At 38.9% G+C, this 40,580-nt stretch carries 39 protein-coding genes (1 of these 39 only partly in view); 31 read left to right on the forward strand and 8 right to left on the reverse strand.

All coding sequences use genetic code 11. The annotated features are described in order from the left end of the window. The 4 genes from ACIQ2D_RS14825 to ACIQ2D_RS14840 all read right to left on the reverse strand — a co-directional run. Positions 1–60, reverse strand: partial view of an SE1561 family protein gene (locus ACIQ2D_RS14825; protein WP_010857232.1) — the 5' end (the start) only. Its footprint begins 126 nt before the window's first position; the window shows 60 of its 186 coding nt (coding positions 1–60); the start codon lies at positions 58–60; its stop codon lies off the left edge, out of view. Positions 61–949: 889 nt separating this feature from the next. Continuing rightward, on the reverse strand, positions 950–2,326 hold the full coding sequence (rlmD, locus tag ACIQ2D_RS14830; RefSeq protein ID WP_402865294.1) for a 23S rRNA (uracil(1939)-C(5))-methyltransferase RlmD: 1,377 nt from the start codon (positions 2,324–2,326) through the stop codon (positions 950–952). 38 nt (positions 2,327–2,364) lie between these two features. Next, positions 2,365–3,183 (reverse strand): polysaccharide deacetylase family protein, encoded by an 819-nt coding sequence (locus ACIQ2D_RS14835; RefSeq protein ID WP_402865296.1) that lies wholly within the window; start codon positions 3,181–3,183, stop codon positions 2,365–2,367. Positions 3,184–3,344: 161 nt separating this feature from the next. Further along, positions 3,345–4,241 carry a TIGR01777 family oxidoreductase gene (locus ACIQ2D_RS14840; RefSeq protein ID WP_402865297.1) on the reverse strand — a complete coding sequence of 299 codons (897 nt, stop codon included), beginning with the start codon at positions 4,239–4,241 and terminating at the stop codon, positions 3,345–3,347. Positions 4,242–4,342: 101 nt separating this feature from the next. On the opposite strand from ACIQ2D_RS14840, the gene recX reads away from it, so the two are divergent. The 3 genes from recX to ACIQ2D_RS14855 are packed head-to-tail and all read left to right on the forward strand — an operon-like array spanning position 4,343 to position 5,742. Next, on the forward strand, positions 4,343–5,146 hold the full coding sequence (recX, locus tag ACIQ2D_RS14845; protein WP_402865299.1) for a recombination regulator RecX: 804 nt from the start codon (positions 4,343–4,345) through the stop codon (positions 5,144–5,146). Beyond that, positions 5,143–5,472: a YfhH family protein gene (locus ACIQ2D_RS14850; protein WP_402757245.1), complete on the forward strand. Its 330-nt coding sequence runs from the start codon at positions 5,143–5,145 to the stop codon at positions 5,470–5,472. The genes recX and ACIQ2D_RS14850 overlap by 4 nt, the downstream gene beginning before the upstream one ends. Then, a complete protein-coding gene (locus tag ACIQ2D_RS14855) occupies positions 5,473–5,742 on the forward strand; it encodes a YfhJ family protein (protein ID WP_402865301.1) in 270 nt (89 codons plus the stop codon). A 58-nt stretch (positions 5,743–5,800) separates the two neighbouring features. Here the strand turns inward: ACIQ2D_RS14855 and ACIQ2D_RS14860 are convergent, their stop codons facing one another. After that, on the reverse strand, positions 5,801–6,787 hold the full coding sequence (locus ACIQ2D_RS14860) for a metal-dependent hydrolase (protein WP_402865303.1): 987 nt from the start codon (positions 6,785–6,787) through the stop codon (positions 5,801–5,803). A 144-nt stretch (positions 6,788–6,931) separates the two neighbouring features. Here ACIQ2D_RS14860 and mutY point away from each other — a divergent pair, with 144 nt between their 5' ends. The 24 genes from mutY (at position 6,932) to ACIQ2D_RS14980 (ending at position 33,554) form a co-directional block, all read left to right on the forward strand. Beyond that, positions 6,932–7,966, forward strand: a complete 1,035-nt coding sequence (gene mutY / locus ACIQ2D_RS14865) for an A/G-specific adenine glycosylase (protein WP_402865305.1) — start codon at positions 6,932–6,934, stop codon at positions 7,964–7,966. Between the two features lie 65 nt (positions 7,967–8,031). Further along, entirely contained in the window at positions 8,032–8,220 is a 189-nt protein-coding gene (locus ACIQ2D_RS14870) for a gamma-type small acid-soluble spore protein (protein ID WP_402865307.1), read from the forward strand. Positions 8,221–8,521: 301 nt separating this feature from the next. After that, entirely contained in the window at positions 8,522–9,073 is a 552-nt protein-coding gene (gene ntdP / locus ACIQ2D_RS14875; protein ID WP_402865309.1) for a nucleoside tri-diphosphate phosphatase, read from the forward strand. A gap of 264 nt (positions 9,074–9,337) precedes the next feature. Further along, positions 9,338–11,083 (forward strand): ABC transporter ATP-binding protein, encoded by a 1,746-nt coding sequence (locus tag ACIQ2D_RS14880; RefSeq protein WP_402865310.1) that lies wholly within the window; start codon positions 9,338–9,340, stop codon positions 11,081–11,083. A gap of 400 nt (positions 11,084–11,483) precedes the next feature. Further along, complete coding sequence (locus ACIQ2D_RS14885; protein ID WP_402865312.1) at positions 11,484–12,482, forward strand: ABC transporter ATP-binding protein; 999 nt, start codon at positions 11,484–11,486, stop codon at positions 12,480–12,482. Further along, the gene (locus ACIQ2D_RS14890) at positions 12,479–13,453 is read left to right on the forward strand and encodes an ABC transporter ATP-binding protein (RefSeq protein WP_402865314.1); all 975 of its coding nucleotides are present in this window, start codon (positions 12,479–12,481) and stop codon (positions 13,451–13,453) included. Before ACIQ2D_RS14885 ends, ACIQ2D_RS14890 begins: the two co-directional genes overlap by 4 nt. Positions 13,454–13,489: 36 nt before the next feature. Next, a complete protein-coding gene (locus ACIQ2D_RS14895; protein ID WP_402865316.1) occupies positions 13,490–15,088 on the forward strand; it encodes an ABC transporter substrate-binding protein in 1,599 nt (532 codons plus the stop codon). A gap of 267 nt (positions 15,089–15,355) precedes the next feature. Beyond that, positions 15,356–16,360: an ABC transporter permease gene (locus tag ACIQ2D_RS14900; protein WP_402865318.1), complete on the forward strand. Its 1,005-nt coding sequence runs from the start codon at positions 15,356–15,358 to the stop codon at positions 16,358–16,360. Positions 16,361–16,375: 15 nt separating this feature from the next. Next, entirely contained in the window at positions 16,376–17,266 is an 891-nt protein-coding gene (gene nikC, locus ACIQ2D_RS14905; RefSeq protein ID WP_402865320.1) for a nickel transporter permease, read from the forward strand. 289 nt (positions 17,267–17,555) lie between these two features. Next, positions 17,556–18,569, forward strand: a complete 1,014-nt coding sequence (locus ACIQ2D_RS14910) for an ABC transporter ATP-binding protein (RefSeq protein WP_402865322.1) — start codon at positions 17,556–17,558, stop codon at positions 18,567–18,569. Next, positions 18,544–19,524, forward strand: a complete 981-nt coding sequence (locus ACIQ2D_RS14915) for an ABC transporter ATP-binding protein (RefSeq protein WP_402865324.1) — start codon at positions 18,544–18,546, stop codon at positions 19,522–19,524. The genes ACIQ2D_RS14910 and ACIQ2D_RS14915 overlap by 26 nt, the downstream gene beginning before the upstream one ends. 29 nt (positions 19,525–19,553) lie before the next feature. After that, on the forward strand, positions 19,554–21,170 hold the full coding sequence (locus ACIQ2D_RS14920; RefSeq protein ID WP_402865325.1) for an ABC transporter substrate-binding protein: 1,617 nt from the start codon (positions 19,554–19,556) through the stop codon (positions 21,168–21,170). A gap of 288 nt (positions 21,171–21,458) precedes the next feature. After that, positions 21,459–22,463, forward strand: coding sequence for an ABC transporter permease (locus tag ACIQ2D_RS14925; protein WP_402865327.1), 1,005 nt, complete (start codon positions 21,459–21,461; stop codon positions 22,461–22,463). A gap of 15 nt (positions 22,464–22,478) precedes the next feature. Next, positions 22,479–23,366, forward strand: coding sequence for a nickel transporter permease (gene nikC / locus ACIQ2D_RS14930; RefSeq protein ID WP_402865329.1), 888 nt, complete (start codon positions 22,479–22,481; stop codon positions 23,364–23,366). A gap of 282 nt (positions 23,367–23,648) precedes the next feature. Beyond that, on the forward strand, positions 23,649–24,272 hold the full coding sequence (locus tag ACIQ2D_RS14935; RefSeq protein WP_402865331.1) for a TerD family protein: 624 nt from the start codon (positions 23,649–23,651) through the stop codon (positions 24,270–24,272). A 38-nt stretch (positions 24,273–24,310) separates the two neighbouring features. Next, the gene (locus tag ACIQ2D_RS14940; RefSeq protein ID WP_402865333.1) at positions 24,311–24,892 is read left to right on the forward strand and encodes a TerD family protein; all 582 of its coding nucleotides are present in this window, start codon (positions 24,311–24,313) and stop codon (positions 24,890–24,892) included. Positions 24,893–24,926: 34 nt separating this feature from the next. Beyond that, positions 24,927–25,502, forward strand: coding sequence for a TerD family protein (locus ACIQ2D_RS14945; protein WP_402865335.1), 576 nt, complete (start codon positions 24,927–24,929; stop codon positions 25,500–25,502). A gap of 35 nt (positions 25,503–25,537) precedes the next feature. Next, positions 25,538–26,284 carry a TerC family protein gene (locus ACIQ2D_RS14950; RefSeq protein ID WP_402865337.1) on the forward strand — a complete coding sequence of 249 codons (747 nt, stop codon included), beginning with the start codon at positions 25,538–25,540 and terminating at the stop codon, positions 26,282–26,284. An 88-nt stretch (positions 26,285–26,372) separates the two neighbouring features. Beyond that, positions 26,373–27,590: an HpcH/HpaI aldolase/citrate lyase family protein gene (locus tag ACIQ2D_RS14955; protein WP_402865339.1), complete on the forward strand. Its 1,218-nt coding sequence runs from the start codon at positions 26,373–26,375 to the stop codon at positions 27,588–27,590. Continuing rightward, on the forward strand, positions 27,547–28,920 hold the full coding sequence (locus tag ACIQ2D_RS14960) for a phosphoribosyltransferase family protein (RefSeq protein ID WP_402865341.1): 1,374 nt from the start codon (positions 27,547–27,549) through the stop codon (positions 28,918–28,920). The genes ACIQ2D_RS14955 and ACIQ2D_RS14960 overlap by 44 nt, the downstream gene beginning before the upstream one ends. Further along, positions 28,908–30,008, forward strand: coding sequence for a cysteine protease StiP family protein (locus ACIQ2D_RS14965; RefSeq protein WP_402865343.1), 1,101 nt, complete (start codon positions 28,908–28,910; stop codon positions 30,006–30,008). The genes ACIQ2D_RS14960 and ACIQ2D_RS14965 overlap by 13 nt, the downstream gene beginning before the upstream one ends. Positions 30,009–30,020: 12 nt before the next feature. Further along, positions 30,021–30,833, forward strand: coding sequence for an HAD family hydrolase (locus ACIQ2D_RS14970; RefSeq protein ID WP_402865345.1), 813 nt, complete (start codon positions 30,021–30,023; stop codon positions 30,831–30,833). Positions 30,834–30,859: 26 nt separating this feature from the next. Further along, complete coding sequence (locus ACIQ2D_RS14975; RefSeq protein ID WP_402865347.1) at positions 30,860–32,491, forward strand: YceG family protein; 1,632 nt, start codon at positions 30,860–30,862, stop codon at positions 32,489–32,491. 22 nt (positions 32,492–32,513) lie between these two features. Then, a complete protein-coding gene (locus tag ACIQ2D_RS14980) occupies positions 32,514–33,554 on the forward strand; it encodes a toxic anion resistance protein (RefSeq protein ID WP_402865349.1) in 1,041 nt (346 codons plus the stop codon). Between the two features lie 72 nt (positions 33,555–33,626). On the opposite strand, the gene ACIQ2D_RS14985 is transcribed toward ACIQ2D_RS14980, so the two are convergent. Both ACIQ2D_RS14985 and ACIQ2D_RS14990 read right to left on the reverse strand, forming a co-directional pair. Then, on the reverse strand, positions 33,627–34,715 hold the full coding sequence (locus ACIQ2D_RS14985; protein ID WP_402865351.1) for an FUSC family protein: 1,089 nt from the start codon (positions 34,713–34,715) through the stop codon (positions 33,627–33,629). Between the two features lie 474 nt (positions 34,716–35,189). Then, complete coding sequence (locus ACIQ2D_RS14990) at positions 35,190–36,476, reverse strand: glutamate-1-semialdehyde 2,1-aminomutase (RefSeq protein ID WP_402865353.1); 1,287 nt, start codon at positions 36,474–36,476, stop codon at positions 35,190–35,192. Between the two features lie 133 nt (positions 36,477–36,609). Here ACIQ2D_RS14990 and bcp point away from each other — a divergent pair, with 133 nt between their 5' ends. The 3 genes from bcp (at position 36,610) to perR (ending at position 38,584) form a co-directional block, all read left to right on the forward strand. Then, positions 36,610–37,086 (forward strand): thioredoxin-dependent thiol peroxidase, encoded by a 477-nt coding sequence (gene bcp / locus ACIQ2D_RS14995; RefSeq protein WP_402865355.1) that lies wholly within the window; start codon positions 36,610–36,612, stop codon positions 37,084–37,086. Next, complete coding sequence (locus ACIQ2D_RS15000; RefSeq protein WP_402865357.1) at positions 37,083–38,027, forward strand: D-2-hydroxyacid dehydrogenase; 945 nt, start codon at positions 37,083–37,085, stop codon at positions 38,025–38,027. Before bcp ends, ACIQ2D_RS15000 begins: the two co-directional genes overlap by 4 nt. Before the next feature lie 113 nt (positions 38,028–38,140). Next, positions 38,141–38,584, forward strand: a complete 444-nt coding sequence (gene perR / locus ACIQ2D_RS15005) for a peroxide-responsive transcriptional repressor PerR (protein WP_402865359.1) — start codon at positions 38,141–38,143, stop codon at positions 38,582–38,584. A 205-nt stretch (positions 38,585–38,789) separates the two neighbouring features. On the opposite strand, the gene ACIQ2D_RS15010 is transcribed toward perR, so the two are convergent. Next, positions 38,790–39,152, reverse strand: coding sequence for a YgzB family protein (locus tag ACIQ2D_RS15010; RefSeq protein WP_402865361.1), 363 nt, complete (start codon positions 39,150–39,152; stop codon positions 38,790–38,792). Between the two features lie 152 nt (positions 39,153–39,304). Here ACIQ2D_RS15010 and ACIQ2D_RS15015 point away from each other — a divergent pair, with 152 nt between their 5' ends. Next, positions 39,305–40,183 carry a nucleotidyltransferase-like protein gene (locus ACIQ2D_RS15015; protein ID WP_402865362.1) on the forward strand — a complete coding sequence of 293 codons (879 nt, stop codon included), beginning with the start codon at positions 39,305–39,307 and terminating at the stop codon, positions 40,181–40,183. The last annotated feature ends 397 nt before the right edge of the window (positions 40,184–40,580 follow it).

Below are 40,580 nucleotides of genomic sequence, written 5' to 3' on the forward strand. Positions count from 1 at the left end.
TTCAAGACGTTCTTTTAAGTAAGTTACTTGTTGTTCTTTATCAGTAATTGGCTTTGACATGCGTACACCTCATTTCGTCCCTTTCATAGTAGCGGATTTCAGCGTAAATTTCAACGTCTTTGATAAATACAAGTAGTTGGAAAATGATTGGGCCTTAGTAATTATTTTGTGAATTTAAATAATCTGAATATTTACAATATTGAGGTCGTGTGTTAATGTTGTATTAAGAAATAGTAAAGGAGATGGTGAAGAAAAAACGATGAACTCTAACTCGAAAAGGAGGGAGTTTAAACAAGTACTCGGCCATATTAAAAGCCGACATTCGTGTTTATACAAGCTGAAATGGATATAAGTATTAGTTAGGCCTTAGCGTCAATTCACATATGGTGAGCGCTAAGGCTTTTTGATATGTATTTTGAACAATGTACAAAAATCGTAATTACATGCGGAAAGAGGTGAAATACCTGAGAATTAAATGAGATACCTGCGAAGTACAGGTGAACACCCGCGAATGAAGAGAAATACCAGCGAAGCACAGGTGAATACCCGTGGAATTAAGTGAATTACCCGCGAAGTAAATTGAAATCAAAAAAAAAGAGCGGGGCTCATCTCCCGCTCAAAAAACAAAAAACGCCCAGCAAATCCGTGCTGTTATGGCGTTTTTTGGTGTGACACGAATATTAAATCCATGCCACGTAGGTTTGGCACCTAGTCTATGATTATACAGGTTATTGTACAAAATGCAAATAGAATGTTAGATTTAATAATTTCCAAACGAAAGATTACGATGCTCAAATTAAAGCACGCACTGATTTATTAAAACAAATCGGCGGTTATCATTAAATTGGCGCTTATTTGCAATTAAGTTGTAGGTCATTTTGATCCGATTTTTAAAAAATCATCTAAAAAACGACACTCAAATTTTGAGTGCCGTCATAAAAATTAAGTTTTATTTTTTCAATACAAGCTTCGCTACACATTCCACTTGTGCTGTCTGTGCAAACATATCTATTGGCTGAATATACTCCACATCATACAACTTCGATAACTCTTGTAAATCTTTTGCTAATGTTGATGGGTTACAAGATGCATACACAAAGCGTTTCGGTTTCAGCTTAAGCACAGTACGAATGAAGTCCGGTGCAAGGCCTGTACGTGGTGGGTCTACTACAATCACATCAGGAGTGAAGCCTTCTTTGCGCCAATTTGCTAGGACGGATTCGGCTGTACCGATTGCGTATTTTGCATGTTTGAAACCGTGATTTTGTGCATTTTTTCGTGCATCTTGAATACTTTCAGGAATAACGTCCATTCCGCGTACTTCTTTTGCTTGATCTGCTAGCCATAAACCGATTGTACCTACACCACAGTAGGCATCAACAACAGTTTCTTTACCTGTTAATGCTGCAGCTTTTTTAATTTCATCATATAAATGAACAGTTTGAGTTGGGTTTAATTGGAAAAACGCGCGAGCAGAAAGGTCGAATGCTAATTCGCCAAGTTCTTCATGAATTGTTTCTTTGCCATCGAGGACAATTGTTTCATCACCAAAAATTAGGGATGATTTGTCGCGATTAATATTTTGTGCAATCGACACGATACTTGGGTCGATTTTTTTTATACGTGTTATGAGCTCAGCAAGATGCGGAATCTCTTTACGAGTTGTTACTAATACAACTTGTGTTTCGCCAGTATGGATACCTGTACGCACAACAATTGTACGTACTAAACCGTCGAGTGTACGACCATCGTAAATTGTGATGTTTAGCTTTTGAAGGATTTTGCGTGTTGCGACTGTGATTTTTGATGTTACTGGGTGTTGTACTAGGCAGTCGTTAATGTTTAACAGCTTATTGCTACCCTCTGCAAATAGACCGGCATATACACGCTTGCCTTCTTTACGTACTTGGAACTGGCTTTTGTTGCGGTAGTTCCACGGATTGTCCATACCAAGAGTTTGACGGACTTCCACTGTCTCAGCTAAAGGTTTTGCATAGCGTTCTAATGCTTGCATCACGATATCGCGTTTTTCAATAAGTTGTTTTTCGTATGTCATATGCTGAAGCTGACAGCCACCGCATTCATTGTAAACAGGGCATGGTGCTTCTTGGCGATGCCTTGAGGCTTTGCGTATTGTGACAATTTCAGCCTCTGCAAAATTATGTTGTGTTTTGGTTACTTGTGCTGTAATTTCTTCACCTGGGATTGCGCCTTTGACGAATACAACATTGCGTTTGTAAAAGCCAACTCCTTCGCCATTAATCCCAAGTCGTTTAATTGAAAGTGGGAATTTTTGTCCCACTTCCATCGTTGTTTGTTGTGTCAAACTTTCCACGTCCTTTTTCTTTCATCATCCCATTATAACTAAGGAGTGGACGATTGCAAAGTGACAGGGAAGTCTTCATATTCTAATACTAAATCATCGAGGGATAAAAACGTGTAGCCTTGTTTTTTAGCTTCTGCAATAAAGAGTGGAAGAGCTTCCGCATTATCTTGTGCGACGGTGTGCATCAAAATTACAGCACCTGGATGAAGTTGCTCCATAAGCGCATTGTAGGCATAATCTGCACCACGGCGCTCATCCTTCATCCAATCCTTAAATGCCACAGACCAAAAAATATGACGATAACCTTCAGCGTTGCCGACCTCTAATACTTTAGCATTGAATGTACCTTCAGGTGGACGCGCATATGTCGTACGTTCTATGCCTGTTAATTCACGTAACTTCCCGTCAAATTTACGCCATTCTGCACGCATGCCATCTCGAGAAAGTCTTGCCATATTCGGATGTCCATAAGAGTGGTTGCCGATTGTATGCCCATCGGCTACCATGCGTTTTACAAGGTCACCAGCACTTACTAAATAATGACCTGTTAAAAAGAAGGTTGCTGGCACTTCTTCTTTTTCTAAAGTGTCCAAAATACTTTCTGTAAAGCCATTCTCATAGCCATTATCAAATGTTAAATAAGCCACTTTTTGATCAGGTTTTCCTTTATAAATAGCGCCGTATTTTTCGAGTAATTGATCGAGTGGTGCACCAGCTTCTGCTTGGGCACCATCTTTTCCTCGTTTAAAGCCCCAATTGTACTCGTCGGAACTCGAAGCAAAATAGGGATTGATGCTCACTGCGGCCGCAATGATAAAAGTGGCAAGTACTGCACCTACTATATGTTGTTTCCACATAAAAACGCATCCTCTCTTTTTCCTTAGGATGCGTTAATTTATAAAAATTATTCCATCTAAATGACCTGCTGAAAAAAAGGAGTGAGTGCTGAAATCCCACAGCAGCCGCGGAGAAACTTTATAATCGTGGCATAAACCGCTACTGTGGTGAAGGATTTACCCTATAACAAATCTTCCAGCGCTTCTTTTAAATGTGGAAATTGAAATTCGAAATTTTGTTTTTCTAATATTGTCGGAAGTACATGCTGACCTTCTAATACGAGCATACTTTGTTCACCGAGTGCTAGTTGCATCGCAAAACTAGGTACAGGCATCCAATGTGGACGATTCATGACGTGAGCAATTGTTTGACCAAATTTTTTCATACGCTCAGGGTTCGGTGCCGTGACATTAAATGGACCACTGATTGACTCATTCGTGATTGCAAAGTAAAGAGCACACGCTGCATCATCAACATGAATCCAGGAGAGCCATTGTTCACCTGAACCAACTTTACCACCGACGTACATTTTAAATGGAAGTAACATGGATGGAAGTGCACCACTTTCACTTCCTAAAATTACGCCAAAACGAGCAAGTGCAACACGTACACCTAAGTTTTCAGCGCGTTTTGCATGGCGTTCCCAATCATGAACAGTCGAACCTAAAAAGTCTGTTGCGTAATCCGTAAAATTTTCCGTATATGTGTTGATTGTAGAGGTCGGATAAATACCTACTGCACTCGCATTTACGAGTACTTTAGGTTTCTTCTGAAGTCCTTCCATTATACGCACTATTTCAAGTGTAGCATCCATCCGACTTGTATAAATGGCCTTTTTTTGTTTTTTCGTCCACCGACCATCATTTAGTGAAACGCCTGCTAAATTAACAAATGCATCGACCTCACTAAGCTCTGTTTCAGGTCGTGAGCCATCTTGCAACCATTGTACATAGTCGATACCATTTTCATGTTTTGAAGTGGCACGCGTTAAAATAACGATTTCGTGTCCATCAGCTTGTAAGTATTTAGTAAGCTTTTTTCCGACAAAGCCAGTGCCGCCAGCAATAACGACTTTCATTAGAAATCCCTCCTTTTTCCAATCGATATAACTACACTATACATAAAGATGAGCAAAAAGAAAAAGATGTTATAATGTTGTAGATAAAGGGGTGTTTCCATATGCGTGTTATCACAAAAATTGCGCGTCAAAAAAACAATCCAGAACGCTATAATATATATTTGAACGAAGAGTACGCTTTTCCTGTTGACGAAGCGATTTTACTTCAATTTGGGTTAACAAAAGGGAAAGTACTAGAAGCATATGATATAGAAGAAATTGCTTATGAGGACGAAATTAGAAAAGCCTTCAATAAGGCACTTAATTTCCTTTCTTATCAAATGCGGAGTGAGCATGAGGTAAAGAAAAAGCTGCTTGATTTGGAATTCGGTGAAGCGGTTATTTTAGAAGCGATGCAAAAACTAAAATCATACGGTTTTTTAAATGATGAAGTATATTCGAAGGCACTTCTTGATACGAAAAAGGCGACGATGAAAAAAGGACCTCGTGCAATTCGTCAGGATCTCATCAAAAAAGGGATCGACAAAACATTGCAAGATGAAGTACTTGAAACGTTTAGTCATGAGGAACAAGTAAGGCTTGCTACACAACTTGCAGAAAAAGTAGTCCGCTCAGGGAAGAATAAAACACCTTCGCAGGTAAAGCAAAAAATTCAAGACTTCCTAATGCGAAAAGGCTATTCTTTCGGTATAGTGGATGAAGTACTCCAAGGCATTACTTTCGAACAAGACGAGGATGACTGGCAACAGATGCTCGATGTACAAGGCGAGAAAGTTTGGAAAAAGTATTCAGGGAAGTATACTGGTTATGAGTTGAAAATGAAAACGAAGCAGGCACTTTATCAAAAGGGGTTTCCTGTTGAAGTGATAGATCGTTTTATTGAAGAGAAGGGGAATGAACAATGAACGAAAAAAATTATGCAGCTATGTCAGAACATGAGTTACGTGAAGAAGTGGCGATGCTAAAAGAGAAAGCACGTAAAGCAGAACAGTTAGGCATCATTAATGAGTTTGCCGTATATGAGCGTAAAGCTTTAATGGCAGCAGCTTATTTAGTAGACTTAGATACGATTGTGCAAGGAGAGATGTATCGCATTGATGGCTCTGATAACCAATATTTCCAAGTTGATTATTTAAAAGGGCGTTTTGCGTGGGGTCATCGTTTAGGTGGCGATAAATATCAAGAGGCATTGCCAGTCTCAATATTATCACCAATAAAGGCGGGAAAATAAATGCAAGAAAAAATAGAAAAGTTAACTGCTGAGTTATTAGTAAAAAATCCACAAATGTCTACTGGACGAGCGCAAGTTTGGATTGAACTTTTATGGAGCGATTTTGAGTCGACATCTGCCAAAGCGGGCTATAACTACCGTGGTGCTGACTATACAGAGAACTTAGTACGCCAATTAATTAATAGCTATGGCGATAAGCTTCACGAATTTGCAGGACGCAATCCGAAATACGCACATTTGCTTGATGCGAGTGACGACATGATGCAATAAAAAAAGCCGGTGTGTCTTGTTTATTATGAGACATACCGGTTTTATTCGTTATGTGAGTTTAATTACTAGCGCCAATTTGAAGCTTTTTCTGGAGCTTATCTTCGGTGAAAATCCAGCCTGTATACGAAGTGATAATTTCGTTGTCATCGTTTAATTGAGCAACGGCAACGAATGGATAGCGATTGTCGCTACGATACCGAAGGTCGATTAAACGCACTTCGGTTAAACCATTTTCAAGCTCGGAAATTTCCCAACGATATAACGGTGAGAAGGACACGAAAGCATCTAGATTCGGGTCTTTAAGCGCAGCTTCTACGACTGGCGTTTTCGGCATCGGTTTAATTTCAAATTTATCGTAAATATTAACGGTACGCCCGTATGCACGGCCGACATAATAATGTGTTTTAGACTTTGCGGCGATGCGCCAATGGAAGAAGCGCATTGTAGGTGCTACAATGACATAATCCTCATCTTGGATTGTATGGTGTACTGCCTGTTTAACTGCTCTTTGTAAGGCAAAGCGTAAAATATAGTAGCCGATAATAATCAGATACATGATACTGAATGTCCACACAGGGTTTGCGCCAAATGCCCATAATAATATACCAAGACAGTGTAATGTGAAAATAATAGGATCAAAGGTGTTAATGACACCAAGTGCTACCCATTTTCTCGAAAAAGGACGTATGGCCTGCGTGCCGTAAGCGTTAAAAATATCAACAAAGACATGAAGGGCAACGGCTAAAAATGTCCAAAGCCACAAATGAAGGACATTTGCGTCTTGAATAATAAAAGATAAAGCAGCTGTAATTAAAATTGGCCATAAGGCAACAGCGGGTAATGAGTGTGTAATTCCGCGATGATGGCGAATATACACAGCGTTATTGCGAAACTTTAAAACAGTGTCTACGTCTGGTGCTTGTGAGCCAATAATAGTACCAGCCATAACGGCTGTAAAAGTCATAGGGTGACTTGCGACAACAGGATCAGCAAGCGCTAGACCTCCAAGGGCAATGCCCATAACGAAATGTGTGCCTGAATCCAAAAGTATCCACTCCTAGTATGCAAGTTAATTGAGTGCACATTGCATACATGTATATTTCAATAATGGTAATGTGATTACATTTCTATATCTTTATTGTATACCCTTTTTAGCGTAAATTACATCTGAAAATTACTGGAGGTAGCTGTGAATTATCCATATGTAACAGAATTTCGACAAGCTTTAGTCGAATGGTTTGAAAGTGAAAAAAGAGATTTACCTTGGCGCCATACGAAAGATCCTTATAAAATTTGGGTATCTGAAGTGATGCTACAACAAACACGTGTCGATACAGTTATCCCATACTACAATCGTTTTATGGAAAGCTTCCCGACGCTTGAATTACTAGCAGAAGCACCGCAGGAATATTTATTAAAGCATTGGGAAGGTCTTGGATATTACTCCCGTGCACGCAACCTACAAGCGGGGGTGCGTGAGGTACTTGAAAATTACGGCGGCATTGTGCCGGATAATCGCCATGAAATATCAAAGTTAAAAGGTGTCGGTCCGTATACAGCTGGTGCTATTTTAAGTATTGCCTATGATAAGCCGGAACATGCAGTTGATGGGAATGTTATGCGTGTTCTAAGTCGTGTCCTAAATATTCATGAAGATATTGCTGTGCCAAAGACGAAGAAAATTTTTGAAGCGGCAGTTGAGGAACTGATTGATCCAAAGCATACGTCTTCTTTCAATCAAGGTTTGATGGAGCTGGGTGCACTTATTTGTACGCCAACGTCGCCCAAGTGTTTATTATGCCCGGTACGTGACTATTGCACGGCGTACAACGAAGGTGAGCCTGAAAAATTACCGGTGAAATCGAAAAAAATAAAGATGAAGCATTTAAAGTATGATGTTTTTGTTTGTGAGGATACAGAAGGGCGTATCTTAATGGAGCAACGTCCTGAAGGTGGCTTACTGGCTGATATGTGGCAGTTCCCCATGGTTGAACAAGAAGTGGAGGATACATTTTCTACACTTGAAACAACGTACAATGTACAAGTAATCAAGCAACAAGAACTACTAACATTTAAGCATGTGTTTTCGCATCTAACTTGGCACGTCAATAGTTATTATATACAAAGTGAGCCATCGCTAAGTGGTCAATGGTTTACTCGTGAGCAAATTGAACAGCTACCAATGCCAGTTCCCATGCTGAAAATTTGGAATTCGTTAAAATAATAAAATTCGTCCGCATAAAAACAATCACCTCTGTACACAATAATGAGCGTGGAGGTGAATTTAATATGAAACGAAATCAAAACAACAACCAAAACCAAGGTTTCCAAAAACAAAACAATCAACAACGTCAAGTTGAGGAATTTGGTTCTGAAACAGATTTTGCTGAAGTTCAGCAACAAAATCAAAAAGCTGAGGCCAATAAGTCTCAAGCTTCAGGTCAATTTGCAAAGAAAAACCAAAACAATAACAAATAATTTTGGTTTGTAAATGATCGTATTTTGATGCGAACCCATTAAGTTTACCGAAGAAAAGACTGTCCATGAAATCTATATGATAGCATGTGGCAGTTTTTTTATTTTATTTGGATGTAAAATTATTTCCAAATAAAACGCTTTTATGATGAAAATTGCTACGGTTCAACGTATATTTGCACCTCAAGGAAATAACCAAATGAAATTTATGGTTTTCTAACTACACGTTTCTTGGACGGGTTGCTATAATATACTTGAGACTGCTAGATTTTAGGTAGCATAGAGGAAAAGGTGGGCTTCAAAAATGGCAATACCAGTAGAAGGAGAAACGATACAAATACATAGTTACAAGCACAATGGCCGTATCCACCGTGTATGGCAAGAAACGATGGTATTAAAGGGAACGAAAAATATCGTTATTGGTGCGAATGAACGTACACTTGTGACAGAATCCGATGGTCGTACTTGGCTAACGAGAGAGCCTTCTATTTGCTATTTCCATGCGGAGCACTGGTTTAACATCATTTGCATGCTACGTGAAGACGGTGTGTATTATTATTGCAATCTAAGCTCACCATTTGTTTTCGATAATAATGCGATTAAATACATTGACTATGACTTAGACATTAAGGTTTTCCCGGATATGTCGTATTCACTTCTTGATGAAGATGAATATGAACAGCATCGTAAAGAAATGTCTTACCCTGAAGTTATTGATAAAATTTTAAAGCGCAATGTCGAGAAATTGATTAGCTGGATTCAACAAAAAAGAGGACCATTTGCACCGGATTTTATTGATGCGTGGACAAATCGTTATAAATTCCAGCTTGATATGCAAGCTGACGATAGTGAGTAGCACCTGTTATTTGCAGGTGTTTTTTTATTGTTAGGGACATTAAAATCAGAAATGCGTTCGATAAATTAGAAAAGTTGGGTGATAAATATAGATAATAGGGCGATAAATTTGAAAACATGTCCGACAAGAACTCAACATGGAGGGCCTAACAAATAGTTTGCGCCTAGGATTCATTTACTGTACTGTTTACGAAATATTGCTATAATACGTAAGGGCATTCATATAAGAATGTCTGTTTCTTTTTTTAGAGGATGTGATGAAAAGTTGGGTAGTATAAAACGTTACATGCGCTTTGTAAAACCATATACTTGGGAAATTATTTTAACTGTGTTAATTGGTATTGTGAAATTCGCAATTCCGTTATTTATTCCGTTGCTAATTAAAATTGTTTTGGATGATATTATTGGAGCAAACGATTTAACGGATGTGGAAAAAACAAAACAGCTGTTTTACTGGCTAGGTGGTACGATTATTGTGTTCTTTATCATTCGTCCACCAATCGAGTATTATCGTCAATACTTTGCACAGCACGTGAGTAACAAGGTGCTGTTTGATATTCGTAAGGAAATTTATGCGCATTTGCAGCGTCTTAGCTTGAAGTATTATGCAAATACGAGAGCCGGCGAAGTCATTTCTCGTGTCATTAATGATGTTGAACAGACGAAAAACTTTGTTATGACTGGTTTAATGAATGTTTGGTTAGACCTTGCAACTATAGTTATTGCGATCGCTATTATGCTTATGATGGATGTCAAACTAACATTAGTCGCTTTAATCGCCTTCCCGTTCTATGCGTTTAGTGTGAAATTTTTCTTTGGTAAGTTACGTGATTTAACACGAAAACGTTCACAGGCACTTGCTGGTGTACAAAGTTATTTGCATGAGCGTGTAGCCGGAATGAGTATTATTAAAAGCTTTACGCTTGAAAAGCATGAGCAAAAAATATTTGATGAAGCAAATGGCGAGTTTTTAGAGAAGGCACTTGACCAGACAAAATGGAATGCAAAGTCATTTGCAGTGGTCAATACGATCACAGATGTTGCGCCTCTACTAGTCATTGCCTATGCAGGCTACCAAGTGATCAATGATGATTTATCTGTCGGAACGATGGTTGCCTTCATCGCATATATTGAGCGACTTTATGGGCCACTTCGCCGATTAGTAAGTTCTTCTACGACATTGACGCAATCGATTGCATCAATGGATCGTATGTTTGAGTTAATCGATGAGCCGTATGAAGTGCAAAATAAAGAAGGTGCACTCGATTTACCACGTGTTAATGGAGAAGTACGCTTCCAAAATGTTGAATTCCAATATGAAGAAGATGGCTCGAAAATTTTAAAAGATATTAACTTTACCATTAAGCCAGGAGAGACGGTAGCATTTGTCGGGATGAGCGGTGGCGGAAAATCTACAATAATTAGTTTAATTCCACGCTTTTATGATGCGACAAATGGAACTGTGTTAATCGACGGGCATGATGTGCGAGATGTGACAATACACTCATTACGTTCTCAAATTGGCATCGTGTTACAAGATAATATTTTGTTTAGCGATTCAGTAAAAGAAAATATTTTAATGGGGAAACCTGGAGCATCAGATGAAGAAGTGATTGCTGCGGCAAAAGCAGCGAATGCACATGAATTCATAATGGGATTGCCAGATGGTTACAATACAAAAGTCGGCGAACGTGGTGTGAAGCTATCGGGAGGTCAAAAGCAACGCGTTGCAATTGCACGCGTGTTCCTTAAAAATCCACCGATTTTAGTATTAGATGAAGCAACATCAGCGCTAGATTTAGAAAGTGAAGCACTAATTCAAGAATCACTTGAAAAACTGGCACACGAGCGTACAACGATTATTATTGCGCACCGACTTTCTACTATTACACATGCAGATAAAATCATTGTTATTGATCATGGACAATTAGTAGAAGAAGGTACACACGACCAGTTAATGAAACAGCAAGGAACTTACTACAATTTATTCCAAGTTCAGCATTTAGATTGATAAATAAAAGCACTCACTATAAAGTGGGTGCTTTTATTTTTGAGTAAAAGTACCTTTTTGGAAAAAAAACAAAAAAATCATGAAAGTAAAGAGAGTTTAAGCGAGTGAAAAACAAACGTAAAAAACAATATTAATGAAAATGATATTCGGGTATAAAGATTCTAATATTCAGAAAATTGTTTTTATAGAATTGTTAGTATATTATAACAATAACAATTTGTTAGTAGAATTCTCCACTTTCTTCTAGGTGGTGGGATACATACTGTTTTTAACTATTACTTAATAGTGTTTTAACACTTATTTGAATAATGTTAATGCCTCAATCGGATAGTACAGATATTTTTGTGCAAAAGTGAAGTTGAGGTGTAAATGATTAAGATTTTGGTAGGAGTGAAATGATTTGAGTAAGCGTAAGGAGCTATTAAAGATAAAAGGTTTGGAAACGACCTTTTTTACAGATGATGGACAAATTCCTGCCGTCGATAATATTGATTTTTCAGTGCATGAAGGTGAAATTCTTGGCATCGTAGGTGAATCAGGATGCGGTAAAAGTGTAACGTCATTATCTATTATGGGATTAGTACCGAGCCCACCAGGGAAAATTACAGGTGGTCAAATTCTATTGGAAGGTAAAGATTTAGCAAAGTTATCAGACAAAGAAATGCGCTCTGTACGCGGTAAAGATGTTGCGATGATTTTCCAAGAGCCGATGACTTCTTTAAACCCTTTATTCACAGTGGGTAACCAGCTGATGGAAGCGATTCTTATACATAATAAGAAGTGGACGAAAAAGCAAGCGCGTGAACGTGCAGTTGAAATTGTAAAGCTTGTTGGATTACCACGAGCTGAAGATTTATTAAATGATTACCCTCACCAATTATCAGGTGGAATGCGTCAACGTGTCATGATTGCGATGGCACTTGTTTGTGACCCTAAAGTGTTAATTGCGGATGAACCAACAACAGCACTCGACGTAACGATTCAAGCACAAATATTACATTTGATGAGAGATTTGAACAAGCGTCTAAATACAGCTGTTCTTCTGATTACACATGACTTAGGTGTTGTTGCAGAAACATGCCAACGAGTAATCGTAATGTACGCAGGAAAAGTTGTAGAAGAAGCAACAGTTGAGGATATTTTCAATAATCCGCAACATCCGTACACACAAGGGCTTATAAAGTCTGTACCGGATATGCGCTATAAAAAAGATTCACTGTACTCTATCCAAGGAAATGTACCAAAACCAGGCTCTATTAAAGTAGGATGTCGTTTTGCTGCACGTTGTGAGTTTGCAACAGATAGATGTCTTAAAGAGAACCCGCCGCTTTATCAAACATCTGAGACACATAAAACACGTTGCTTCCTGATGGATGGTAAGGAGGGCAAGACACAATGAGTAAAGTGATATTGAAAGTTGAAGGATTAAAAAAATACTTCCCGATTAGACAAGGTATGTTCAACAAACATGTAGGCGATGTCAAAGCGGTTGATGACGTTTCTTTTAATGTATATGAAGGGGAAACGTTAGGGATTGTAGGGGAATCTGGTTGTGGTAAATCTACTACAGGACGTTTACTTATGCGTTTACTGGAACCGACTGAAGGTCATATCGAATTTGAAGGTAAAGTTATTTCAGAGTTATCTACGAGTGAAATGCGTAAAGCGCGTCGTGATATACAAATGGTATTCCAAGATCCATACGCTTCACTAAATCCGCGACATACGATTGGCAAAATTTTAGAAGAGCCATTAATCGTGCATGGTATTGGCAATAAGCAAGAACGCCGTAAAAAAGTGCTTGAATATTTAAATATTGTAGGCTTGAGTGATTATCATGCAAGCCGTTATCCGCATCAATTTAGTGGTGGTCAACGTCAACGTGTCGGGATTGCTCGTGCACTAATGACAAATCCGCGTCTCGTTATTGCGGATGAACCAGTTTCAGCACTAGACGTATCCATTCAAGCACAAGTATTAAACTTGATGCAAAAATTGCAAGAGGATTTAAAACTTACGTACATTTTCATCGCGCATGACCTTGGTGTTGTTCGCCATATTAGTGACCGCGTAGGTGTTATGTATTTAGGGAAAATAGTCGAGCTTTCTGTCAGTGAAGATTTATATGCAGAGCCGCTTCACCCATATACCCAAGCGTTATTATCTTCCGTTCCCGTGCCAGACCCAGCGTTTGAGCGAGAACAGATTTTACTAACAGGTGATATCCCGAGTGCCTCAAATCCACCAAGTGGTTGTGCATTCCATACGAGATGTCCATTTAAAACAGAGAAGTGTACACAAGTGACGCCTACTCTAAGAGAAATTAAACCAGGTCATTCAGTTGCATGTCATTTATATGATGACAAGTAACGTTGATGATAAAACAAAGTAGTTGGAGGGATTTCTGTGAAGAACAAAAAATTCTGGTCATTAGGACTAATGCTAGTACTTGTTCTTTCTACTGTCTTAGCAGCTTGTGGCGGCGAAGATAAAAAAGAAGGTTCAGGTTCAGATAGTAAAGGGGCTAACGATCCAAACATTTTAGTTTACGGACGTGGTGGTGACTCAGTGACACTTGACCCAGCCGTAGCAACTGATGGTGAATCATTTAAAGTAACAACAAACGTTTACGAAACACTTGTAAACTTCGGTGAAAAAGACGTAACAATCAACCCAGGTTTAGCAAAAACTTGGGAACCTTCTGAAGATGGATTAACATATACGTTCCAACTTGAAGAAGGCGTAAAATTCCATGATGGTACTGACTTCAATGCTGAAGCTGTCGTGAAAAACTTTGAGCGTTGGAAAAAAGGTGGCGATAAATTTTCGTACTATAGCTCACAATTTGTAGTTGGTGATAAGCAAGTAATTGAATCAGTAACAGCTGAAGGTGATTACACAGTAGCCATTAAACTTAGCCAACCACAAGCGCCATTCCTTCAAAACCTTGCAATGACTGCATTTGCAATTGCTTCTCCAGCTGTATTTGAAGCAGATGATGATAAACTTTCTGAAAGCCCAGTAGGTACTGGAGCATTCAAATTTGTTGAATGGAAGCGTAATGACTCAGTAACACTTGAGAAAAACGCTGAATACCGTATCGCGGGTCTTCCGAAATTAGATAAAGTAGTTTATCGTTCAATTCCAGATAACTCTGCTCGTCTAAATGCTTTAAACGCAGACGAAATTGACATTGCTGAAGGTTTAAGCCCAGCTGATGGTGCAACGCTTGAAGCAAACGCAGATTTACAATTAGTAGAGCGTCCATCTATGAACATTGGTTACCTTGGCTTAACTGCAAATCGTGCTCCTTTCGATAACGTAAAAGTACGCCAAGCAGTAAATTATGCAATTGATAAGCAAACAATCGTAGATGCATTCTTCGAAGGATATGCGGAAGTAGCGAAAAATCCAATGCCTCCAATAATCAATGGTTACAATGATGATATTGAAGGTTACAACTACGACCCAGAAAAAGCAAAAGCATTACTAGCAGAGGCTGGTTATGACGGTAAAGAAATCGAGTTATGGGCTATGCCAGTATCTCGTCCATACATGCCTGATGGACAAAAAATTGCAGAAGCTATTCAAAAGAACTTAGCTGACGTTGGTATGCCATCTAAAATCGTTACTTTCGAGTGGGCAACTTACATCGAAAAAGCTGAAAACGGTGAAGCAGATGCGTTTTTACTTGGCTGGACAGGTGATAACGGTGATGCAGATAACTTCATCTACACACTTTTAGATGGAGATAATATTGGCTCTAACAACTATTCTTACTATGACAACCAAGAATTACACAAATTATTAGTAGCGGCACAAACAGAAGTTGATGCAAACAAACGTAATGAACTTTACAAACAAGCACAAGTAATTATCAAAGAAGATGCTCCTTGGGTAAACATTGCTCACTCAACTTCAATCATTGGTGCTGATGCGAACGTTAAAAACTACATCGCTCACCCAACAGGTACAGATAAATTAGCAAATGTTGAAGTGAAATAATTAAAGAAAGTGATGCAAGTATGAAAATGCTAGTTCACTATTGTTAAAGAAGAGGGGAGGGAATTCTGCCTCCCCTTTTTTCCTGTATTAAAGTAAGGTAACCGTTTAGTGAAGGCTGAACCTTTATACAGCAATTTTATCTTCATTTAGTAGCGTGAAAACGTTACTAAATCAAATACACTGAAACGTGTTTGAAGAATGTATTTTCCGAATGGTGTTTTGAAGACTAATGTAAGGCAACATGAAATTAATGGAGAGGTGAAGAAAATGCTTCACTATATCGGGAAACGTTTACTACAATTAATCCCAGTTTTGCTCGGAATGTCTTTTATCGTATTCATGTTAATTCGTGCGATTCCTGGAGACCCTGCACAAGTTATTTTAGGACAACAGGCGACGAAAGAAGCGGTTGAAGCGTTGCGCGCAAGTTTAGGATTAGATAATCCATGGTATACACAGTACTTCAGCTATTTAGGTGGGGTTTTGCAGGGGGATTTAGGCGTTTCGCTTCGTACGAAAGTGCCTGTATCTACTGAGATTTTCCCTTATTTAGCAGCAACTGCAGAGCTTGCAATTTTTGCGATGATTATTGCGGTTGTTATCGGTGTTAATGCCGGTATTATCTCAGCATGGTTCCAAAATTCTTGGTTTGACTATACAGCGATGGTAATCGCTTTAATCGGTGTATCTGTTCCAGTGTTCTGGTTAGGTTTAATGGAGCAATGGATATTCAGTATTAACTTGGGCTGGTTCCCAACATCAGGACGTGAAGATGTGCGTGATCCGATTACAGCCATTACACATTTCTATTTAATAGATACATTGATTCAAGGTCGCTTCGATCAATTTATTGAAGTGTTACGACGTTTAGTATTACCGGGGCTAGCCCTTGCAACCATTCCAATGGCTATTATTGCACGTATGACTCGATCATCCATGTTAGAAGTAATGCGTTCTGATTATGTACGAACAGCACGTGCAAAAGGACAAAAAATGTTTGTCGTTGTATATAAGCACGCACTGAAAAATGCCATTATTCCAGTATTAACAGTTATCGGCTTACAAATGGGGTTATTACTTGGTGGTGCAATTCTTACGGAGACAATCTTCAGTTGGCCAGGGATTGGTCGTTACATATACGAAGCAATTGGTTACCGTGACTATCCAGTAATTCAATCAGGAATACTAGTTGTCGCCTTTATCTTCATCATGATTAACTTAATCGTCGACCTACTGTATACAGTGATTGACCCTAGGATTAAATATAAGTAGGAGGGATGATTCATTATGTCTGAAGCAACACGAACAAATACAGAAAAAGTTCAACAAGATCGTGCAGCCGGCCCTTGGATGGAGGGATGGCGAAGCTTTAAGAAAAGTAAAGTTGCCCTTCTTGGTACAGGGATTGTTATTTTCTTCATTATCCTTGCTATATTTGGTCCGCTACTTGCACCACAAGGAATTAATGAGCAGAATTTATCGAAGCGTTTACTAGCTCCTTCAGCAGATCACTGGTTTGGGACAGATGACTTCGGTCGAGATATTTTCTCACGTGTCGTACATGGTGCACGAATTTCACTTTGGGTAGGATTCTTCTCAGTTATCTTATCTGTAATCGTTGGTAGTGTACTTGGTATTGTGGCTGGTTATTATGGTAAATGGGTGGATACGATTATTTCACGTATTTTTGATATTATGCTAGCATTCCCAAGTATTTTACTAGCAATCGCTGTAGTAGCTGTGCTTGGTCCATCATTACAAAATGCATTAATTGCTATAGCAATTATTAACGTACCAAACTTTGGGCGACTCATTCGTTCGAAAGTGTTGAGCATTAAAGAAGAGGAATATATAACAGCGGCAAAAGCGATTGGTATGAAGGATATGCGGATATTATTTTCTCATATTTTACCGAACTCGATGACACCAGTAGTCGTGCAGGGAACACTTGCAATTGCTACAGCTATTATTGAAGCAGCAGCACTTGGTTTCCTTGGGCTTGGTGCACAAGCCCCGGCACCGGAATGGGGCAAAATGTTAGCGGATGCGCGTATTTATTTATTGAATGCTCCGTGGACAATGATATTCCCAGGTCTAGCAATTATGCTAACAGTACTTGGTTTTAACTTAATGGGTGACGGTCTTCGTGATGCACTCGATCCGAAAATGAAAAATTAATAGCATTCGATATATGTAAAATAGCCTTCTATTCAGCACATGAATAGAAGGCTATTTTTTTCCCAATAGAAGTTCAAACCATTCGACAAGAAGATTCAATTATCATGAAATAGATCAGGGTGAACAAAAATATGTAGAAATAATTCGTTTATTGTAGAAAAATAAAGGTTGAAAGAGAGAAGAGAATTAGTTAGAATTATCTGAAAATGGTGAAATTGATAACATTCAGTGTATTATATTAAATAAATTATAAAATAAGTAAAAAATAGGTAGGACGGAGCGGTTGCGCATGCGAAATAAGCTGTTAGAAATAATAGGTTTAGAGACAACCTTTTTCACAGATGATGGACAAATTCCTGCCGTTGATCATATCGATTTTTCTGTTCATGAAGGAGAAATTTTAGGAATTGTAGGGGAATCGGGCAGTGGGAAAAGTGTGACGTCCTTATCGATTATGGGGCTAATCCCATCACCTCCTGGGAAAATCACTGGTGGACAAATTTTATTAGGCGGAAAAAATTTGGCGAAATTAACAGATAAACAAATGCAAAAAATTCGAGGGAAAGATGTGGCGATGATTTTCCAAGAGCCAATGACATCCTTGAACCCGCTGTTTACGATCGGCAATCAACTAAAAGAAGCAATTTTAATTCATCATCCAAAATGGTCGAAAAAAAAGGCATTCGCTCGTGCAGTAGAAATTATGAAACTAGTAGGTTTGCCACGAGCAGATGAATTACTTAAAGATTATCCCCATCAATTGTCAGGTGGAATGCGCCAGCGTGTCATGATTGCTATGGCTCTTGTTTGTGAACCCAAAGTGTTAATTGCAGATGAGCCAACAACAGCACTAGATGTTACGATCCAAGCGCAAATTTTACAGCTTATGAAAGACGTAAATAAACGTCTGAACACGGCTGTTTTACTGATTACACATGACTTAGGAGTCGTTGCGGAAACTTGTGAACGTGTCATCGTTATGTATGCTGGACAGATTGTAGAGGAAGCACCGGTCAATGAAATTTTTAATAAGCCCCTGCATCCATATACGCAAGGGCTTATTAAATCAGTACCAGATATGCGTTTTAAAAAGGAGTCATTATATTCAATTCCCGGTACAGTGCCGAAACCAGGAAGCATTAAAGTAGGTTGTCGTTTTGCGGAGCGCTGTGAATTTGCGATGGAGCGTTGTACGAAGGAAACACCGCCTCTATATACAGTATCTGAGCACCATAAATCCAGATGTTTTTTGCTGGCTGAACAGGAGGTGTCTGAACTTGTCGAATGTGCTATTGAAAGTTGAAGGCTTAAAAAAGTATTTTCCAATCCGTAAAGGAGTTTTAAATAAGCAGGTAGGGGATGTTAAAGCGGTCGATAATATTTCCTTTGACGTATTTGAGGGAGAAACACTTGGCATTGTGGGTGAGTCTGGTTGCGGTAAATCAACTGCAGGCCGTTTACTCATGCGTTTACTAGAGCCGACAGCGGGGAATATAGAATTTGCAGGTAAAAAGATTTCTGAATTATCAAACGATGAAATGCGTAAAGCTCGTCGTGATATTCAAATGATTTTCCAGGACCCTTATGCATCGTTAAATCCGCGACATACCATAGGCAAAATTTTAGAAGAACCGCTAATTGTACATGGGATGGGGAAGGCTGCAGAACGAAAGAAAAAAGTATTAGAGCTTCTTCAAATTGTTGGTTTAAACGAATACCACATCAAACGCTATCCGCATCAATTCAGTGGTGGGCAAAGACAGCGTATCGGAATTGCCAGAGCGCTTATGACCAATCCACGTTTAATCATTGCAGACGAACCAGTTTCAGCTCTTGACGTATCTATACAAGCACAAGTTTTAAACTTAATGCAAACGCTGCAAAAAGATTTAAAACTCACATATATTTTTATCTCGCATGATTTAGGGGTTGTCCGCCATATTAGTAATCGAGTGGGCGTCATGTATTTAGGTAAATTAGTAGAGTTAACAGCAAGCGAAGATTTGTATGCAGAGCCACTACATCCGTACACGCAAGCATTATTATCTTCTGTTCCCGTACCAGACCCAGCGTTTGAACGTGAGCAGCTTATTATATCTGGAGACATTCCAAGTGCATCAAATCCGCCAAGCGGTTGTGCATTTCACACAAGGTGTCCTTTTAAGAAGGAAGAGTGTTCCAGTGTTGTACCGAAAATGCAAGAAGTAAAGCCGGGTCATTATGTTGCTTGCCATCTCTACGATGAATTGCAGCATTAAATGATATAAAACATTTAGGGGGAAATTGAATGAAGAAAAAGAAGCTTTGGTCACTAGGCATAATGCTAATCCTTGTTCTCTCAACAATCTTAGCTGCTTGTGGTGGCTCAGATAACAAGGATACAGGTTCTAAAGATACTTCAACAGGTGGCGATACGGCTACTAGTAGCGGAAAAACAGAATTAGTATATGGCCGTGGCGGTGACTCAGTGGCACTTGACCCAGCTGTAGTAACTGATGGTGAATCATTTACAGTAACAGCAAATTTATATGACACACTTGTTAACTTTGGTGAGAAAGATGTAACTATTCAACCAGGGTTAGCGAAATCTTGGGAGCCGTCAGAGGACGCCTTAACATACACTTTCCAATTACAAGAAGGTGTGAAATTCCATGATGGTACTGACTTTAATGCAGAAGCAGTTGTGAAAAACTTCGAGCGTTGGAAGAATGGGGGAGAAAAGCATCCTTATTATAGCTCTCAATTTGTTGTAGGTGATAAGCAAGTAATTGAATCAGTAACAGCTGAAGGTGATTCTACTGTTGTGTTCAAACTTAGCCAACCACAAGCACCATTCTTGCAAAATTTAGCAATGTCACCATTTGCAATCGCTTCACCAACAGCGTTTGAAGCGGATGAAGAAGGATTATCTACTAATCCAGTAGGGACAGGTCCATTCAAATTTGTTGATTGGAAGCGTAATGATTCTATTACAATCGAAAAAAATCCAGATTATTATATCGATGGTTTACCGAAATTAGAGAAAGTAATCTATCGTTCAATTCCAGATAACTCTGCTCGCTTAAACGCACTGAACGCAGGTGAAATTGATGTGGCGGATGGTTTAAGTCCATCTGATAAAAAGTCGATTGAATCAAATGACAAATTACAGTTAATTGAACGTCCATCGATGAACGTTGGTTACCTAGGTTTAACAGTTACACGTGCACCGTTTGATAATGTGAAAGTCCGTCAAGCAGTGAATCATGCAATTGATAAACAAGCTTTAGTAGATGCATTTTATGAGGGGTTAGCTGAGCCTGCGAAAAATCCAATGCCACCTGTAATCAGTGGTTACAATGATGATATTCCAGGCTATGAATACGATCCTGAAAAAGCAAAAGCGCTACTAGCTGAAGCAGGCTATGATGGTAAAGAAATCGAGCTATGGGCTATGCCTGTACCGCGTCCGTACATGCCAGATGGTCAAAAAATAGCCGAAGCAATTCAAAAGAATTTAGCTGATATAGGTATGCCATCTAAAATTGTAACATTTGAGTGGGCTACTTATTTAGAAAAGGCTGAAAATGGGGAAGCTGATGCGTTCTTACTTGGATGGACAGGTGATAATGGAGACGCAGATAACTTCATTTATACATTATTAGATGGAGATAATATCGGTTCTAATAACTATACGTACTACGATAACCAAGAATTACACAAAGTACTTGTAGCTGCACAAACTGAAATTGATCAAGAAAAACGTAGTGCACTATACAAACAAGCGCAAGAAATTATCTTTGCTGATGCACCGTGGGTTCCGCTAGCACACTCAACTCCAATTTTAGCAGCAGGTGCAGAATTACAAAACTACATTGCACACCCAACAGGTTCTGACCGTTTAGATGCCATTTATTTTAAGTAAGTTTAAATGAAGATAAAGCCTCTGGGTGCAAATTCACGAGAGAGAATTTGGTAAGTGTCACTGACTTCATAGTGACATAACAAGCTTTTGCAGCTAGGGACTTTGCCTATTGCTGCAGAAACGGGTTGTGACAATTATGATTGTCACAACCTGTTTTTCTGTATGAAAGAACAAACACGTAAACGACTACCATTTAGTGAAGAGCAAATTTTTCTAAAGTAAATGGGTAGACTTTCATGCATTCCTTAGCAAGAGTACAACTATGAAAATAATGGAGAGGTGAAGAATATGCTTCACTATTTGGGAAGACGCTTACTACAATTAATCCCAGTTTTGCTTGGAATGTCTTTCATCGTTTTCATGCTTATTCGTGCGATTCCTGGTAATCCGGCACAAGTTATTTTAGGACAACAGGCAACGAAAGAAGCGGTTGAAGCATTGAACGCAAGTTTAGGATTAGATCAACCATGGTATACCCAATATTTCAGCTACTTAGGCGGTATTCTACAGGGGGATTTAGGTGTTTCGTTACGGACGAAACTTCCTGTATCAGAGGAAATTTTTCCGTATTTGGCTGCAACTGCAGAGCTTGCATTATTTGCAATGATTATCGCAATTATTATAGGTGTTAACGCAGGAATTATTTCAGCATGGTTCCAAAATTCATGGTTTGATTATACGGCGATGGTTATTGCTTTAATTGGCGTTTCGGTACCGGTATTCTGGCTAGGCTTAATGGAGCAGTGGGCTTTTAGCATTAAGCTTGATTGGTTTCCAACGTCTGGGAGAGAGAATGTGCGAGATCCGATCACCCCTATTACACACTTTTATTTGATTGACACGCTGATTCAAGGACGTTTCGATCAATTTACCGAAGTGTTAAAAAGATTAGTGTTGCCAGGGATGGCGCTTGCCACAATTCCGATGGCTATTATTGCACGTATGACACGTTCGTCTATGCTTGAAGTTATGCGTTCGGATTATGTGCGTACGGCTCGTGCCAAAGGACAAAAAATGTTTGTAGTTGTGTACAAGCATGCACTGAAAAATGCAGTCATTCCAGTGTTAACGATTATTGGTTTACAAACAGGCTTACTACTTGGCGGTGCAATTTTAACTGAAACGATTTTCAGTTGGCCAGGTATTGGTCGCTATATTTACGAAGCGATTGGCTTCCGTGATTACCCAGTTATACAGTCTGGGATTTTGGTCATCGCCTTTATGTTCATTATGATTAACTTATTTGTGGATTTATTGTATACGGTGATTGATCCGCGGATTAAATATAAATAGGGGGGAGATGCGATTATGGCTGAAGTAATAGATTTAAAAAAAGATGCAGCACAAAATCGTGCGGCAGGTCCTTGGAGAGAAGGCTGGCGTAGCTTTAAAAAGAGCAAAATCTCCCTAATAGGTGCAGGTATTGTATTGTTTTTCATTGTACTTGCAGTATATGGTCCGACGATTGCACCACAAGGCATTAATGAACAAGATTTAACGAAGAGGCTTTTAGCACCTTCAAGTCAGCATTGGTTTGGCACGGATGATTTTGGTCGAGATATTTTCTCACGTGTTGTGCACGGTGCACGCATTTCACTATGGGTAGGCCTATTTGCGGTTATTCTATCAGCGATTGTTGGTAGTGTACTAGGTATTGTTGCTGGTTATTATGGTAAATGGATTGATACAATCATTTCACGTATATTTGATATTATGTTGGCATTTCCAAGTATTTTACTAGCTATCGCTGTAGTAGCGGTCCTTGGCCCATCATTACAAAATGCATTAATCGCCATTGCAATCATTAATGTACCTAACTTCGGACGACTGATTCGCTCAAAAGTATTGAGTGTGAAGGAAGAGGAATATATTGTAGCTGCCAAGGCCATTGGTATGCGTGATATTCGTATTTTGTTTTCGCACATTTTGCCAAACTCGATGACGCCTGTCATTGTACAAGGTACGCTAGCGATTGCGACTGCAATTATCGAAGCAGCAGCACTTGGCTTCCTAGGGCTTGGCGCTCAAGCACCAGCACCGGAATGGGGGAAAATGCTAGCAGATGCCCGAATTTATTTGCTAAATGCCCCGTGGACGATGATTTTCCCAGGACTAGCAATTATGCTAACAGTACTTGGTTTTAACTTAATGGGGGATGGATTACGTGATGCACTCGATCCGAAAATGAAAAGCTAATCAAGTTAGTTTATAATTTTCTATTTCACTAGTTTAAGTGTTATTTTTGGAGACATTGTTTGAATTTTTTGTAATATTATTTTAGACTTAAGATAAAGCTGAAATAATTACCTTTGTTTCGAAATATTATAAGTTTCCTATTGTAATTGAGTAGCAAGTAGTGTCAATTTTGCTAATTATGGGAATCAATGATTTTGTCTAGATTCAATTTTTTCAAATTAATAACGATGTATTCGTATTATTCAGCTGAAAGCGTATTCAATTTATAGGAGGATGTTTATCGTGGGTATTAATTTGCAAAAAGGGCAACGTGTCGATTTGACAAAAGGCAATGCTGGTTTGAATAAAATTAAAGTCGGATTGGGTTGGGACCCTGTAAGCCAAGGGCAAGGGAAAAGTGGCGGATTTTTAGGAGGCCTATTTTCTGGTGGCGGCGGAGGCGGCGGCAGAGATGTTGACTGTGATGCGTCTGTTCTAATGCTTCAAGACGACAAGCTGTTAGCAGGAGACGACATTGTTTATTTCGGAAAATTAGTAAGTAAATGTAGTTCTGTTCAACATTCTGGTGATAATTTAACTGGTGACGGCGATGGAGACGATGAAGTTATTACAATTGAATTAGGGACAATACCTGCACAATACAATAAACTTGTTTTCGTCGTAAACATTTATGATGCTGCTGGACGTAAACAACACTTCGGTATGCTCCAAAATGCATACATTCGTGTGTACGATGACAAGACAGGCAGTGAACTAATTCGTTATAATTTAACAGATAACTATTCGGACTTAACGACGTTGGTTTGTGGCGAAATTTATCGTCATGGTAATGAGTGGAAGTTCGCGGCTGTTGGTAACGGTACGAATGACATGAAGCTTGGCGACGTAGCTCGAAGATATCAATAAATAAAAAATAATAATTAATCATTAGGAGGAATATAATAATGGGTATTTCATTACAAAAAGGTCAAAAAGTAGATTTAACAAAAACAAATCCAGGGTTAACAAACGTAATTGTAGGTTTAGGTTGGGACACGAACAAATATGATGGTGGAAATGATTTTGACTTAGATTCATCTGTATTTTTACTTGCAGATACAGGAAAAGTAGCAGATCAAAATGATTTCATCTTCTACAATAATACAATTGGTGGCAACGGTTCAGTTGAACACTCTGGAGATAACTTAACAGGTGTTGGTGATGGAGATGACGAAATCGTAAAGGTAGCGTTAACAGAAGTACCTGCACATGTACAACGACTAGCATTCACGGTAACAATTCACGATGCAGATGCACGTAGCCAAAACTTCGGTATGGTAACAAATGCATTCATCCGCATTGTTAATGCAGCGACGAATGAAGAAGTAATCCGTTATGATTTAGGTGAAGACTTCAGTATCGAAACAGCAGTTGTTGTTGGCGAGTTATATCGTCATGGTGGCGAATGGAAATTCAACGCAATTGGTGCAGGATACCAAGGTGGCTTAGCAGCTCTTTGTAATGACTACGGCTTAAACGTAAACTAACACTGCAACTTTTCACGGGAAGGGAGATTTTCAAATGGGTATTCAGTTAAGTAAAGGGCAACGGATTGATTTAATGAAGCAAGACCCAGGCTTAAATAATGTAGGTATTGGTTTAGGTTGGGATGTAAAACAATTCGATGGCGGAATTGACTTTGACTTAGATGCATCTGTATTTTTACTAGATGCATCTGGGAAATGCCGTAATGAGCAAGACTTTATCTTCTACAATAATTTAACGAGTTCAGACCAATCTATCGTGCATACGGGTGATAACCGTACGGGTGAGGGTGATGGGGATGATGAAAAAATTCTTGTGAACCTAAAGCAAGTATCTCCTCAAATTGAAAAGATTGTTGTAACAGTGACAATTTATGATGCTGAAGGTCGTCGTCAAAATTTCGGGCAAGTATTAAATGCATATGTTCGTTTAACAAACGAAGATACAGGCTCAGAAGTTCTTCGCTATGATCTTGGTGAAGACTTCAGTATTGAAACTGCTGTTGTATTTTGTGAGTTATATCGTCATAACGGCGAGTGGAAATTTGCTGCAGTAGGATCAGGCTATCAAGGTGGACTTGGTGCCTTAGTAAATGCATACGGCTTGCAATAAATTAAAGGCATTTTTTAATTGATGGGGGAGCTCGTTTGGACGTAATCAATGAGATACTCAATACATATGCGCAGTTTTTTAACTGGCAGATGTGGGGAGAAGTTTTAACGGATCCGGTATCATGGGGACTTATTCTTTCGTTAGTGATCATTGAGGGGCTTTTATCTGCGGATAATGCATTAGTGTTAGCGGTACTTGTTAAACACCTGCCTCCAAAACAACGAAAAAGAGCTTTGATGTATGGTATGTTAGGTGCTTATTTCTTCCGTTTTATCTTTATAGGTATCGGCGTATACTTAGTAAAGTTCTCGATGGTAAAAATTTTAGGTGCAGCTTATTTAGCATGGATTGTTATCTCGCACTTTAGAAATAAAGGCGGAGATGGGGACGAAGCTAAAGAGTTTAAGAAGAGTGGTTGGATGGTCCGAGTATTCGGTACTTTCTGGGCAACGGTTATCTCAGTTGAATTAATGGATATTGCCTTTTCTGTAGATTCGATATTAGCAGCATTTGCGATTTCAGACCAGGTATGGGTTCTATTATTAGGTGGGATGTTAGGGATTATCATGATGCGTACAATCGCTGGAGTATTCCTAACATTGATTGAGCGAGTACCAGAGCTTGAAACTACAGCATTTATTTTAATCGCAATTATTTCGCTTAAAATGTTTGCTGGCGTTTTCGGTTTCCACGTGCCACATGAAGTTTTCTTCGTCATATTAATCACAGCATTCTTGCTAACATTTGTTGTGCATAAGATGAATAAGAGTAAAGCAGCGTAACAAAAGGCACTGTATTGGTCTGGAAAGAAACGGGCCGATGCAGTGCCTTTTTTGACAAAGGTCATTCTTTTGACTAGGAGGGAATTAGATGCAACATTTTTTAGCTGAAGCAGAGACGGTTTTTTATAAAAAACCACAGCCGTTTACAAAATGGGATGCACCAGATATTTTAGCTTATGCGCTAGGTGCTACATTGTATATGCCAGCATCGATGCCCAATATTATTGATATGGTGCAATCACATAAATATAAAGAGTTGACATCATTTGTCATTGATTTAGAAGATGCAGTTGGAGATGAAGAGCTACTAACTTGTGAGGCAAAGTTAGTAGAGGACATTGGTACATTATTTACGCTGTTTGAAAATAAACAAATAGAACGACAAGATTTACCGCTAATTTTCGTTCGTGTACGAAATGTAGAACAATTTGCGTTTTTAACGGATGTATTAGGAAAACATCAAGAAGTACTAACTGGCTATGTATTTCCTAAATTTACAGCGACACAAGGGGCACCTTATTTCGAATTGCTTGAGAAAACGATTCAGCAGCATCAGCTAACTTTATATGGCATGCCGATTTTAGAAAGTCGTGACATCTTGTATAAGGAGTCTCGAATGAACGCATTATTTGCCATTAAAGAAGTCCTCAATCAATATCGTTCACGCATATTAAATGTACGTATTGGAGCGACCGATTTTTGTGGAATATATGGAATTCGTCGTCGTGTAGACTCGACGATCTACGATATTGCTGTTATTCGAGATTGCATTGCAGACATTGTAAATGTACTAGGTCGAGAGGAAGATGGCTTTGTCATCTCAGGCCCCGTATGGGAATATTTCAACAATCAGCGGATATTAAAACCGGCGTTAAGAGCAACACCTTTTAGTGAGAAAGGTGCGTTGAACGCACGTCAGGCTTTGCTTGATGATTGTTTAGATGGCTTGATGAGAGAAGTGTTAATGGACCGACAAAATGGGATATTAGGTAAAACGATTATTCACCCAAGTCATATTCGAGTTGTACATGCGTTATACGTAGTTTCTTACGAGGAATACTTAGATGCGGTGAGTATAATAGAAAATAATGATGGTCAAAAGGGTGTTGTGAAAAGCCATTATGCAAATAAAATGAATGAAATGAAGCCACATTCAAGATGGGCGCAGCAAATATTACGCCAATCGCATTTATATGGTGTATATAATGAATCCATGGATTTCGCGTCCCTTTTATTGCATACAGATGTAGGAGGAAATGAGTTTGAAACAACTGAAGAACAGGCTGGGAATTATTCAAAATTATGAAATAGATCTTGAAATTACGGACAATCCATTTGATTTTGTGATATCAGATTTGTTTAAAATGGCAACACGTATTAATAAAAAAAGACGGTTTTTATTTGTCAGTACAGTTCTAGGTAAGCATTTAGCTGTACGTCCACAAGTACCAATACTAACAGGGACACTGCTAGCTATGATGTATCACCAAAAGCTTACAGGTGAGGAAATTGACTTACTACCTGCTGTGGTACAGGCACTAAAGCAACATGAAAATGCACCAACAGTATTACAACAAGTAGAGGGCAAGGGTATTGAATTACCTGAAGAGACATTGTTTATTGGTTTTGCAGAAACGGCGACAGCACTTGGACATGCGGTTTTCAATGCTTTTCAATCGAATGCGACATATATTCATACGACACGTGAACAACTTCCTGATATTGAATCATTTGTAACATTTGAAGAAGAACATTCACATGCGACTAGCCACCGAGTATATAGTGAGCAACCTGAAAAATTACTACAAGCGAAGCGCATTGTATTAGTAGATGATGAGATTACTACAGGAAATACGGTTGTGAATATTGTTGAAACGTTGAGAAAGAAATTTCCTTTCGTCAAGCATTATTCGGTGTTGTCGATTTTAGATTGGCGATCAGAACAACAGCAAGCGGTTTTTAAGCAATTGGAAAATGAGTGGGATCTAACGATTGATTTTATATCGATTATGGGCGGACAGTTTACTAGTGTTGGGGAACCAACTTTATCTAGCAAACAAGTAGAAGCAACTACACAAGAAGCCGGGGAAATGACGCTACTATCGGTAAAAGAATCAATCGAACAAAAGCATTATCGCTCCATTGCTGAAAATGGTGTTGAAAATAAGGCGCCATACATGCTGGCAACGGGAAGATTTATGTTGACAGCTGAACAGCATGCGGAACAAAAGAATACAATAAAGAGTATCGCCGAGCAGTTAAAGAAACTTAGAACAGATGGTCCAGCACTTGTGATTGGCACAGGTGAATTTATGTATGTACCGATGCAATTGGCTACTTATTTAGGTGAGGATGTTTATGTTCAATCGACAACACGTAGCCCCATTTATTGTGCAGAGGAACCAGGCTATACAATTACGGAGAAAATAGCATTTGAAAGTCCTGAAAATAATGGTGTTGAAAACTATTTATACAATATACAAAGTCACCCATATTCGGAACTTTTTTTAGTTGTGGAACGTATAGCAGATAAAGATGTCGTAGCGAGAGTTGTGCAAGCCCTACAATCAGTAAGTAATGCAAAAATATACGTAATTTGTATGCATGAAGTGGAGGGTGAACGATGCGCGCAATAATGCAACCCGATAAAATGGGGAGTTATGCACCAGAGGATGTAGTCTTTTTACTGCGTGATATTAGTAATGTCAAACTTGAATTAAACAATGAAAAGCGTGAACGTCTAATCCAATCGGGTACACATTATTCTGAAATGCTACCAGTCGAGTATCAGCCTTCAGATGCATACATGTCACTTTTTTATAAAACTTTAGATGCCTCTGCAGAGCGTATTGCACTAGCTGTTGGGATTGTAGCAGAGCAAATTGTAGCACGGCAAGGATTAGAAAATTTAGTACTCGTGAGTTTAGCGAGAGCTGGTACGCCGATCGGAGTTTTGATTAAGCGTTATATCAAAATGCGTTATAAGGTCCAAGTGCCACATTACACGATTTCAATACTGCGTGGACGTGGAATTGATGAGAGGGCTATTCAGTATATATTTGCAGAACATCCATCAGCACGCATTCAATTTATCGATGGCTGGACAGGAAAAGGTGCCATTACGAAGGAATTGCAACAAGCTTGCGAGCACTTTAATGCAAATAATGAGGAACAATTAGATGCTACATTAGCTGTATTAGCTGATCCAGGGCACTGTACGTCGATTTATGGTACACGCGAAGATTTTTTAATTCCCTCTGCTTGTTTAAATTCAACAGTGTCAGGGTTAGTGAGCCGTACTGTATTGAATTTACAATTTATGAAGGAAGATGACTTCCACGGAGCGAAATATTATAAAGAGCTAGAGGACGTAGATGTATCGAACTTATATATTGACAGTGTTAGTACTTTCTTTGAACAAGTGCAAAAGGATATCGAAAAACATTTTTCTGAGCAGCGACCATCGCCTATCACATGGCAAGGGATGAATTCGGTGCAAGTGATCCAACAAGAGTTAGGGATACCAAATATTAATTTCGTGAAACCAGGAGTTGGGGAAACGACGCGAGTATTACTACGCCGTGTGCCATGGAAAATTTTAATTAATCCTAAATATGTGAATGAACTTGAGCACATATTATTATTAGCTAAGGAAAAAAATGTACCCGTTGAAGAATATCCAAATATGTCGTACGCATGCTGCGGCTTAATAAAAGAAGTATAAGGGAGAGAATACATGCTACTATTTACATCTGATTTAGACCGTACGCTCATTTATTCAAAACGTATGATGGATAACTTTCCACCTGCAACAACACCTGTCATAGCAGAACGATTAGACGGGGAAGCGATGAGCATGATGACAGAAGCAACAACGAAATTGCTTCATCAGGTACATGAACAAACGTTATTTGTGCCTGTCACTACACGCGCCCTCCACCAATATGAACGCATCCATTTAATAAAGGATTTATGTCCTACTTTTGCAATTACGAGTAATGGAGGTACAATATTAGAAAAGGGTCGTCCAAGTGAAGATTGGGCGAACGTTTTACGTAAACGTATTGAAGATTCCTCGATTCCAAAAGCCGATATGTTACGACGCTTCGATGCGATGAAATCAGATACTTGGTTACAACGTACATTCTATGTTGATGATTTATTTTATGTTTATTATGTTGATCTAGAAATCATAAGCCAAGAGGAAGTACAGGCAATTATTCAGGAATTCGATGCGCTTGGCTGGTATGTCCTCTTACAAGGGAGAAAATTATATTTTCTACCGAAAGCGTTAACGAAGGAAGCGGCGATTGCTTATATGAAAGAGCATTGTACATACGATGTGCACGTGGCAGCGGGTGATTCCATTATGGACTATGGCATGCTTGCAACAGCAGACATTGGCTATACACCTGATCATGGGGATTTAAAGGATAAGCAACCAAAAGTACTGGGTAATACAATTTACTCGGCACACAGTGGCGAAGCCTTTACGAAAAATTTACTGGAAGAAGTTTTGCAACTTGCCGCAAAACAACTAATTGTGTAAGTACGATGTAAGGAGGTGGCGTTTGTATGCAAACAATCACAATTGAATCGGTTTTGGAGCGAGATCCTATTGATTGGCTACAAGCGTTCCAAGACTCACCGAAGATGCGGGCATTATACGAGGTGACAGAAAAACATGTGCGTTTTAGTCGTATCGCCGTTCGTGTATTGGGTGTACCAATAGAAGAAGATGATTATTTCAATTCATTATTTACATTGGCACAACACCAGGATATCCATATTTTAAGTGAAGAGTTAAATAAGCATATAGAACAAAATGACTTTAAGGCGTTACAAGGTATTTTGGCGCAACATCAACAATCACCTAAAGGCTTGTCTATCAATCGCCTGATTGCCATGATGTATGGCCACCAGCTTATTCCGAAACATGATGATGCTTCGATGAATCGACATTTGCAGCTTGCAACAATTCGTGTTGTAGAGCGTTTCCGTGATCAGCAATCACTCGGATTACTGGCAAATGATTTTCGTCGCTTTTTAATTGATATGGTGAAGTGGTTAAAAAACCATTGGATCCAATGGACGAAAACAATGAAACCAACAGATGATTTTCCTAAAGTTGTTTGGTACGGTGAGACGACGATTAGCCAGAAGTATTTCTTACTATTATTAATGGAGCTTGGTTGTGATGTGTTAATTTTTCACCCAGCTGCAGTTGATGAGTTTGCTGAAGTAGATTCAACGAATACGTTTTCTATTACGCATTCCTATGCAAGCCAAACAACATTACAGCCTTTCCCCGATAAATTGCGTGATCGTCAGGCAACTGTTGGCTATCGTTCGAGTCAACATTTTGAGCAGTTAATGCATGACCAGCAGTCAGGTGTTTATCGACCATGGCAATTTAAAGATTTTATGCCACGTTCATTGACGTTACGTATGACGTATGATGATATTTTTATTTATGCAAATGAAAAGGCGATGGTCCGACCGAAGTTTGAAGTGGTTGGTCATGAAGTAGTGATACCAGTAATTTTCGCGAAAATTAGTGGCGTCTCGAGTCGACGTGAAGAGTATTGGCAATTCATGCATAAGCTACAAGCTAGCCCACAAACCGTATTTGTGCAAGAATTCCCTTATGCAAAAACAAGTAAAGCGAATTTTCATTTTCACTACAAGCACTGCTTAGTGAACGGTGAATTATCAGAGGAACGTATTGTGCAAAGTGATTGGTGGCAATACGGAGAATTGACTTTAGAGTTACAGCAAGCAATTGCCCACACAATAAAGGCTTCATGTGAGAAACCATTGTTGAAACAATTGCCGAACGAAACTTTATATGATTTACAATTATTCATGTTTAAGCAAATGACGATGATTCCAAAAGAAATTTTACGTTTATTGCAAAGCTTCGATTATTCGCAAGAGGTACCGAAACTTGTACTATACCAAAGTCCACAGCAACCGGCTTTATCACGTGAAGACATTGCTTTATTAGCATTTTTAAATCGTTTTGGTGTTGATATTGTCTTTTATAATCCTACAGGTAAGCTTGATTTGGAAAAACATTTGCAAGAAGATACCTTCGATAGTCATCGTTTAGAGCATATGGTGTTTGATTTACAATACGAAGAGCCAAAACAGCAAAAGCCCGCACCCGATAAAATTATAAAAAAATTATTTAACCGCTTTTTCTGATGGCTAGGGAAGGAGGCGCGCTATGTCTAATTTACCGATTATACTTGATCAGTTGACTCCAGAAACAGCGGATGCGACAAAACTGCAACTGCGCAAAAGTTCTGAAGTTCAGCAAATCGCAAATCAAATAAATTTGAAAAACCAAATGGACTTACTGGCAATTGGTCAAGGACCTGCGACGAAATTATCGCGCTTTTCGGACCAGATATTAAGCATGATGGCAAAATCGACAGTGAATGAATCAGGAGAATTATTGAAACAACTTGAAGCTTTAATGATGAAATTTGATAAGAAAGAACTTATTGAGCAACAAAGCTTTTTAGGGAAGCTATTTAAACGCTCGCCGAAAAAGAAAGAAGACTTATTTGATAAGTACAATGTGCTGGGGAGAGATATTGAAAAAATTCACTATCAATTTGTGCTAATGGAAGAAGCATTAGCCAACGATAACAGAATGCTGGCGCGACTATATCATGAAGATTTGACCTATTATATGGAGCTTGAAAAATACATTGTAGCAGCAGAAATGAAATTAGATGAAGTCAAATCGACGTTAATACCGATGTATGAAAAACAGAGTGAAGCAGGCAATCAGATTGCTCGAATGGAGCTAAATAGTTTACAAGCGATTGCTGAAACGCTCGCCGGGAAAATAGATGAGCTGGAGAAATCACGTATGGTTGCGATTTTAGCGGCGCCACAAATCGAAATGATTCGTAGTGGTAATAGTGAGTTGATCGAACAAATTAATGGGGCATTCGTCAAGACGATTCCAGTCTTTAAAATGGGTATTATGAATGCGGTCAATGAAAAGCGTCAACAGCTACATAATGATTCAGCTGCTGCCTTTGAAAACCGCATGAAACAATTCGGTGGAGCAAACAGTGATGCTGTGCAGCTAAGTATGGCAATGGCACAGCAACCAGAAAAAACACTATCACTTGAAGAAATGTGGGATACCATTCTTACAGGTATTACAACTTACCGTCAGCTACGTGACGAACAAACATTACAACGTAAGAAAACGGAAGAACAGCTCTTGGCACTTCGTAGTGAAACATAAAAATCCTACACCGCATGATTTTAATTGAAGCGGTGTAGGATTTTTATTTTGTTCTGGGTGTTGTTGTCAGCTTTAAATAATTTCTTCTTCAATCTCCAAGTTAATTTCTTCACCGTGGTAGCTTTGGAACGAGACAATCAACATATCAAGATGCTCTAAGTTTTCCTCGTAATCTAAAATACGCGATAAAATGTATAGCAAGTGATAGCTTGAAAATTCAGTTTCGCCCTCTTCTTGTGTAAATTTCACTTGTTTAATGAAAATATCCATTAATTGATTGCGTTGAATATAATCAATGTGATTGGTCCACTCAGAATGCTCAGGCTTTAATTTTCCTGTGTACTTTAATAGTAATTGTTCGTGATAAGTAAGTAGGAAATCTAAACGTTCCTGAATCAGTAAATGGAATTGTGGCGGTAATACAGCAAGCTCATTTTCGTGTCTGTGAAGACGATGGAGTAGCTCTAAGCTTTTTTTCGATGTCGTAATCATTTGGCGATATACAACAAGTTTACGTGCTTTTTCATATTTTTTATTTTTAAAATAGCTACGTTCCTCTTTGTAAAATTCATACAGCATATCTACACGAGACATGCGAGATTGAAATTTACCTAAAGCTGCTTTTGTAGACGTATGTTCGGAAGCCTGGCGTACAGCCAGTCGTGTCCATCGAATAATATCATCCTGTAAAAAATGAATTTTACGGAATAGCTTCACTTCGTATTTCGGCGGGAGGAAGAATAGGTTGATGACAAAAGCTGCGAGTACACCGACTAATACCGTTGAAAAACGGATAAAGCCAAATGTAATAAAGTCGTCTCCTTGGATCTCCATAACCGCAACGACCGTTACAAGTGCGATAGATAGGGATTTTTCCAATTTGAACTTCAACATTAAACCAATTGTAACCACAACAGCTATCCCTATCGCCACCAAATGATGACCAAAAAGCACACCAAATATAACGGCAATAGTGGCACCAATTATGTTTGCCTGTATTTGTTCAACAATTGTTTGATATGACCTGTAAATTGAAGGTTGAATCGCAAAAATAGCTGCAATTCCAGCGAATACAGGGGAAGGCAATTTCAATAATTCAGCAATAAAAAGGGCAAAGACAATAGCTACAGCAGTTTTAAATACACGGGCACCTAATTTCATCGGAAATGGATGTCCTTTCTGTCAGTTATTTAAAGTTATATTCTATACAGTATAGAAGGAAGTGTCCATAAAATACATGAATTTAGTTTTCTGCCAATAATCTTTTTTTTTTATAATAAAAACAGATGAATCTGACCGTTGATTTCCGCTGCGGGCGGACGCGTTCCGCGGGCGGGGCCGAGACGCTTCCCTGCACCTGTCACTTCGCTTTCGTCGCAAAACACAGTTTCGCTACGCTCAGTCCAGGGTCGCGACTGTCTCGCTTTTCCCGCTGGAGTCGCCACCCTCCGCTCCAATCAACTGAATGCGTAATTATTACAATCTACTATTTGATCAATAAATAAGTAAAAATTGACTCAACATCATATTTAGAGCGATGATTTGTTTAATTATTTAAACCTAAAAATAAAGACAAAATGACAAAAAGCATCGAGAAGTCCATTCTCGGTGCCCTTTGTCGCTCATTTAGGAATATTAAAGTTGAGAGAATGCATAATCTACAGCTTTGATTGTTTCTCGAATGTCTGATTCCGTATGCTCTGTAGTTAAGAACCATGCTTCGTATTTAGATGGGGCAAGGTTAATGCCTTGCTCGATCATTAGTTTGAAGAAGCGACCAAAAATCTCACCATCAGAGTTCTCGGCCTGTTCATAGTTTTCAACTTTTACGTCTGTGAAGTAAATTGTAAGTGCACCTTTTAAACGATTTAACGTAATTGTCACGTTATGTTTTTTTGCTGCTGTTAAAATACCTTCTTCTAAAATAGCGCCAAGGCGATCCATTTCATCGTATATGCCAGGCTGCGCAAGTACTTCTAAACATGCGATACCAGCTTGCATTGAAGCAGGGTTACCAGCCATTGTCCCGGCTTGGTAAGCTGGACCAAGTGGTGCAACAGTATCCATTATTTCTTTGCGGCCGCCGTAAGCACCGATTGGTAGACCGCCACCGATAACTTTACCAAGCGCAGTTAGGTCTGGTGTTAAACCAAGTAGGTCCTGGGCAGCACCATAATGGAAGCGGAATGCTGTGATAACTTCATCATGAATTGTTAATGCACCTTTTTGTTTTGCAGTAGCATGTACTAATTCTAAGAAACCAGGTTTTGGCTCCACAATACCGAAATTCCCGACGATTGGCTCGATTAAAATCGCTGCAAGTTCTTCGCCCCACTTATCCATTGCTGCCATAAATGCTTCTGGATCATTGAAGGGAACCGTGATTACTTCTTCAGCAGTTGCTGTTGTCACACCTGCAGAGTCCGGTGTACCAAGTGTTGCAGGACCTGAACCAGCAGCGACTAATACTAAGTCGAAGTGACCGTGATAGCAGCCAGCAAATTTCATGATTTTAGTACGACCAGTGTAAGCACGCGCGACACGGATAGTTGTCATAACTGCTTCTGTACCTGAGTTATTGAATCGAACTTTATCCATTGAAGGGATTGCTTCTTTTAGCATTTTGGCAAAAGTCACTTCATATTCAGTTGGTGTGCCAAATAATGTGCCATTTTCAGCTGCATGAGTAATAGCTTTCGTGATATGTGGATGACCATGACCTGTCACGATAGGTCCGTATGCGGCCAGATAATCGATATAACGATTCCCATCGACATCCCAAAAATAAGCTCCTTTCCCACGTGCCATAGAAATAGGTGAGCCACCACCGACTGCTTTATAAGAACGAGAAGGGCTATTCACACCGCCAACGATGTGCTGGAGTGCTTCGGCGTGTACTGCTTCAGATTTTGAGTGTTTCATAAATATTGCCTCCAATTCATTTATACCCTACCTATTGTAGACCTATCGGAGTGAGAAATCCAAAGAAAATCGGGGATATGACTTGATTTGCGACTTCGAGTAGAATAGGAGGTACGAAGGGAGGAGATTTTTAATGACTTTAATAGAAGGAAAAAAAGCACCAGATTTTTCGTTAGTCAATGAAAAGGGAGAAATAGTGCACTTAAAGGATTATCAAGGGCAAAACGTAATTCTATATTTTTATCCAAAAGATATGACGCCTGGCTGTACGACTGAGGCTTGTGATTTCCGTGATAAGTACGAAGACTTCAGTCATTTAAATGCTGTTGTATTGGGTATTAGTCCAGATGATGCGAAAAAGCATACGAAGTTTATTGATAAGCATGGCTTGCCGTTTTCTCTGTTAGTAGATGAGGATCATGCGGTGGCAGAAGCGTATGGCGTGTGGGTACTGAAGAAAATGTATGGTCGTGAATATATGGGCATTGAACGTTCAACCTTTTTAATAGATGGAGAAGGTAATCTTGTAAAGCAGTGGCGTAGGGTACGTGTGAAAAATCATATTGAAGAAGTGTATTCATTTTTAGCGGAGCAGGAGGTTGCAAAATGAGAGTCTATTTCACATTTGAACCAAGACCAGATTTAAAGAACCCGTTAGTGGCAGATTTTCCAGAGGTAGACTTCGTGTTCGAAAATGGATTATCTAATGACGAGTTACAAAAGGCAGATGTACTTGTTACATACGGTGAGGATTTAGATGATGACAATATTCAATATGCCGAAAATGTTAAATGGATATTCGTTGCCTCCGCTGGCGTAGAAAAAATGCCAGCACAAGCAATAATTGATAGAGGTATTGTCGTTTCAAATGTGCGTGGTATTCATAAAACACCGATGGCAGAATCAATCCTTGCTCATATTTTAGCCATTAAACGTGCACTACCATGGATGTACGAGCAACAGAAAAAAAGTGAGTGGTCGAAAAAAGCGAAGCAAACTGAATTATGTGATAGCACGGCACTCATTTTAGGACCTGGTGCAATCGGTAGTGAAGTTGGTCGTTTACTCCAAGCTTTTGGTGTTAAAACTATTGGCTGCAATCGATCGGGCAAAGAAGCGGCGTATATGGATGGAATCGTGAGCTTTGATGGACTTTTAGATTCTTTACCAAAAGCGGATATTGTCATTTCAGTTCTACCCAAAACAATAGAAACAACACATCTATTGAATGAAGGCCATTTTAAAGCGATGAAAAACAATGTGATTTTCATGAATTTTGGTCGTGGAAACTTAGTAGATGAGAATGTTCTGATTCAGGCAATTGAAAACGGAGAGATTGGCTACGCAGTGCTTGATGTATTTGAAAAAGAACCTCTTGCTACGGATCATCCGTTATGGACATTGCCAAATGTCATTGTATCACCGCATGTATCGAGTCATTCTTCCCGTTATGTAGAGCGTAGTTTAGACATTTTTAAGCCGAGTCTTGAGAAGTGGATGAACGGTGAAAAGGACATAGAAAATCTAATGGACTTGTCAAGAGGGTATTAAGCTACAATTTTTCATAAGATGAATGAGCAAATGTTGACAGATGTTGGTTTCATTCGATACACTATTTATAACAATTATAAATTAATAATACTTATGAAAAGGGGTGCATGGCGATGTCTGCAACGCATTTACAAGATGCACTTGACACGTTAAAAACAACTGGTGTACGTATAACTCCTCAGCGTCATGCTATTTTGGAATATTTGATTCAATCGATGACACATCCAACTGCCGATGAAATTTATAAAGCACTTGAAGGGAAATTCCCGAATATGAGTGTAGCGACTGTCTACAATAACCTCCGTGTATTCCGCGAAGTAGGATTAGTAAAAGAGCTTACTTACGGAGATGCTTCGAGCCGTTTTGATTTTGTTACAAACGATCACTATCACATGATTTGTGAATGCTGTGGGAAAATCGTAGACTTCCATTATCCAGGTCTCGACGAAATTGAGCATTTCGCTTCGCAAGTGACGGGCTTTGATGTGAACTCACATCGCCTTGAAATTTATGGTACATGTTCAGCGTGTAAAGGTGTTGCCACAAAAGTACAATAAAAATTCCTAGCTCTCGAATGAGGGCTAGGAATTTTTTATTGTTAAGGAAACTATAGATTTTTTGCCAGCGGATAACCTAGGGCATTGCCGCCGTCTAGGCTAAAGCGCTACATCCTCGAGGTCGCTTCGATCCCTCGGGCGAAAGTGGTGGAGCGTATACTTTCGCTTCGGGCTCTCCAGCGCTTGTCGGATGTGAACGAGCGCTTTAGCGCATTTGTTCGTTATGTTGCTTTTGATTGTAGGATTGATCGAATTCTTTACCTTCTAGTGTAGGATCAAGTGTAAGTGGTTCATTGCAATACATACACATATCCACACGACCTAAAACTTTCGTATGCTTGTGGCAATTTGGACATTCGACTTGCACAGCGCGCGTCGATAATAAGCCAATCCAACCGTACACTGCTGTACTACCGATAATACAAAGTAATCCAAGAGACATAAAAATAAGTACAAGCCATTGATTGTTTCTGAAGAAAATTGCACCGTACATGATAATAAAGCCGATAAATATTAAGGCTAATGCAAATGAACGGATTTTATTGATTTTACTTTTATAAGGTTTCATATATCATCTTGCCTCCCAATCTAAAGAATACTATAACATATAAGGTAAAATTATTTTAGATTAGAAAAAAGTGAAAAGAAGGATTCCTTTTAGAGTATGTCGAAATTTAAAACATAATAAATTGTAATAAAACTATATAGGGAGGGCTGAATATGGAGCAAGTTTTACGACCGATATATCAAGAGCGAGCTAGTCAGCCAAATACACTAGGTGTTATTTTAATTCAAAAACGAGAAGAGCAAAGTAATGTAACGGATACATTTGATACAGTCCTACTTATAATCGTAAAGGAGGCGGAAAATCCGGTATTTACGAAACACTATCTATATGAAGATAATAAGGTAGCCTTACATACTGTCACAGAGAAATTATTACGAAAATGGTTGTTAATTGGCTCTAACAAAAAGGTTGTAGATTGGATTTTCTTCGGCAAAGTATTATTCGATCGCAATGAGTTTCTTCATAAATTGAAAATTGAATTACAAGAGTTTCCGTTCAACGGTCGCAAAATCAAAACAGGTATTCAATTTTCGAAGTTAATTCGTCGTTACTTAGAAGGGAAAGAGTACTTCGATAAAGGCAGCTATTTAGATGCATATAATCATGTTGTGGATTCTCTTCATCATTTAGGTCGTTTATCAATTATTGATAGTGGTCTATATCCGGAAGTAACGGTATGGGGACAAGTAAAGAATATCGAACCGGCTATCTATAAGTTGTATGAGGAACTGGTGATGAGTTCTGAGCCCATTGAAAAACGTTTAGAGTTACTATTTTTAGCAAGTGAGTTTTTAATTCATTCACGCACGCAAGACGGTGCTCGCCATATATTAGATGTTATGAAGAAAAAAGAAGCATGGACAATTCAAGAACTTCATGATCACAGTGAACTTGTAAATTACTCTGTCGACCTAGAAGTCTTTGTGGAGTACTTAGTGGATAAAGGCTATATACTTATTGAACCTGTAATAGCAAAAAGCGAAATGATATTCCATCGACACTATAAAGTAAATTTAGATGCACTTCTATAGAAACTGCATTCAGTCTATAGTATGCTTGTAATCGAGGTATGAAAAATACCTCGAATTTTATTTTAGAAAAGTGTTGACGAATAATATATTAGTGTTGTATTATATTAATTGTCGCTAAGACATCACGAAAAACACTTTGAAAACTCAATCGAAAAACTTTTTAAAAAAGTTGTTGACAAGAAATAAACGAAGTGTTAATATAAAGAAGTCGCTGAAAACGACAACTTAACAAATGAACCTTGAAAACTGAACAAGCAAAACGTAATCAATAACGTTTTAAGTAGCTAACAACTAAGTTAGTGAACGAAACATAAGTAATAAATAGATATCAACTTTTAGTTGATACGCTAGCAAAGCTAATGAGCTTTCAAACTACTTTTATGGAGAGTTTGATCCT

The organism is Lysinibacillus sp. NPDC097287 (assembly GCF_044761695.1).
Taxonomy (GTDB): Bacteria; Bacillota; Bacilli; order Bacillales_A; family Planococcaceae; genus Lysinibacillus.

What these genes read in the sequence shown, in the direction of transcription:
- perR (WP_402865359.1), top strand. Translation starts at nt 38,141, where the DNA reads ATGTCTGCAACGCATTTACAAGATGCACTTGACACGTTAAAAACAACT.
- ACIQ2D_RS14975 (WP_402865347.1), top strand. Translation starts at nt 30,860, where the DNA reads ATGCAAACAATCACAATTGAATCGGTTTTGGAGCGAGATCCTATTGAT.
- bcp (WP_402865355.1), top strand. Translation starts at nt 36,610, where the DNA reads ATGACTTTAATAGAAGGAAAAAAAGCACCAGATTTTTCGTTAGTCAAT.
- ACIQ2D_RS14970 (WP_402865345.1), top strand. Translation starts at nt 30,021, where the DNA reads ATGCTACTATTTACATCTGATTTAGACCGTACGCTCATTTATTCAAAA.
- ACIQ2D_RS14985 (WP_402865351.1), bottom strand. Translation starts at nt 34,715, where the DNA reads ATGAAATTAGGTGCCCGTGTATTTAAAACTGCTGTAGCTATTGTCTTT.
- ACIQ2D_RS14910 (WP_402865322.1), top strand. Translation starts at nt 17,556, where the DNA reads ATGCGAAATAAGCTGTTAGAAATAATAGGTTTAGAGACAACCTTTTTC.
- ACIQ2D_RS15010 (WP_402865361.1), bottom strand. Translation starts at nt 39,152, where the DNA reads ATGAAACCTTATAAAAGTAAAATCAATAAAATCCGTTCATTTGCATTA.
- ACIQ2D_RS14850 (WP_402757245.1), top strand. Translation starts at nt 5,143, where the DNA reads ATGAACGAAAAAAATTATGCAGCTATGTCAGAACATGAGTTACGTGAA.
- ACIQ2D_RS14835 (WP_402865296.1), bottom strand. Translation starts at nt 3,183, where the DNA reads ATGTGGAAACAACATATAGTAGGTGCAGTACTTGCCACTTTTATCATT.
- nikC (WP_402865320.1), top strand. Translation starts at nt 16,376, where the DNA reads ATGTCTGAAGCAACACGAACAAATACAGAAAAAGTTCAACAAGATCGT.
- ACIQ2D_RS14840 (WP_402865297.1), bottom strand. Translation starts at nt 4,241, where the DNA reads ATGAAAGTCGTTATTGCTGGCGGCACTGGCTTTGTCGGAAAAAAGCTT.
- ACIQ2D_RS14855 (WP_402865301.1), top strand. Translation starts at nt 5,473, where the DNA reads ATGCAAGAAAAAATAGAAAAGTTAACTGCTGAGTTATTAGTAAAAAAT.
- ACIQ2D_RS14980 (WP_402865349.1), top strand. Translation starts at nt 32,514, where the DNA reads ATGTCTAATTTACCGATTATACTTGATCAGTTGACTCCAGAAACAGCG.
- nikC (WP_402865329.1), top strand. Translation starts at nt 22,479, where the DNA reads ATGGCTGAAGTAATAGATTTAAAAAAAGATGCAGCACAAAATCGTGCG.
- ACIQ2D_RS14955 (WP_402865339.1), top strand. Translation starts at nt 26,373, where the DNA reads ATGCAACATTTTTTAGCTGAAGCAGAGACGGTTTTTTATAAAAAACCA.
- ACIQ2D_RS14890 (WP_402865314.1), top strand. Translation starts at nt 12,479, where the DNA reads ATGAGTAAAGTGATATTGAAAGTTGAAGGATTAAAAAAATACTTCCCG.
- ACIQ2D_RS14965 (WP_402865343.1), top strand. Translation starts at nt 28,908, where the DNA reads ATGCGCGCAATAATGCAACCCGATAAAATGGGGAGTTATGCACCAGAG.
- ACIQ2D_RS14925 (WP_402865327.1), top strand. Translation starts at nt 21,459, where the DNA reads ATGCTTCACTATTTGGGAAGACGCTTACTACAATTAATCCCAGTTTTG.
- ACIQ2D_RS14870 (WP_402865307.1), top strand. Translation starts at nt 8,032, where the DNA reads ATGAAACGAAATCAAAACAACAACCAAAACCAAGGTTTCCAAAAACAA.
- ntdP (WP_402865309.1), top strand. Translation starts at nt 8,522, where the DNA reads ATGGCAATACCAGTAGAAGGAGAAACGATACAAATACATAGTTACAAG.
- ACIQ2D_RS14900 (WP_402865318.1), top strand. Translation starts at nt 15,356, where the DNA reads ATGCTTCACTATATCGGGAAACGTTTACTACAATTAATCCCAGTTTTG.
- ACIQ2D_RS14920 (WP_402865325.1), top strand. Translation starts at nt 19,554, where the DNA reads ATGAAGAAAAAGAAGCTTTGGTCACTAGGCATAATGCTAATCCTTGTT.
- ACIQ2D_RS15000 (WP_402865357.1), top strand. Translation starts at nt 37,083, where the DNA reads ATGAGAGTCTATTTCACATTTGAACCAAGACCAGATTTAAAGAACCCG.
- ACIQ2D_RS14945 (WP_402865335.1), top strand. Translation starts at nt 24,927, where the DNA reads ATGGGTATTCAGTTAAGTAAAGGGCAACGGATTGATTTAATGAAGCAA.
- recX (WP_402865299.1), top strand. Translation starts at nt 4,343, where the DNA reads ATGCGTGTTATCACAAAAATTGCGCGTCAAAAAAACAATCCAGAACGC.
- ACIQ2D_RS14990 (WP_402865353.1), bottom strand. Translation starts at nt 36,476, where the DNA reads ATGAAACACTCAAAATCTGAAGCAGTACACGCCGAAGCACTCCAGCAC.
- ACIQ2D_RS14940 (WP_402865333.1), top strand. Translation starts at nt 24,311, where the DNA reads ATGGGTATTTCATTACAAAAAGGTCAAAAAGTAGATTTAACAAAAACA.
- ACIQ2D_RS15015 (WP_402865362.1), top strand. Translation starts at nt 39,305, where the DNA reads ATGGAGCAAGTTTTACGACCGATATATCAAGAGCGAGCTAGTCAGCCA.